53 protein-coding genes and 3 pseudogenes (1 of these 56 only partly in view) are annotated in these 56,064 nt (G+C 75.0%); 15 read left to right on the top strand and 41 right to left on the bottom strand.

Translation table 11 applies throughout. From position 1 onward, the window contains the following. The 6 genes from QC029_RS19540 to QC029_RS19515 all read right to left on the bottom strand — a co-directional run. A protein-coding gene (locus tag QC029_RS19540; RefSeq protein WP_279557005.1) for an ABC transporter ATP-binding protein crosses the window boundary here: on the bottom strand, positions 1-608 show its 5' portion. 148 nt of this gene lie to the left of the window's left edge; the window shows 608 of its 756 coding nt (coding positions 1-608); it begins with the start codon at positions 606-608; the stop codon falls past the left edge of the window. 214 nt (positions 609-822) lie between these two features. Then, positions 823-1,329, bottom strand: coding sequence for a hypothetical protein (locus tag QC029_RS19535; RefSeq protein ID WP_279557004.1), 507 nt, complete (start codon positions 1,327-1,329; stop codon positions 823-825). Between the two features lie 69 nt (positions 1,330-1,398). Beyond that, a complete protein-coding gene (ilvD, locus tag QC029_RS19530; protein ID WP_279557003.1) occupies positions 1,399-3,237 on the bottom strand; it encodes a dihydroxy-acid dehydratase in 1,839 nt (612 codons plus the stop codon). Between the two features lie 130 nt (positions 3,238-3,367). Beyond that, positions 3,368-4,099, bottom strand: a complete 732-nt coding sequence (locus QC029_RS19525) for a TetR family transcriptional regulator (RefSeq protein ID WP_279557002.1) — start codon at positions 4,097-4,099, stop codon at positions 3,368-3,370. After that, positions 4,096-4,920, bottom strand: a complete 825-nt coding sequence (locus QC029_RS19520; RefSeq protein ID WP_279557001.1) for a sugar phosphate isomerase/epimerase — start codon at positions 4,918-4,920, stop codon at positions 4,096-4,098. Before QC029_RS19520 ends, QC029_RS19525 begins: the two co-directional genes overlap by 4 nt. A 75-nt stretch (positions 4,921-4,995) precedes the next feature. Continuing rightward, on the bottom strand, positions 4,996-5,937 hold the full coding sequence (locus QC029_RS19515; protein ID WP_279557000.1) for a Ppx/GppA phosphatase family protein: 942 nt from the start codon (positions 5,935-5,937) through the stop codon (positions 4,996-4,998). A gap of 84 nt (positions 5,938-6,021) precedes the next feature. Between QC029_RS19515 and QC029_RS19510 the strand changes: the two genes are divergently transcribed. Next, positions 6,022-6,927: a hypothetical protein gene (locus tag QC029_RS19510; protein ID WP_279557011.1), complete on the top strand. Its 906-nt coding sequence runs from the start codon at positions 6,022-6,024 to the stop codon at positions 6,925-6,927. On the opposite strand, the gene QC029_RS19505 is transcribed toward QC029_RS19510, so the two are convergent. Continuing rightward, a complete protein-coding gene (locus QC029_RS19505) occupies positions 6,924-8,555 on the bottom strand; it encodes a sigma-70 family RNA polymerase sigma factor (protein ID WP_279557010.1) in 1,632 nt (543 codons plus the stop codon). The genes QC029_RS19510 and QC029_RS19505 overlap by 4 nt on opposite strands. Before the next feature lie 259 nt (positions 8,556-8,814). Between QC029_RS19505 and radA the strand changes: the two genes are divergently transcribed. Together radA and disA are read left to right on the top strand one after the other, a co-directional pair. Beyond that, positions 8,815-10,257 (top strand): DNA repair protein RadA, encoded by a 1,443-nt coding sequence (radA, locus tag QC029_RS19500; protein ID WP_279556999.1) that lies wholly within the window; start codon positions 8,815-8,817, stop codon positions 10,255-10,257. Between the two features lie 102 nt (positions 10,258-10,359). After that, positions 10,360-11,418: a DNA integrity scanning diadenylate cyclase DisA gene (disA, locus tag QC029_RS19495; RefSeq protein ID WP_279557009.1), complete on the top strand. Its 1,059-nt coding sequence runs from the start codon at positions 10,360-10,362 to the stop codon at positions 11,416-11,418. A gap of 96 nt (positions 11,419-11,514) precedes the next feature. On the opposite strand, the gene QC029_RS19490 is transcribed toward disA, so the two are convergent. Beyond that, the gene (locus QC029_RS19490) at positions 11,515-12,342 is read right to left on the bottom strand and encodes a hypothetical protein (RefSeq protein WP_336621603.1); all 828 of its coding nucleotides are present in this window, start codon (positions 12,340-12,342) and stop codon (positions 11,515-11,517) included. 227 nt (positions 12,343-12,569) lie between these two features. On the opposite strand from QC029_RS19490, the gene QC029_RS19485 reads away from it, so the two are divergent. The 6 genes from QC029_RS19485 to cseC all read left to right on the top strand — a co-directional run bounded on the left by QC029_RS19485 (position 12,570) and on the right by cseC (position 18,118). Next, positions 12,570-13,211, top strand: coding sequence for a phosphatase PAP2 family protein (locus QC029_RS19485; protein ID WP_279556997.1), 642 nt, complete (start codon positions 12,570-12,572; stop codon positions 13,209-13,211). A gap of 150 nt (positions 13,212-13,361) precedes the next feature. Continuing rightward, positions 13,362-14,324, top strand: a complete 963-nt coding sequence (locus QC029_RS19480) for an A/G-specific adenine glycosylase (protein ID WP_279556996.1) — start codon at positions 13,362-13,364, stop codon at positions 14,322-14,324. Positions 14,325-14,603: 279 nt separating this feature from the next. Beyond that, positions 14,604-15,263 carry a SigE family RNA polymerase sigma factor gene (locus QC029_RS19475; protein WP_279556995.1) on the top strand — a complete coding sequence of 220 codons (660 nt, stop codon included), beginning with the start codon at positions 14,604-14,606 and terminating at the stop codon, positions 15,261-15,263. Then, positions 15,251-16,024 carry an LppP/LprE family lipoprotein gene (locus QC029_RS19470; protein ID WP_279556994.1) on the top strand — a complete coding sequence of 258 codons (774 nt, stop codon included), beginning with the start codon at positions 15,251-15,253 and terminating at the stop codon, positions 16,022-16,024. The genes QC029_RS19475 and QC029_RS19470 overlap by 13 nt, the downstream gene beginning before the upstream one ends. Then, positions 16,024-16,749, top strand: a complete 726-nt coding sequence (gene cseB / locus QC029_RS19465) for a two-component system response regulator CseB (RefSeq protein WP_279556993.1) — start codon at positions 16,024-16,026, stop codon at positions 16,747-16,749. The genes QC029_RS19470 and cseB overlap by 1 nt, the downstream gene beginning before the upstream one ends. Further along, the gene (gene cseC / locus QC029_RS19460; protein WP_279556992.1) at positions 16,670-18,118 is read left to right on the top strand and encodes a two-component system sensor histidine kinase CseC; all 1,449 of its coding nucleotides are present in this window, start codon (positions 16,670-16,672) and stop codon (positions 18,116-18,118) included. The genes cseB and cseC overlap by 80 nt, the downstream gene beginning before the upstream one ends. Positions 18,119-18,140: 22 nt before the next feature. Here cseC and QC029_RS19455 read toward each other — a convergent pair whose 3' ends face one another. Both QC029_RS19455 and QC029_RS19450 read right to left on the bottom strand, forming a co-directional pair. After that, a complete protein-coding gene (locus QC029_RS19455; protein WP_279556991.1) occupies positions 18,141-18,590 on the bottom strand; it encodes a VOC family protein in 450 nt (149 codons plus the stop codon). A 246-nt stretch (positions 18,591-18,836) separates the two neighbouring features. Continuing rightward, positions 18,837-21,362, bottom strand: coding sequence for an ATP-dependent Clp protease ATP-binding subunit (locus tag QC029_RS19450; protein WP_279556990.1), 2,526 nt, complete (start codon positions 21,360-21,362; stop codon positions 18,837-18,839). 657 nt (positions 21,363-22,019) lie between these two features. Between QC029_RS19450 and QC029_RS19445 the strand changes: the two are divergent. Further along, a pseudogene (locus QC029_RS19445) lies at positions 22,020-22,361 on the top strand (hypothetical protein); the annotation flags it as partial. On the opposite strand, the gene QC029_RS19440 reads toward QC029_RS19445, so the two are convergent. From QC029_RS19440 to QC029_RS19390, 11 genes are all read right to left on the bottom strand, one after another. Then, positions 22,340-22,681 (bottom strand): Lsr2 family protein, encoded by a 342-nt coding sequence (locus QC029_RS19440; protein WP_279556989.1) that lies wholly within the window; start codon positions 22,679-22,681, stop codon positions 22,340-22,342. The pseudogene QC029_RS19445 and the gene QC029_RS19440 sit on opposite strands and share 22 nt — an antisense overlap. Before the next feature lie 171 nt (positions 22,682-22,852). After that, entirely contained in the window at positions 22,853-23,380 is a 528-nt protein-coding gene (locus QC029_RS19435; RefSeq protein ID WP_279556988.1) for an amino-acid N-acetyltransferase, read from the bottom strand. Positions 23,381-23,389: 9 nt separating this feature from the next. After that, on the bottom strand, positions 23,390-23,785 hold the full coding sequence (locus tag QC029_RS19430) for a BlaI/MecI/CopY family transcriptional regulator (RefSeq protein ID WP_279556987.1): 396 nt from the start codon (positions 23,783-23,785) through the stop codon (positions 23,390-23,392). A 148-nt stretch (positions 23,786-23,933) separates the two neighbouring features. Continuing rightward, positions 23,934-24,119, bottom strand: a complete 186-nt coding sequence (locus tag QC029_RS19425; RefSeq protein ID WP_279556986.1) for a hypothetical protein — start codon at positions 24,117-24,119, stop codon at positions 23,934-23,936. Positions 24,120-24,234: 115 nt separating this feature from the next. Continuing rightward, positions 24,235-24,843 carry a hypothetical protein gene (locus QC029_RS19420; protein ID WP_279556985.1) on the bottom strand — a complete coding sequence of 203 codons (609 nt, stop codon included), beginning with the start codon at positions 24,841-24,843 and terminating at the stop codon, positions 24,235-24,237. Positions 24,844-25,001: 158 nt separating this feature from the next. Then, positions 25,002-25,799 (bottom strand): type III pantothenate kinase, encoded by a 798-nt coding sequence (locus QC029_RS19415; protein WP_279556984.1) that lies wholly within the window; start codon positions 25,797-25,799, stop codon positions 25,002-25,004. Beyond that, a complete protein-coding gene (gene nadC, locus QC029_RS19410; RefSeq protein WP_279556983.1) occupies positions 25,799-26,866 on the bottom strand; it encodes a carboxylating nicotinate-nucleotide diphosphorylase in 1,068 nt (355 codons plus the stop codon). The genes QC029_RS19415 and nadC overlap by 1 nt, the downstream gene beginning before the upstream one ends. 174 nt (positions 26,867-27,040) lie before the next feature. Next, positions 27,041-28,768, bottom strand: coding sequence for an L-aspartate oxidase (locus QC029_RS19405; protein ID WP_279556982.1), 1,728 nt, complete (start codon positions 28,766-28,768; stop codon positions 27,041-27,043). A gap of 20 nt (positions 28,769-28,788) precedes the next feature. Continuing rightward, positions 28,789-29,694 carry a pantoate--beta-alanine ligase gene (gene panC, locus QC029_RS19400; protein WP_279556981.1) on the bottom strand — a complete coding sequence of 302 codons (906 nt, stop codon included), beginning with the start codon at positions 29,692-29,694 and terminating at the stop codon, positions 28,789-28,791. A 32-nt stretch (positions 29,695-29,726) separates the two neighbouring features. Further along, entirely contained in the window at positions 29,727-30,638 is a 912-nt protein-coding gene (locus QC029_RS19395; RefSeq protein WP_336621602.1) for a DUF2520 domain-containing protein, read from the bottom strand. Between the two features lie 153 nt (positions 30,639-30,791). After that, on the bottom strand, positions 30,792-31,001 hold the full coding sequence (locus tag QC029_RS19390; protein WP_279556979.1) for a hypothetical protein: 210 nt from the start codon (positions 30,999-31,001) through the stop codon (positions 30,792-30,794). A gap of 100 nt (positions 31,002-31,101) precedes the next feature. On the opposite strand from QC029_RS19390, the gene QC029_RS19385 reads away from it, so the two are divergent. Together QC029_RS19385 and QC029_RS19380 are read left to right on the top strand one after the other, a co-directional pair. Further along, on the top strand, positions 31,102-32,211 hold the full coding sequence (locus tag QC029_RS19385; protein ID WP_279556978.1) for a DUF5937 family protein: 1,110 nt from the start codon (positions 31,102-31,104) through the stop codon (positions 32,209-32,211). Positions 32,212-32,323: 112 nt separating this feature from the next. Continuing rightward, positions 32,324-33,514 carry a low specificity L-threonine aldolase gene (locus tag QC029_RS19380; protein ID WP_279556977.1) on the top strand — a complete coding sequence of 397 codons (1,191 nt, stop codon included), beginning with the start codon at positions 32,324-32,326 and terminating at the stop codon, positions 33,512-33,514. 20 nt (positions 33,515-33,534) lie between these two features. Here the strand turns inward: QC029_RS19380 and QC029_RS19375 are convergent, their stop codons facing one another. The 4 genes from QC029_RS19375 to QC029_RS19360 form a co-directional block, all read right to left on the bottom strand. Continuing rightward, positions 33,535-34,218, bottom strand: coding sequence for a response regulator transcription factor (locus tag QC029_RS19375; RefSeq protein ID WP_279556976.1), 684 nt, complete (start codon positions 34,216-34,218; stop codon positions 33,535-33,537). A gap of 151 nt (positions 34,219-34,369) precedes the next feature. After that, the gene (locus tag QC029_RS19370) at positions 34,370-35,596 is read right to left on the bottom strand and encodes a sensor histidine kinase (protein ID WP_279556975.1); all 1,227 of its coding nucleotides are present in this window, start codon (positions 35,594-35,596) and stop codon (positions 34,370-34,372) included. A 36-nt stretch (positions 35,597-35,632) separates the two neighbouring features. Continuing rightward, positions 35,633-36,685, bottom strand: coding sequence for an SAM-dependent methyltransferase (locus tag QC029_RS19365; protein WP_279556974.1), 1,053 nt, complete (start codon positions 36,683-36,685; stop codon positions 35,633-35,635). After that, positions 36,682-37,869, bottom strand: a complete 1,188-nt coding sequence (locus QC029_RS19360; protein WP_279556973.1) for an NADH-quinone oxidoreductase subunit D — start codon at positions 37,867-37,869, stop codon at positions 36,682-36,684. The genes QC029_RS19365 and QC029_RS19360 overlap by 4 nt, the downstream gene beginning before the upstream one ends. 111 nt (positions 37,870-37,980) lie before the next feature. Here QC029_RS19360 and QC029_RS19355 point away from each other — a divergent pair, with 111 nt between their 5' ends. Further along, positions 37,981-38,547, top strand: a complete 567-nt coding sequence (locus QC029_RS19355) for a PH domain-containing protein (RefSeq protein WP_279556972.1) — start codon at positions 37,981-37,983, stop codon at positions 38,545-38,547. Beyond that, a complete protein-coding gene (locus tag QC029_RS19350) occupies positions 38,547-39,863 on the top strand; it encodes a PH domain-containing protein (protein ID WP_279556971.1) in 1,317 nt (438 codons plus the stop codon). Before QC029_RS19355 ends, QC029_RS19350 begins: the two co-directional genes overlap by 1 nt. 25 nt (positions 39,864-39,888) lie before the next feature. Here QC029_RS19350 and QC029_RS19345 read toward each other — a convergent pair whose 3' ends face one another. From QC029_RS19345 to dacB, 16 genes and pseudogenes are all read right to left on the bottom strand, one after another. After that, entirely contained in the window at positions 39,889-41,073 is a 1,185-nt protein-coding gene (locus QC029_RS19345) for a hypothetical protein (protein WP_279556970.1), read from the bottom strand. Between the two features lie 118 nt (positions 41,074-41,191). Continuing rightward, complete coding sequence (locus QC029_RS19340; RefSeq protein ID WP_279556969.1) at positions 41,192-42,334, bottom strand: hypothetical protein; 1,143 nt, start codon at positions 42,332-42,334, stop codon at positions 41,192-41,194. 69 nt (positions 42,335-42,403) lie between these two features. Then, positions 42,404-43,015: a class I SAM-dependent methyltransferase gene (locus QC029_RS19335; RefSeq protein WP_279556968.1), complete on the bottom strand. Its 612-nt coding sequence runs from the start codon at positions 43,013-43,015 to the stop codon at positions 42,404-42,406. A gap of 61 nt (positions 43,016-43,076) precedes the next feature. Then, positions 43,077-44,327: an amidase family protein gene (locus tag QC029_RS19330; protein WP_279556967.1), complete on the bottom strand. Its 1,251-nt coding sequence runs from the start codon at positions 44,325-44,327 to the stop codon at positions 43,077-43,079. 190 nt (positions 44,328-44,517) lie between these two features. Further along, positions 44,518-45,009, bottom strand: a complete 492-nt coding sequence (locus QC029_RS19325) for a DUF3180 domain-containing protein (protein ID WP_279556966.1) — start codon at positions 45,007-45,009, stop codon at positions 44,518-44,520. 157 nt (positions 45,010-45,166) lie between these two features. Next, positions 45,167-45,766, bottom strand: a complete 600-nt coding sequence (folK, locus tag QC029_RS19320) for a 2-amino-4-hydroxy-6-hydroxymethyldihydropteridine diphosphokinase (protein ID WP_279556965.1) — start codon at positions 45,764-45,766, stop codon at positions 45,167-45,169. Further along, the gene (gene folB / locus QC029_RS19315; RefSeq protein ID WP_279556964.1) at positions 45,763-46,122 is read right to left on the bottom strand and encodes a dihydroneopterin aldolase; all 360 of its coding nucleotides are present in this window, start codon (positions 46,120-46,122) and stop codon (positions 45,763-45,765) included. Before folB ends, folK begins: the two co-directional genes overlap by 4 nt. Positions 46,123-46,240: 118 nt before the next feature. After that, positions 46,241-46,738, bottom strand: a complete 498-nt coding sequence (locus QC029_RS19310; protein WP_279556963.1) for a nuclear transport factor 2 family protein — start codon at positions 46,736-46,738, stop codon at positions 46,241-46,243. Further along, positions 46,735-47,601: a dihydropteroate synthase gene (gene folP / locus QC029_RS19305; RefSeq protein ID WP_279556962.1), complete on the bottom strand. Its 867-nt coding sequence runs from the start codon at positions 47,599-47,601 to the stop codon at positions 46,735-46,737. The genes QC029_RS19310 and folP overlap by 4 nt, the downstream gene beginning before the upstream one ends. An 81-nt stretch (positions 47,602-47,682) precedes the next feature. Beyond that, positions 47,683-48,288 (bottom strand): GTP cyclohydrolase I FolE, encoded by a 606-nt coding sequence (gene folE, locus QC029_RS19300; RefSeq protein WP_279556961.1) that lies wholly within the window; start codon positions 48,286-48,288, stop codon positions 47,683-47,685. A 123-nt stretch (positions 48,289-48,411) separates the two neighbouring features. Then, the gene (gene ftsH / locus QC029_RS19295; protein WP_279556960.1) at positions 48,412-50,454 is read right to left on the bottom strand and encodes an ATP-dependent zinc metalloprotease FtsH; all 2,043 of its coding nucleotides are present in this window, start codon (positions 50,452-50,454) and stop codon (positions 48,412-48,414) included. A gap of 274 nt (positions 50,455-50,728) precedes the next feature. Further along, positions 50,729-51,268: a hypoxanthine phosphoribosyltransferase gene (gene hpt / locus QC029_RS19290; protein ID WP_279557008.1), complete on the bottom strand. Its 540-nt coding sequence runs from the start codon at positions 51,266-51,268 to the stop codon at positions 50,729-50,731. Positions 51,269-51,304: 36 nt separating this feature from the next. After that, a pseudogene (locus QC029_RS31130) lies at positions 51,305-51,532 on the bottom strand (TilS substrate-binding domain-containing protein); the annotation flags it as partial. A 183-nt stretch (positions 51,533-51,715) separates the two neighbouring features. Next, positions 51,716-52,498 (bottom strand): annotated as a pseudogene (gene tilS / locus QC029_RS19285) (tRNA lysidine(34) synthetase TilS); the annotation flags it as partial. A 141-nt stretch (positions 52,499-52,639) separates the two neighbouring features. Beyond that, positions 52,640-53,773, bottom strand: a complete 1,134-nt coding sequence (locus tag QC029_RS19280) for a zinc-dependent metalloprotease (protein WP_279556958.1) — start codon at positions 53,771-53,773, stop codon at positions 52,640-52,642. A gap of 162 nt (positions 53,774-53,935) precedes the next feature. After that, positions 53,936-55,378, bottom strand: a complete 1,443-nt coding sequence (dacB, locus tag QC029_RS19275; RefSeq protein ID WP_279556957.1) for a D-alanyl-D-alanine carboxypeptidase/D-alanyl-D-alanine-endopeptidase — start codon at positions 55,376-55,378, stop codon at positions 53,936-53,938. 123 nt (positions 55,379-55,501) lie between these two features. On the opposite strand from dacB, the gene QC029_RS19270 reads away from it, so the two are divergent. Further along, positions 55,502-55,999 (top strand): inorganic diphosphatase, encoded by a 498-nt coding sequence (locus QC029_RS19270; protein WP_279556956.1) that lies wholly within the window; start codon positions 55,502-55,504, stop codon positions 55,997-55,999. The last annotated feature ends 65 nt before the right edge of the window (positions 56,000-56,064 follow it).

The following is a 56,064-nucleotide window of genomic DNA, read 5'->3' as shown; positions in this document are numbered from 1 at the left end:
TCGGCCTCGTCCATGACGTGGGACGAGACGAGCAGGGTGGTGCCGCGCTCGCGGGCGAGGCGGTGGAAGAGGTCCCACAGGTCGCGGCGGAGGACGGGGTCGAGGCCGACGGTGGGCTCGTCGAGGACGAGCAGTTCGGGGGAGCCGAGCAGGGCGACGGCCAGGGAGACCCGGGAGAGCTGCCCGCCGGAGAGGTTCCCGGCGAGGACGTCGGCGTGGGAGGTGAGGTCGACGTCGGCCAGGGCGCGTTCGACCCGGTCGCGGTGGTCGGCGCGGGGCAGGCCCAGGACGGCGGCGAAGTACTCCAGGTTCTGCCGGGCGGTCAGGTCGGTGTAGACGGAGGCGGTCTGGGTGACGTATCCGACGCGGGAGCGCAGCGGCGCGGCCCCGGCCGGGCGGCCGAGCACGTCGAGGGTGCCGGTGACCTTCGCCTGGGTGCCGACGACGGCGCGCATCAGCGTGGACTTGCCGCAGCCGCTGGGGCCCAGCAGGCCGGTGACGGTGGAGCGGGGGACCTCGAAGGAGAGGTCGTCGATGACGGTGCGGCCACCGCGGACGACGGTGAGGCCGTCGGCTCGGATGGCCGGTGCCGCAGTGGAATTCATCATGTGTTGAATAATGCTCCCGGGCCGCCGGGGCCGTCAAGCGCGGAGCGGGCCGGGCATGCGAAAGCCCCCGTCCGGGGGCGGACGGGGGCGGACGAGGGCGGACGGGGGTGTGGCCGGGAGTGCCGGGGCGTCGAGAGCGCTGTCGGGGGTGCTACCGGGGGCGCCTGTCGCAGGAGGGGCGCGCGGTGCTCTCACACGCCCCGGTTCACCACCGTCAGCGCTTGCGCCCGGGGCGGCCGGAACCGCGCCGGGCGGCGGGGTTGCCGCGGCGGGCGGCGCGGGCGGCGTCGCGGCGCTCGTACCGCGCCACGGCACGGTCGTACCCGGCGCGCAGCCGCTTCTCGCCGGGCGCCTCGACCAGGCTGCGGGCGGCGTAGGCGAGCAGGACGCCGAGGAAGCCGACGATCTTGATCGGGCGCATCGCCGCGTCGTCGGAGCGGACGTCGTCCGGATCGCGGGTGTAGTCGGTGAAGGTGCGGCTGAAGGCCATGGAGCTGGACAGGCCCAGGACGACCACGAGCAGGACGCCGACCACGCCGCCGTCCCCGAAGGTGCTCCCCTCGTACACCAGCCGCAGCACGTACGCGCCGCCGGCGGCGAGCAGCAGCGCCCCGAGCCCGAGCCCGGCCCGGCGCAGGCGGTAGCCACCGGAGTGGTCCACCCAGGTGGTGCCGTAGAACCGGATCGGCTCGGGCTCGGGGCGCTCCCGCTTCTCGCTCATGGTGTCGATTATGCGGGTATGCGGGTCCCCGGAGGCGTTCCGCCGGGGGCCCGGAGGACCCGGAGAGGGTCAGCCGAGCTTGGTGACGTCCCGCACCGCGCCCTTGTCGGCGCTGGTGGCCATGGCCGCGTACGCGCGCAGCGCGGTGGAGACCTTGCGTTCGCGCGCCACCGGGGCGTACCGGCCGCCGAGCGCCTCGCGGCGGGCGGCGAGGGTGGCCTCGTCCACCTTCAGCTCGATGGTGCGGCCGGGGATGTCGATGCTGATCAGGTCGCCGTCCTCGACCAGGGCGATGGTGCCGCCCGCGGCCGCCTCCGGGGAGACGTGGCCGATGGACAGGCCCGAGGTGCCGCCGGAGAAGCGGCCGTCGGTGATCAGCGCGCACTTGGCGCCCAGGCCGCGGCCCTTGAGGAACGAGGTCGGGTAGAGCATCTCCTGCATGCCCGGACCGCCCTTGGGGCCCTCGTAGCGGATGACGACGACGTCGCCCTCCTTGACCCGCTTGCCGAGGATCTTCTCGACGGCCTCCTCCTGCGACTCGCAGACCACGGCCGGACCGGTGAAGGTCAGGACGGACTCGTCGACGCCCGCGGTCTTCACCACGCAGCCGTCGACGGCGACGTTGCCGTGGAGGACGGCCAGGCCGCCGTCCCTGGAGTAGGCGTGCGCCACGTCGCGGATGCAGCCCCCGGCGGCGTCGGTGTCCAGGGACTCCCAGCGCTCGGACTGCGAGAAGGCGCTGGCGGAGCGGACGCAGCCGGGAGCGGCGTGGAACAGCTCGACGGCCTCGGGGGACGGGGAGCCGCCGCGGATGTCCCAGGTCTTGAGCCACTCGGCCAGGGAGTCGGAGTGGACGGTGTGGACGTCCTCGTTGAGCAGGCCCGCGCGGTACAGCTCGCCCAGGATGGCGGGGATGCCGCCGGCCCGGTGGACGTCCTCCATGTAGTACGAGCCGTTGGGCGCGACCTTGGACAGGCACGGCACACGGCGCGAGATGGCGTCGATGTCGGGCAGCGTGAAGTCCAGCTCGGCCTCCTGCGCGGCGGCGAGCAGGTGCAGGATCGTGTTGGTGGAGCCGCCCATGGCGATGTCGAGGGCCATGGCGTTCTCGAAGGCGGCCCGGGAGCCGACGGCGCGCGGCAGGACGGTGGCGTCGTCCTGCTCGTAGTGGCGCTTGGTGATCTCCACGACGGTGCGGCCGGCGGCCTCGTACAGCGCCCGGCGGGCGGTGTGGGTGGCCAGGACCGAGCCGTTGCCGGGGAGGGAGAGGCCGATGGCCTCGGTGAGGCAGTTCATCGAGTTGGCGGTGAACATGCCCGAGCAGGAGCCGCAGGTGGGGCAGGCGTTCTCCTCGATGAGGGCCATGTCCTCGTCGGAGACGGCGTCGTTGGCCGAGTCGGCGATCGCGCTGATCAGGTCGAGCTTGCGGACCGTGCCGTCGACGAGGGTGGCGCGGCCGGACTCCATCGGGCCGCCGGAGACGAAGACGGTCGGGATGTTCAGGCGCATCGCGGCCATCAGCATGCCCGGCGTGATCTTGTCGCAGTTGGAGATGCAGATCAGGGCGTCGGCGCAGTGGGCCTCGACCATGTACTCCACGGAGTCCGCGATCAGGTCGCGGGAGGGCAGGGAGTAGAGCATGCCGCCGTGGCCCATGGCGATGCCGTCGTCCACGGCGATGGAGTTGAACTCGCGGGGGACGCCGCCCGCCTCCTTGATCGCCTCGCTGACGATCCGGCCGACCGGCTGGAGGTGGGTGTGCCCGGGCACGAACTCGGTGAAGCTGTTGGCCACCGCGACGATCGGCTTGCCGAAGTCCTCGCGCGCTACGCCGGCGGCCCGCAGGAGGGCGCGGGCACCCGCCATGTTGCGGCCGTGGGTGACGGTGCGGGACCTCAGCTGGGGCATGGTGCTCCACTCCTTCGTGAACCGTGGAATGACCGTGGGCACGGTCTTCGGGCCATGGCTGTCGAGCGTACGCCTCCCGCTCAAGATCTGGACGAAAAGTCCGGATCGTAAGACATGGGGGGTGGTGGGATCACACCCCGCGCGGGTGACCGCCGGCCGGTCCGGGGGCTCCGGGGGCTTCAGGAGCTTCGGGGGCTCCGGCCGGGCCGGTCAGATGGTGCTGGACGACCGGCGCGAGGCGGGCGGCCAGCTCCTCGGGGTCCGCGGAGGCCAGCGGCTCGACACCGACGACGTACCGCAGGATCGCCGTGCCCACCAGCTGCGCGGCGGCCAGCTCCACCCGCAGCTCCCGGTCCGGGGCGTCCAGGCCCTGGGCCACCCGGGCCATGAGCTGCCGCGTCACCATGCCGCGGAGGATCCGGGCGGCGGTCTCGTTGTTGAGTGCCGAGCGGACGACGGCCAGCAGGGGCGCGCGGGTGGCCGGGTCCTCCCAGACGCCCAGGAAGAAGCGGACGAGCTGCCGGCCGAGGTCGCCGAGGTCCCCGGGGCCGCGCGGGGCCAGGTTGTCCAGGCCCTCGCCGACGGGGGCGAAGGAGACCTCGACGGCGGCCCCGAAGACCTGCTCCTTGGTGCCGAAGTAGTGGTGGACCAGTGCCGGGTCCACCTCGGCGCCGCGGGCGATGGAGCGGATGGACGCCTTGTCGTAGCCGCGCTCGGCGAACTCCGCGCGGGCCGAGGCCAGGATGCGGTCGCGCGCCGCCTCCCCGGCCGCGGCGCGGTCGGCCGACGTGGGGCGGCCGCGGCGGCGCGCCGGGCGCGCCCCGCTCCCCGCGGACCGGGCGCCGGCCTCCCGTCCGCTCACGGCCCGGCCGTCCGGTGCGCGGGGACCAGGTGGAGGCGGGTGAAGGCCAGGGCCTCGGCGAGGTCGGCCTCGCGCTCGGCCGACGACATCGCGCGGCGGGTGTTGACCTCGACCACCACGTGCCCGTCGAAACCGCTCGCCGCCAGGCGCGCCAGCACCTCGGCGCAGGGCTGGCCGCCGCGCCCGGGGACGAGGTGCTCGTCCTTGCCGGAGCCGTTGCCGTCGGCGATGTGGACGTGCGCCAGGCGGTCGCCCATGCGGTCCACCATCGCCAGGGTGTCGTTGCGGGCGGTGGCGGTGTGGGAGAGGTCGAGGGTGAAGTGGCGGTAGTCGTCCTCGGTCGGGTCCCAGGCGGGGGCGTACGCGAGCATCTCGCGGTCGCGGTAGCGCCAGGGGTACATGTTCTCGACGGCGAAGCGGACGTCGGTCTCGTCCGCCATCCGCCACACGCCGCGGACGAACTCCCGGGCGTAGGCGCGCTGCCAGCGGAACGGCGGATGCACCACGACCGTGCTCGCGCCCAGCTTCTCGGCGGCCTCGCGGGAGCGCTGGAGCTTGGTCCAGGGGTCCTTGGACCACACGCGCTGGGTGATCAGCAGGCAGGGGGCGTGGACGGCCAGGACGGGGACGCCGTGGAAGTCGGAGAGCCTGCGCAGGGCCTCGATGTCCTGGCTGACCGGGTCGGTCCACACCATGACCTCCACCCCGTCGTAGCCGAGGCGCGCGGCGATCTCGAAGGCCGTCGCCGTGGTCTCCGGGTAGACGGAGGCCGTGGAGAGGGCGACCTTCGGCGCCGGGAGGGACAGCTCTGGATCGACCACGCAGAACAGCCTACGGCGCGCGGGACGGCAGTACGGGGGCCGTGGGGCGGCGTGCGGGGCGGGGTGTGGGGAAGGTCACGGCGCCCCGTTGCCGGAGAGGGCGTCCAGCCGGCGCAGGATGACGCCCTCGCGCAGCGCCCAGGGGCAGATCTCCAGCCGGTCCACGCCGAAGAGGTCCATGGCGCCCTCCGCGACCAGCGCGCCCGCCAGCAGCTGCCGGGCCCGGCCCTCGGAGACGCCCGGGAGGGCGGCGCGCTCGGCGGTGGGCATGGCGGCGAGTTTGGGCACCCACTCCTCCAGCGACGCGCGGGCCAGCTCGCGCTGCGCGTAGGGGCCGTCGGCGGAGCGGGGGGCGCCGGCCAGCCTGGCGAGCTGCTTGAAGGTCTTGGAGGTGGCGACCACGTGGTCGGGGGCGCTCAGCCGGCTGAAGTCGCCGACGACCCGGGCGATCCCGTGCCGCACGTGGCGGCGCAGCGCGCGGACGTCGGCGGGGTCGGGCGGATCGCCGGGCAGCCAGGAGTTGGTGAGGCGGCCCGCGCCCAGCGGCAGCGAGGCGGCGGCGTCGGGCTGCTCGTCGATGCCGTACGCGATCTCCAGCGAGCCGCCGCCGATGTCCAGGACCAGCAGCCGTCCGGCCGACCAGCCGAACCAGCGGCGGGCGGCCAGGAAGGTCAGCCGCGCCTCGTCCTCGCCGGAGAGCACCTTCAGCTCCACGCCCGTGACGGCCGCCACCCGCTCCAGCACGTGGTCGGCGTTGGCGGCGTCCCGTACGGCGGAGGTGGCGAACGGCAGCAGGTCCTCCACGCCCTTGTCCTCGGCGACGACCAGCGCCTCCTGGACGGTGGCGGCGAGCCTCTCGACGCCCGTGGGGCTTATGGCCCCCTCGTCGTCGAGGAGTTCGGCCAGGCGCAGCTCCGCCTTGTGGGAGTAGGCGGGCAGGGGGCGGGCACCGCGATGCGCGTCCACCACCAGGAGGTGAACGGTGTTGGAACCCACGTCGAGGACACCGAGTCTCATGGGGAGCCACGCTACTGCGGCCGGGCGGTGACCTGGAGCCGGGTCCGCGGTGCATACCCTGGGGACGTGGCGAAGACGAAGACGGTGAAGCCGGACAAAGGCCGGAACACGGGCGGGGCGCAGCGGCGGGCCGCGGGTGAGGAGGTCGGGCTCGACCACGCCCGGGCGTGGGTGGAGTTCCCGGACCCGGCGGACGACGAGCAGGTGTTCCGCTGCGACCTGACCTGGCTGACCTCCCGCTGGGGGTGCGTCTTCGGCCAGGGGTGCCAGGGCATCCGCGAGGGGCGCGCCAGCGACGGCTGCTGCACGCTGGGCGCGCATTTCTCCGACGAGGACGACGAGAAGCGCGTGGCGGCGCACGCGGCGCGGCTCACGCCCGAGAACTGGCAGTTCCACGCGGAGGGCACCTCCGGGCGCGGCTGGGCCGAGGTGAACGAGGACGGCGAGCGGCAGACGCGGCTGCACCAGGGCGCGTGCATCTTCCTCAACCGCCCCGGCTTCCCCGGCGGCATGGGGTGCGCGCTGCACACGATGGCGCTGGAGGAGGGCCGCGAGCCGCTGGAGACCAAGCCGGACGTGTGCTGGCAGCTGCCGATCCGGCGGACGTTCGAGTGGGTGGAGCTGCCGGACGGCGAGCAGCGGCTGTACGTGTCGATCGGCGAGTACGACCGCCGCGGCTGGGGGCCGGGCGGCCACGACCTGCACTGGTGGTGCACGGGCGCGCCGTCGGCGCACGGGGCGGGCGAGCCGGTGTACGTCTCGTACCGGCCGGAGCTGACGGAGCTGATGGGCCCGGCCGGGTACGCGCGGCTGGCCGAGCTGTGCGAGGAGCGGCTGGCGGCGGGGCTGCCGCTGCTGGCCCCGCACCCGGCGGACGGGCCCGCCGCCGCGGCCGGTTCCGCGCCCCCGGCCGGTTCCGCGGAGCCGGGACACGCGGAGCCGGCGCACACGGTGCCCGGCCGCACCGACCGGCCCGGCCGCACCGACTAGTCCGGCTGCCCGGACGGGGACGGCTCGGGCTCCTGCGGCGGCGTGCTCGACGGCTCGGGGGACGGCTCGGGGGCGGGCGGCTCGGACGGCCGCGGCTCGACGGGCGCGGGGGGCTCGGACGGCCGCGGCTCGGACGGCGCCGGGGCGCCGCCGTGCCCGTGGAGCGTGATCACCGCCTTCGCCGGGGTGACGGTGATCCGCGCGGTCCACGCGCCCGCCGGCTCCCGCGTCCGGTCCACGGCGACGGTGACCGTGGCCGACTCGCCGGGCCGCAGCGTCCCGTGGGCGCGGTCCAGCCGCAGCCAGGGGGCGTCCACCGAGGCCGTCCAGTCGACCGGGGCGCCGCCGGAGGCGGCGAGGGTGACGAGGGTGACGTCCCCGTACGGCCGGGCCTCGACCGTCAGGCGGCCCGGCCCCGTACGGGCGTCCCCGCGCGGCGGTCCGCTCGCGTCCGCGCCCCGCGCGCGGCCCGTGCCGGAGGGCGGGGCGCCCCGCCCGGCCGAGGCGTCCGCGCCGCCCACGTCGACGCGCACGCCGGGCCCGTCGCGGGAGGTGTCGGTGCTCCCGGCCCGGCCCTCGTCGCCGTAGGGCCCGCTCCGCTCCCCGTACTCGGACGCCGAGACGGGGGCGCCGCCGGGTCCGCCGTCCGCCAGCGGCGCGCCGCGGTACGCCGCCCACAGCGCCAGCACCGGCGCGGCGACGACGGTGGCGACGACCGTGGTGGTCACCGCGCGGCTGCGCAGCCGGTCGAAGCGCTCGGCGCGGTCCCGGGTGGCGACGGGGAAGCCGCGCCGGTCGAAGCGCGGGGTGTGCTGGGCCCGCGCGCGCTGCGCGGCGAGCATCGCGGCGTGCACGTCCGCGCGCGGGGCGGGCAGCACGGTGAGCGCGCCGACGTCCGCGGGGGCCGTGCCCGGCCACGGGCCGCCCGCCAGGACCCGCTCGGCGGTGCGGCGGCACTCGGGGCACTCGTCCACGTGCCGCACCAGCTCGCGGCGGAGCGCGCTGCCCAGCAGCACCTCCCGGTCGCCGGCGAGCCGGGCGACGGCCGGGCAGCCGCCCCGGTCGACGACGGCGAGCGCGGTGCGGGTGCGCTCCACCTCGCAGGCGGCGCTGGACAGCAGCAGCTCGGTGCCGTCGTGGTCCGTGCCGAGCACGGCGGCGACCTCGTGGACCGGCAGGTGGTGGCGGACGGCCAGCTCCAGTGCCTCGCGCTGCTCGGGGCCGGTGCCCGCGGCCTCGGGCCAGGCCAGCGCGGCCAGCTCGCGGCGGCGCGCGGCGGCCAGGGCGCCGGGGACCTCCGGGGGCTCGGGGCGGGCGCCCCGCCGCTCGGCCAGGCGCCGCAGGCAGGACCAGCGGGCCAGCGCGTACAGCCAGGGCCGGTGCAGCGCCGTGTCGGCGGGGGTGCGTCCGCGGCGGCGCTGCCGCTCGGCGACGGCCAGGGCCTCGCCGAGGACGGAGACGGCCGCCTCGTGCTCGCACATGACGGACAGGCAGTACGTGAACAGCCCGTCCAGGTGGTCCCGGTACGGGTCGACGTGCACCGGCGGCCGCGCCGCGGCGCGGTGCGTGCCACGGTGCGCCCGGTGTACGCCGGTGGTGTGCGTGGGGTGCTCGCGCCGAGTGCTCATCACCCAGCCGACCGTAGGCGGAAGGCCGGGCATCACTGGTGATGCTTGCGCGGGTTTAACCCTTACGGGTGACGATCTGCGGTAAAACGCACAAACGCTCAGTGGCGGGTGTGCGGAGGGTGTGTGAGGGCGCACGGAACGGATCCGCCCCGGCGGCTCCCCCGCCGTGTTCCCGGTCGTGCCCCCGCCGTACCCCCGTCGTGCCCCCGCCGCGTCCCGGCGGGACACGGCTGTCAGAGGCTCCGGCTACCGTGAGCGCATGGCTGCCCGCAAGTCGTCCGCCAAGGACCGTCCCGCCTACCGCTGCACCGAGTGCGGCTACACCACCGCCAAGTGGCTCGGCCGCTGCCCGGAGTGCCACGCCTGGGGCACCGTCGAGGAGACCGGCGGCACCCCGGCCGTCCGCACCACCGCGCCCGGCCGGGTCTCGTCCCCCGCGCTGCCCATCGGCCAGGTGAACGGGCAGGTGGCCACCGCGCGCAGCACGGGGGTGCCCGAGCTGGACCGGGTGCTGGGCGGCGGGCTGGTGCCCGGCGCGGTGGTGCTGCTGGCGGGCGAGCCGGGCGTGGGCAAGTCGACGCTCCTGCTGGACGTCGCGGCCAAGGCGGCCGACGCCGACCGGCGCACGCTCTACGTCACCGGCGAGGAGTCGGCCGGGCAGGTGCGGCTGCGGGCGGACCGGATCGGGGCGATAAGCGACCACCTGTACCTGGCCGCCGAGACGGACCTGTCGGCCGTCCTGGGCCATCTGGACGAGGTGAAGCCCGCGCTGCTGGTCCTGGACTCGGTGCAGACGGTCGCCTCGCCCGAGATCGACGGCGCGCCCGGCGGCATGGCCCAGGTGCGGGAGGTGGCCGGCGCGCTGATCCGGGCCTCCAAGGAGCGCGGGATGTCCACGCTGCTGGTGGGCCACGTCACCAAGGACGGCGCCATCGCCGGGCCGCGCCTGCTGGAGCACCTGGTGGACGTGGTGCTCCAGTTCGAGGGCGACCGGCACGCCCGGCTGCGGCTGGTGCGCGGTGTGAAGAACCGCTACGGCGCCACCGACGAGGTCGGCTGCTTCGAGCTGCACGACGAGGGCATCACCGGCCTGGCCGATCCCTCGGGCCTGTTCCTCACCCGCCGGGACGAGCCCGTGCCGGGCACCTGTCTGACCGTCACCCTGGAGGGCCGCCGCCCGCTGGTGGCCGAGGTGCAGTCGCTGACGGTGGACTCCCAGATCCCCTCCCCCCGGCGTACGACGTCCGGGCTGGAGACCTCGCGCGTGTCGATGATGCTGGCCGTGCTGGAGCAGCGGGGCCGGATCAACGCCCTGGGCAAGCGGGACGTCTACACCGCCACGGTCGGCGGGGTGCGGCTGTCGGAGCCCGCCGCCGACCTGGCCATGGCGCTCGCGCTGGCCAGCGCCGCCAGCGACACCCCGCTGCCCAAGAACCTGGTGGCCATCGGGGAGGTGGGCCTGGCGGGCGAGGTCAGGCGGGTGACGGGCGTGCAGCGCAGGCTCGCGGAGGCGGCGCGCCTGGGCTTCACCCACGCCCTGGTCCCCACCGATCCGGGCAGGGTGCCCGCGGGCATGCGGGTGCTGGAGGTCGCGGACATAGGGGAGGCGCTGCGGGTGCTGCCCGCCCGGCCGGCACGCTCCGGCCGCCCCGACGGGTCCGATCGCGACGGGTCCGACCGGAGCGCGCCACACGAGGGCTAGCGCCGCCGGTAGACTTTGCCCTGGTCTCGCCCGTACGTACGCATGACCCGAAGGAGTGCCGTGGCAGCCAACGACCGGGCAGCAACCGGCGCCGACGGCCTGTTGCGCGCCTCACTGAGCGCGGTCGCGCCTGGTACGGCGCTGCGCGACGGCCTGGAGCGCGTCCTGCGGGGGAACACCGGCGGGCTGATCGTCCTGGGCATGGACAAGAGCGTCGAGGCGCTGTGCTCCGGGGGGTTCGTGCTGGACGTGGAGTTCAGCGCGACGCGGCTGCGCGAGCTGTGCAAGCTGGACGGCGCGCTGATCCTCGACAGGGACATCACCAAGATCGTGCGGGCGGGCGTGCAGCTCGTGCCGGACGCCTCGATCCCGACGGAGGAGACGGGCACCCGGCACCGCACCGCGCAGCGGGTGTCGATCCAGACCGGCTTCCCGGTGGTGTCGGTGAGCCAGTCGATGCGGCTGATCGCCCTGTACGTGGACGGCCAGCGGCGCGTGCTGGAGGACTCGGCGGCGATCCTGTCCCGGGCCAACCAGGCGCTGGCGACGCTGGAACGGTACAAGCTGCGCCTGGACGAGGTGGCGGGCACGCTCTCCGCGCTGGAGATCGAGGACCTGGTGACCGTCCGGGACGTCTCCGCGGTCTCGCAGCGCCTGGAGATGGTGCGGCGGATCGCGACGGAGATCGCCGAGTACGTGGTGGAGCTGGGCACGGACGGACGGCTGCTCTCCCTCCAACTCGACGAGCTGATCGCGGGGGTGGAGCCCGAGCGCGAGCTGGTCGCCCGCGACTACGTGCCGGAGCCGACCGCCAAGCGGTCCCGCACCGTCACCGAGGCGCTGGCCGAACTGGACCGGCTGTCCCACACCGAGCTGCTCGAACTGCCCACGGTGGCACGGGCGCTGGGGTACAGCGGCTCGCCGGAGACGCTGGACTCGGCGGTCTCGCCGCGCGGTTACCGCCTGCTGGCGAAGGTGCCGCGGCTGCCGAACACCGTGATCGAGCGGCTGGTCGAGCACTTCGGCGGGCTGCAGAAGCTGCTGGCCGCGAGCGTGGACGACCTGCAGACCGTCGACGGCGTGGGCGAGGCGCGGGCCAGGTCGGTCCGCGAGGGCCTGTCGCGGCTGGCGGAGTCGTCGATCCTGGAGCGGTACGTCTGACGCGTCCGGCCCCCGCGGCCGGCTCCGGTGCGGCCGGCGGGACGGCGGGCCCGATCCCCTGCCGGCCGCGGGCCCGGCCCGCGGCCGGGCCCGGGCTCAGTCCTTGGTGAGGACGAACGAGGTGCGCACCTTCTCCAGCCCCTCCAGTTCGGCCTCGACCAGATAGGTGCCGGCCTTCGCCTCGGCGCCGGGCGTACCGCACCCGGGGGTGCTGTGCCGGCGGTCCCACTCCAGGGTGCGGACGGCCGTACCGCCCGCCGGGACCTTGTAGAGGGCCGAGCGGGCGCCCTTCGGGCAGTGCTCGGACTTCCAGACCTTCTCGTCGCCGTCCTGGGTCTCGATGATGGTGAAGGCCGTGGCGCCGCTGCCGAAGTCGACCTTGCAGGCGCCGCCGCCCTCGTTCCGCACGGTCAGCCGGAAGACGGGCTCCTCACCGGGCGCGTACCGGTTCTCCTCGCTGCGCAGCGTCACCTCGACCGATCCGGGGCGGCAGTCGGGGAGGCCGGAACCGGCCGGCACGGCCTCGGCGCCGCCCGAGACGCCGCCTCCCGATGCACCGCCGGCGCCCGATCCGGAACCCTTCGCACCGCCGGCGCCCTCGCCGTCGGTGTCCCCGTCCCCGGAACCGCCCCCGGAACCGTCGCCGGAACCGTCGCCCGAACCGTCACCGGAGCCCTCCGGGCCGCCTCCGGAACCGCCCGAGCCACCCGAACCGCCCGAGCCACCGGTGCCGCCGCTCGCCTCCTCGCGTCCGCCGGGACGTTCGCTGATCAGGGAGTCGGAGGAGGACGGTCCGGGGGTGATGGTGCCCGGCACCTCGCCGCCGTCCCGTTTCCCGCCCTGGTCGCTCCCGCCGCCGTCGGAGCCCCCGGACCTGACGGCCCACACGGCGAGCAGCGCCAGGCACACCAGGAGCGCAAGCAAGACCGCCCTTCGCCGCCAGTAGATGGAGGAAGGAAGGGGCCCGACCGGATTGCGCAGAGATCCCACGCGCAAACCTTACGAGACATCAAGTGCCCCACACGGCCTTACCCGCCGCACAAGAGGCCAACTTTTATGATGAACGGCCCGGTGGGGCCCGGCGGCCGGAAGGGGCGGCACCCGGCCGTCGCCGTACGTGACCGAGCGGTTCCTTTCCGTACCGTTCACGCATGAGCAGTGATCTTCGAGACGATGCCCGCGACGGGCTCCGGGACGGCTCCCGGGACGCTCTCCCCGGCGACCTCTACCGGGGCGTCACCGACTTCGCGCACGACACCCCCGGCTGGACGCGCGCCCTGGCCGAGTACGGCACCGAGGGCGGGCTGCTGGTCCTCGTCGCGCTGCTGGCGGCGGCGTGCTGGCGGGTCCGGCGCGCCGAGCCGCGGATCCTGGCGCGGGCCCTGCTGGGCGGATCGGCGGTGGTGGTGGCGTACGGCGTCAGCGAGGCCGTCAAGCTGGTCGTGCGGGAGGAGCGGCCGTGCCGGGCCGTGCCGGGTGCCACGGCGCCGATCGCGCCCTGCCCGGAGCCGGGCGACTGGTCCTTCCCCAGCAACCACGCCACCGTCGCCGTCGCCGCGGCGGTGGCCGTCGCGCTGGTCTGGCGGGCGGCGGCCTGGCTGGTGCTGCCGCTGGCGGCGCTGACGGCGTTCTCCCGGGTGTTCGTCGGGGTGCACTATCCGCACGACGTGGCGGCGGGCGCGCTGCTGGGCGCGGCCGTGGTGCTGCTGGTGACGCGGTCGGCCGCGGGACCGGCGGCCGTGCTGGCGGGCCGGGCACGTGCGCGGCTCGGCCGCACCGGGCCGGCCTCGTAGGCGGCGCCGCGCGGAGAGGCGCCCCGGAAGAGGGCGCGGGGGCGCGGGGGCGCGCAGAAGGAGGTACCGCGAGCGGGACGGGTGGTGCTGGCCGCCCATCGGCGCGGGCCGCTTCGCTGCCGCGCCCCGCCGTGTCAGGATCGGAAGGCCATGACTGCGACCACATCCGAGCACAGCGCCACCGGTCTGACCGCGACCGGCCTCCGTACCGCCGAGTCCCCCGCCCCCGCCGACCTCCACGGACCGGTCATCGACTGGTTCGACCAGCACGCCCGCGACCTTCCCTGGCGCCGCCCCGAGGCGGGCGCCTGGGGAGTGATGGTCAGCGAGTTCATGCTCCAGCAGACGCCCGTCAGCCGGGTGCTGCCCGTGTACGAGCAGTGGCTCGCCCGCTGGCCGCGCCCCGCCGACCTGGCCGCCGAACCGCCCGGTGAGGCGGTACGCGCCTGGGGCCGCCTGGGCTACCCGCGCCGCGCCCTGCGGCTGCACGGCGCCGCCGCCGCCATAACGGAACGGCACGGCGGCGACGTGCCCAAGGAGCACGCCCAGCTCCTCGCCCTGCCCGGCGTGGGCGAGTACACGGCGGCCGCCGTGGCCTCCTTCGCCTACGGGCAGCGGCACGCCGTGCTGGACACCAACGTCCGGCGGGTCTTCGCCCGCGCGTTCGGCGGCCGCGAGTTCCCGCCGACCGCCACCACCGCCGCCGAGCGCAGGCTCGCCCGGGCCGTCCTGCCCGAGGAGGACGCGACGGCGGCACGCTGGGCGGCGGCCACCATGGAGCTGGGCGCCCTGGTGTGCACGGCCCGCAAGCCGGACTGCGAGAACTGCCCCGTCATGGACCTGTGCGCCTGGCGCCGGGCCGGCTCACCCGCGCACGACGGTCCGCCGCGCCGCGGCCAGAGCTACGCGGGCACCGACCGCCAGGTGCGCGGCAGGCTGCTGGCCGTGCTGCGCGAGGCGGTGGAGCCGGTGCCGCAGTCCGCCCTGGACGCGGTGTGGGACGAGCCGGTGCAGCGGGCCCGCGCGCTGGACGGGCTGGTCGCGGACGGGCTGGTCGAGCCGCTGGAGGGCGGCGCGTACCGGCTGCCCCAGGGCCGGAGCCCGGGCATGTGAGGCGGGTGCGGCGGCCGTCACCGCCGCACCCCGCCCGGCACCGCCGCACCGCCGACCGTCAGCCCCACCACCGATCACTCGCCGGTCACCCAACGGTCCCCCGCCGCCCGTCATCCGCCGCCCGTCACCGTTCCGGAACGCCGCCTCCGGTCGTTACACAACCGCGGGACAGCCGTGCGGTCCCCGTGCCCCCGCGGCGGGGCGGGCCGCAACACCGCCTCCGTAGCGTCCCGCCCGAACGGCCACGACGGGGAACCACGGGGAACGCGGGAGGCGGGCATGACCACGGCAGCGGCGCCGCAGGCACCTGAGCTGGACTTCGAGGAGTACGTCCGGACGCGGCAGGACGCCCTGCTGCGCAGCGCCCGCCGCCTGGTCTCCGACCCGGCGGACGCCCAGGACCTGCTGCAGACCGCCCTGGCCCGCACGTACGGCCACTGGGACGGCATAGCCGACAAGTCGCTGGCGGACGCCTATCTGCGCCGGGTGATGCTCAACACCCGCACCCAGTGGTGGCGCGCCCGGCGGCTGGAGGAGATCCCCACCGACCTGCCGCCGGACGTGGTCGGCGTGGACGACGGCACCGAGCGGCACGCCGACCGCGCCCTGCTCATCGACATACTGGGGGTGCTGGCCCCCAGGCAGCGCGGTGTGGTCGTCCTGCGCCACTGGGAGCAGCTGAGCACGGAGGAGACGGCCGCGGCGCTGGGCATGTCGGCCGGTACGGTCAAGAGCACCCTGCACCGGGCGCTGGCCCGGCTGCGCGAGGAGCTGGAGGACCGCGCCCGCCGCGAGGACGGCGAGGACGGCAGGGACAGCGGGGGCTGCGAGGACGGCGGGGACGGCGGGGACGGCAGGAACAGCGAGAACAGCGGGGCCCGCCCGGGCGCCGCCGGGGGCGGGGGCCCGGAGAAGGAGGGGGAACGGTGCCGACGGTGACGCCCGGCGCGCGGACGGCGGTGGCCGCGGCCACCGCCGTCGCGCTGCTGACGGCCGCGCTGGCCGGGTGCGACAGCGGCGGCGTACGGATCGAGGCGTCCGGCACGGCCGCCCCCGAGGCCGGCGGCGTCCCCGGCCCCCTGTCCGCGAGCCCTCTCCCCGCGAGCCCGCCGTCCCCCTCCCCCGGCCTGGGGGAGGACCGCGGGCGCGCCGCCGCCACCGGACCCGCGCCGCGCACGCCCGTCCCCTCGGCGCTGCCCACCGAGGCCCGGCCCGTCTACCCGCCGGACGCCGAGGGCGAGCTGGACGTCCTGGGCCTGCTGCGCGAGGACCCCAAGGTCGGGGGGAGCGTCAAGAAGGCCCTGCGGCCGTGCTCGGCCGAGGTGTGGCCGGTGGAGGTGTCGTACGGCCGGCTGACTGGCGGCCACGCGTTCGACGTCCTGGTCAACGTCTCGGACTGCACCGAGGGCATGGGGGTGGGCGCCTACGTCTACCGGCAGAGCACCAACGGGCAGTACGTCGGCGTCTTCGCCGCCGAGGAGCCGCCGGTGCGCGCCGAGGCGGACCGCGACCGGCTGCGGGTGACCCAGCAGGTCTACGCGGACGGCGACCCCGTGTGCTGTCCCTCGGGGCAGGACGTGGTCACCTATGAGTGGCGGGGCGACCGGTTCACGGCGGTGGAGCGCGAGCTCCGGGAGCCGGGCCCCGCGGAGGGGACGGATCGTCCCGCGCCGGAGCCGACGAGGGAGGGGACGGACTGATGGCGGGCGGCACGCACGTGCTCTTCGTGGAGGACGACGACGTCATCCGGGAGGCCACCCAGCTCGCGCTGGAGCGCGACGGCTTCACGGTGACCGCCGTCGCGGACGGGCTGGACGGCCTGGCGGCGTTCCGCTCCCGGCAGCCGGACATCGCGCTGCTGGACGTGATGGTGCCGGGCCTGGACGGGGTGAGCCTGTGCCGCCGCATCCGCGACGACTCGCTGGTCCCGGTGATCATGGTGTCGGCGCGGGCCGACTCCATCGACGTGGTGCTGGGCCTGGAGGCCGGGGCCGACGACTACGTGACCAAGCCGTTCGACGGCGCGGTGCTGGTCGCCCGCATCCGCGCGGTGCTGCGCCGCTTCGACCACGCCCGGGCCCCGGCGGGCGGGCGGGACGGCCGGGGCCGGGGGGATGGCCGGGGGGAGGGCGGTGACGCGGGGACGCTGCGCTTCGGCGACCTGGAGGTCGACACCGACGGGATGGAGGTGCGGCGCGCCGGCGAGCCGGTGCCGCTGACCCCGACGGAGATGCGGCTGCTGCTGGAGTTCTCCGCCGCGCCGGGCACGGTGCTCAGCCGCGACCGGCTGCTGGAACGGGTGTGGGACTACGACTGGGGCGGCGACACCCGGGTCGTGGACGTCCATGTGCAGCGGCTGCGCGGCAAGATCGGCCAGCGGCGGATCGAGACGGTCCGCGGCTTCGGCTACAAGCTCAGGGGCTGACCGCCGGATGGGGCCGCGGATCCGGCGCCCGGGCCCGCGCGCGCCGGGCGGATCGCCGCCGCCGCGGGCGTGCCGGCGCGCGCTCGGGCGCGTACGGCGGTGGTGCCGGCGGTGGCTGCCGCGCACCCGGCCCACCGGACTGCGCTGGAAGCTCAGCGCCGCCATCGCCGCCGTCGGCGCGCTGGTGGCGCTGGCGCTCAGCCTGGTGGTCCACAACGCCGCCCGCGCCTCGATGCTCGACAGCAGCCGGGACGTGCAGGACGAGCGGGTGGTGTCCGCCCAGCGGATCTACGAGTCCATGGGCCGCCTCCCCTTCGGCGCCGAGATCGACGACCCCGCCCTGCCGGCGCCGCTGCGGGAGGCCGCCGCCCGGGGCGAGCGCGCCACGTACGTGGTGGAGGAGCCCGGGCGGGCGCTGGACGTGTGGGCGGCGGCGCCGCTGCCCGACGGCCGGGTGCTCTCCCTGCACACCCGCTTCACCGACCGCTACGCCGTCCTCGCCGACCTCGACCGGGTGCTGGTGTTCGGTTCGGCGGCGGTGGTGCTGGGCGGCACCGTGCTGGGCGTGCTGATCGGGGGGCAGCTCTCCCGCCGGCTGCGCCAGGCGGCCGCGGCGGCGGGCCGGGTCGCCGAGGGCGAGACCCGGGTGCGGGTACGGGACGCGATCGGCGGCCGGGTGCGCGACGAGACCGACGAGCTGGCCCGCGCCGTCGACCGGATGGCCGACGCCCTCCAGCGGCGGCTGGAGGCCGAGCGCCGCGTCACCGCCGACATCGCGCACGAGCTGCGCACCCCGGTGACCGGCCTGGTCACCGCCGCGGAGCTGCTACCGCCCGGCCGCCCCACCGAACTGGTCCGCGACCGGGCCCAGGCGCTGCGCACCCTGGTCGAGGACGTGCTGGAGGTCGCCCGGCTGGACGGCGCCGCCGAGCGCGCCGAGCTGCAGGAGGTGGCGCTGGGCGACTTCGTGGCGCGCCGGGTGCGCGCCCTGGCCCCCGGAGCGCGGCTGGACCTGGTGCGGGACGCCGTGGTGACCACCGATCCGCGCCGTCTGGAGCGGATACTCGGCAACCTCCTCGCCAACGCCGCCCGCCACGGCCGGGCTCCCGTCGAGGTCGTCGTCGACGGCCGCAGGCTGCGGGTGCGCGACCACGGTCCCGGCTTCCCCCCGGCCCTGCTGGCCGAGGGCCCCAGCCGCTTCCGCACCGGCAGCACGGACCGGGCGGGCCGCGGGCACGGGCTGGGCCTGACGATCGCGGTGGGCCAGGCGCGGGTGCTCGGCGCCCGCCTCACCCTCCGCAACGCCGAGCCGGCCGGGGCGGTGGCCGTCCTGTGGCTCCCGGAGTCCCCGCCGGGCTCCTCCTCCTAGCGGGCGCCCCCGGCGGGCGGGATCAGTCGCAGACCTCCGACCACTCCCTGCTCGGGGCCGGCCCGCTCCCGCGGCGCTCGGTCAGCGAGTACCGGTTGCCGGACTCGTCCCGGAAGACCGCCTCGGTGCCGTACGGCCGCTCCTGCGGCTCCTGGAGGAACTCCACGCCGCGGGCCCGCAGCTCCTCGTACGCGGCGCGGCAGTCGTCCGTCCACAGCACGCCCACCCCCAGGACCCCCTTGCCGACCAGCCTGGTCAGCACCTCGGCCGACTCGGGATCGATCCCGGGGCCGTCCGTCCGCACCAGCCTCAGCTCGGTCCCCGGCCGGCCCTTGACCCCGACGGTGATCCAGCGCGCCCCGCCCGTGGTGACGTCGCCGCGCACCTCGAAGCCGAGCTTCTCGGTGAAGAACCTCAGGTCCCGCTCCTGGTCGGTGGACCAGACGGTGGCGGCGGCCAGACCCTTGATCATGGTGTCCTCCCACGGGTGTGGACGTGTGGTTTCACCGTAGGCAGCGCGCCCCCCGGCCCGCTCCTCCAGAATCGCGCCCCGCGGAGCCGCCCGTCCACCACCCGGTCCGGCCCCTCTCCGCCACCCCGTCCCCGGCCCCTCCGGGCCGCCGCCGCCCGCGCGCACGGCCGCGGCCCGGGACCGTCGGAACGGTCCCGGGCCGCGTCATGGGGCTGCGCGTCGCTCCCGCCTGCCGGCGGGGGCGCGTCACACGTCCTTGGAGAGGTTCGGGCCGCCGCCCGCCGCCGACTCCACCGGAGGAGCGTCCGGCAGGGCCGACTTCTCCTCGCCGCGGAAGGTGAACTTCTTCGCCTCACCCTCGCCCTCGGTGTCGACGACCACGATGTGACCGGGGCGCAGCTCGCCGAAGAGGATCTTCTCCGACAGCACGTCCTCGATCTCCCGCTGGATCGTCCGGCGCAGCGGCCGGGCGCCCAGGACGGGGTCGTAGCCCTTCTTGGCGAGCAGCTTCTTGGCCTCGCCGCTGAGCTCGATGCCCATGTCGCGGTCCTTGAGCCGCTCGTCCACCTTGGCCACCATCAGGTCGACGATCCGGATGATGTCGTCCTCGGTGAGCTGGTGGAAGACCACCGTGTCGTCGACGCGGTTGAGGAACTCGGGCCGGAAGTGCTGCTTGAGCTCCTCGTTGACCTTCGCCTTCATCCGCTCGTAGCCGGTCTTGACGTCGCCCTGGGCGGCGAAGCCCAGGTTGAAGCCCTTGGAGATGTCCCGGGTGCCGAGGTTGGTCGTCATGATGATGACGGTGTTCTTGAAGTCCACGACCCGGCCCTGGGAGTCGGTCAGGCGACCGTCCTCCAGGATCTGCAGCAGCGAGTTGAAGATGTCCGGGTGGGCCTTCTCGACCTCGTCGAACAGGACGACCGAGAACGGCTTGCGGCGCACCTTCTCCGTGAGCTGGCCGCCCTCCTCGTACCCCACGTAGCCGGGGGGCGAGCCGAAGAGCCGCGAGACGGTGTGCTTCTCGCTGAACTCCGACATGTCGAGGGAGATCAGGGCGTCCTCGTCCCCGAAGAGGAACTCCGCCAGCGTCTTGGACAGCTCGGTCTTACCGACGCCGGACGGGCCGGCGAAGATGAACGAGCCACCGGGACGCTTGGGGTCCTTCAGACCGGCCCGCGTACGGCGGATGGCCTGGGACAGCGCCTTGATGGCGTCCTCCTGCCCGATGACGCGCTTGTGCAGCTCGTCCTCCATGCGGAGCAGGCGCGAGGACTCCTCCTCGGTGAGCTTGAACACCGGGATGCCCGTGGCCGTGGCCAGGACCTCGGCGATCAGCTCCTCGTCCACCTCGGCGACGACGTCCATGTCGCCGGCCTTCCACTCCTTCTCCCGCTTGGCCTTGGCAGCCAGGAGCTGCTTCTCGGTGTCGCGGAGGGAGGCCGCCTTCTCGAAGTCCTGCGAGTCGATCGCGGACTCCTTCTCCCGGCGCACGTTCGCGATCTTCTCGTCGAACTCGCGCAGGTCCGGCGGTGCGGTCATGCGGCGGATGCGCATCCGGGAACCGGCCTCGTCGATCAGGTCGATCGCCTTGTCCGGCAGGAAGCGGTCCGAGATGTAGCGGTCGGCGAGCGTCGCGGCGGCCACCAGGGCGGCGTCCGTGATGGACACGCGGTGGTGGGCCTCGTAGCGGTCGCGCAGACCCTTGAGGATCTCGATGGTGTGCGGCAGCGACGGCTCGGCGACCTGGATGGGCTGGAAGCGGCGCTCCAGGGCCGCGTCCTTCTCCAGGTGCTTGCGGTACTCGTCCAGCGTCGTCGCGCCGATGGTCTGGAGCTCGCCGCGGGCCAGCATCGGCTTGAGGATGCTGGCGGCATCGATCGCGCCCTCGGCGGCGCCCGCACCCACCAGGGTGTGGAGCTCGTCGATGAACAGGATGATGTCGCCGCGGGTGCGGATCTCCTTGAGCACCTTCTTCAGGCGCTCCTCGAAGTCACCGCGGTAGCGGGACCCGGCGACCAGGGCGCCCAGGTCCAGCGTGTACAGGTGCTTGTCCTTGAGCGTCTCGGGCACCTCGCCCTTGACGATGGCCTGGGCCAGGCCCTCGACGACCGCCGTCTTGCCGACGCCGGGCTCGCCGATGAGGACCGGGTTGTTCTTGGTGCGGCGGGACAGCACCTGCATGACCCGCTCGATCTCCTTCTCGCGCCCGATGACCGGGTCGAGCTTGGACTCGCGGGCCGCCTGGGTGAGGTTGCGGCCGAACTGGTCCAGCACCAGGGAGGTCGAGGGGGTGCCCTCGGCGGGGCCGCCGGCGGTGGCCGCCTCCTTGCCCCCGGAGTAGCCGGAGAGCAGCTGGATGACCTGCTGCCGCACCCGGTTGAGGTCGGCGCCGAGCTTCACGAGGACCTGGGCGGCGACGCCCTCGCCCTCGCGGATCAGGCCCAGCAGGATGTGCTCGGTGCCGATGTAGTTGTGGCCGAGCTGAAGGGCCTCGCGGAGCGACAGCTCCAGGACCTTCTTGGCACGGGGGGTGAAGGGGATGTGCCCGGACGGGGCCTGCTGGCCCTGGCCGATGATCTCCTCCACCTGCTGGCGGACCGCCTCGAGCGAAATCCCGAGGCTCTCCAGGGCCTTAGCGGCGACACCCTCACCCTCGTGGATCAGTCCCAGGAGGATGTGCTCGGTGCCGATGTAGTTGTGGTTGAGCATCCGGGCTTCTTCCTGAGCCAGGACGACAACCCGCCGCGCGCGGTCGGTGAACCTCTCGAACATCGTTAATCGCTCCTCAGAGCGGTCAGGCAGTAAGGGGTCGGTCCCCTCCCTGTCCTTCCGCAGCTTAGTCCCGCAAGCGGGGACCGCTCATTCCAACTGCCGACACCCGTCCGGATCGCTCCCGCGCTGGCGGGGAGGAGAGCCCGTTACCTCTCGCCCTCGTCCCGAACAGCCGACAACAGTTCCAACCCGATGGTGCGAGACGATGTTCCCGCGGGCCAGACATATCCGCCCGCTTCCACTACGCCGACGGCGAACGCCTCTGGGCCGCCACGTCCGTCCACCGCTCCATCGCCGGTGCCGCACCCCCGTTCCACGTGGGATTTCTTCACCGACTTCTTACCCCGGGACACCCGCGGTCCATGCCGGGCGGGGTGGGTGCATCCGCTACTGGCGAACACTCTTGCGTGACGCGCCGCACGCGCTCCACCCGCTCGCGGAGCACTCGGAGTAGTGGTGCGCGACGGAGCGTAACCGGCGCGCGGGCGGACAGTTGCTCCGTACATGAGGTATGTGACGTACGCGACGTCTCCGGAGCTCCTGCCCCGGCCGCGGTGCCGCCGCCCGTGCACCGCACGCCCCTCGGACCCTCCGGGTCCCCCGGTCGCCGGGCGCCCCTGCCCCTCTCCGCTCCCCCCGGACGCACGGGACGCGCCGGACGCGCTGGAGGTGCCGGCGGCCGCCGGGCGGGCGCTGCTGCGGCGGCGGGGGCTCCGCACGGGCGCGGTCGCCTGGGACCCGGTGGCGGAGAGGATGCGCTTCCTGGTCCCGCCGGGCAGCGCGGAGGAGCTGCCCGGGCTGCTGGACTGGCTGGAGTGGGGCGGGATCGAGCTGGACCTGGCCGCCCTCGCCGCGTACGCCCCTCGGGAGGCCGCGGTGTGGTTGCGGCCTCCCGGTTGGGGATGCGGAGTGGATCTCGTCGGTCTGGTGAGCGCGGCGGCGACGGAATGCCACCGCGCGCGGCTCGCCCGCGCGACTCAGCCGTTCGCCTTCTCGTAGGCCTCGCGAATGTTGGCGGGGACACGGCCCCGGTCGTTGACCTCGTATCCGTTCTCCTTCGCCCAGGCGCGGATCTTCGCGGTGTCCTGGCTCGCGCCGCCGGCACCGCCTGCGGACGGACGGGCCTTTCCGCGGGCCGAACGGCCACCGGTACGACGACCGTTACTGACGTACGGCTCGAGCAGGCCGCGGAGCTTGTCCGCATTGGCGGTGGTGAGGTCGATCTCGTAGGTCTTGCCGTCGAGAGCGAACGTCACGGTCTCGTCCGCCTCGCCGCCGTCGATGTCGTCGACAAGAAGGACCTGAACCTTCTGCGCCACCGGTTACTCCCATTCGTCGTGTGTGGTCAGTCACCGAAAACCGATTACTGATGCTGACGACGAAAGCAAACCGCTTTTCCCGGGAAAACACAAACCCTCCGGGAACATTGCCGAGCGGACCCGGCAGGATTGGAGGGATCTTTCGGACATAGGCCTCACGGCGCGGACGCCTCATAGGTGCAGCAGCATCCGCGTGTTACCCAGGGTGTTGGGTTTCACTCGTTCGAGCCCCAGGAACTCGGCCACGCCCTCGTCATAGGAACGCAGCAGCTCGCTGTAGACATCCCCGTCCACCGGGGTCTCACCGATCTCGGTGAAGCCGTGCCGGGCGAAGAAGTCCACTTCGAAGGTGAGGCAGAAAATGCGCCGGACGCCCAGCCAGCGCGCGGTCTGCAGCAGCTTCTCCAGCACCAGGTGCCCCACTCCCGTGCCCCTGAGCGCGGGGTCGACCGCGAGCGTGCGGACCTCGGCGAGGTCCTCCCACATCACGTGGAGGGCTCCGCAGGCGACGACCTCGCCGTCGTGATCGCGCTCGGCGACCCAGAACTCCTGGATGTCCTCGTAAAGCGTCACCGTCGCTTTGTCGAGCAGGATGCGGTCGCGTGCGTAGGCGTCGATGAGACGGCGCACGGCGCGCACATCACCGGTTCTCGCCCTGCGGACGGTGACCTCGCTTACGGGGCTTACGGCTTCTGGCATGCCCGGACGCTATCGCTCCGAAGACCCGCGGCTCTCGGCGGGGGCGTCGGGATGCGCGACGCGCAAGGCGTCCCGCAGGGCTTCCGTCTGTTCCGGCGACATCATCCCGAAGAAGGCCACAAGTGCCGCCGCGGGGTTGTCACTCGCCGCCCACGCTTCGTTCATCAGCGCCGCGGAGTAGGCGGCCCGGGTGGAGACGGCTTCATATCGATAGGCGCGGCCTTCTCGCTCGCGCCGCAGCCAGCCCTTCTCCCGCAGGTTGTCCATTACGGTCATGACCGTGGTGTAGGCGATCGGCCGTTCGCGCCGAAGGTCGTCGAGCACTTCCCTCACGGTGACCGGGCGGTTCCACTGCCATACCCGCGTCATCACCGCGTCTTCCAACTCTCCCAGTGGCCGAGGCACACCAAGAACAATAGCCGCATATGCGCTCTATTGGTTGCTTTATTTTGATCAGCGGGGAAACAAAGAAGAGCGCACGCCGGGAGGCGGACCTCCCGGCATGCGCTCCCGCGCCGTCACGGCGGTATCCGCCGCCCGGCGGCGCGCGCCGCTAGACGTGCCGCCCGTCGGCGGACGGCGCCTGGCGCGCGGCCTCGGCCCGGGCGAGGGCGCTGTCCACAGCGGCGTCCTCCTTGGCCTTGTTGGCACCGCCCTGGCTCCTGACGATCGTCACGATGAGGGCGGTGAAGGCCACGGCCATCACCACGGACGGGGTGAGTGCGGCGATGTACTCCATGCCGGATCAGCCTCCTTGGATACCGGAACTCCAGGGTACCGGCGGCTCCGCCGGCTCCCCGCGCGGGCCCGTACGGGGAGCCGGCGGGGAGTCGGCGGGGAGCGGGGGCGGCACGTCAGGCCGGGAGCGCCTGGCGGCGCGGCGGGAAGACGTCGGCGGGGGTGGGGACCGGGTGCGGCACGGCCGCCAGCCGGCCGCGCCCCGCGGACCGGGGGGCTTCCGAGAGGGCTCCCGAGCGGGCCTCCGAGGAGGCCGTCAGGCGCTCGCAGCGCCTCAGCAGCCCCGCGCGGCGCCGCGCCTCCGCCTCGCCGGCCCTCCGGCCGCACAGGCCGCGCAGCGCCCCCAGGTCCTCCGGACGCGGCGCGCAGCCCAGCGCGAGGGCCTCCTCCAGCCGTGCGAGGTACCCGGAGGCGGAGCCCGGCAGCGCGGCGCGGTAGCGGTCGAGGTCGGCCAGCAGGAAGGCCCTCAGCCGGTCCGCCTCACGCTCCGCCTCGTCCAGCGCCTCGGCGAGCCACAGGCACTCCCGCACCGCCTCGGCCCGCTCCTCCGGCACCCTCTCCGCCGCCCCCTCCCGGCGCCCCTCCGGCTGCCGCCGTCCGCCCGCGCACGGGGACGGCGGGGCGGCGCGGGCGGGCCGGAGGACGAGGGCGAGGGCGCTCCGGAGGACGCGCAGTTCGGCCGCGCTGAAGACCATGGCGCCTCGGGAACCGTAGGGCGTGGGCATAGGGTGACGTTACGACAGAAATCGACAAAATCGTCTTATCGCCGACTCCGCCGTGTCCCCGCCGGGGCACGGCCCCGCAGAGGTCCGACGGCCGTCCCGCAGCGGTCCGGCAGAGGTCCGACGGCGGCCCCGCCGGGCACGGGCCCGGCGTACGCCGCTCAGCCCCGCGCCATGTTCCGCTCGTAGACCAGGCGCAGCCCGATCAGCGTCAGCCACGGCTCGTGCTCGTCGATCGCCGCCGCCTCGCCCAGCACCATCGGGGCCAGGCCACCGGTGGCGATGACGGTCACGTCGTCCGGGTCGTCGGCCAGCTCGCGGGCCATCCGCTCCACCACGCCGTCCACCTGCCCGGCGAAGCCGTAGAGGATGCCGGACTGCATCGCCTCGACGGTGTTCTTGCCGATGACGCTGCGCGGGCGGGCCAGCTCGATCTTGCGCAGCTGCGCGCCGCGCACGCCGAGCGCCTCGACGGAGATCTCGATGCCCGGGGCGATGACGCCGCCGGTGTACTCGCCGCGCGCGGAGACCGCGTCGAAGGTGGTGGCCGTGCCGAAGTCCACGACGATGCTCGGACCGCCGTACAGTTCGACCGCCGCCACCGCGTTGATGATCCGGTCCGCGCCGACCTCCTTGGGGTTGTCCATGAGGATGGGCACCCCGGTCTTGACGCCCGGCTCGACGAGGACGGACGGGATGTCGCCGTAGTGCCGGCGGGTCACCTCGCGCAGCTCGTGCAGGACGGAGGGGACGGTGGAGCAGATGCAGATGCCGTCGATGCCGTCGCCCAGGTCTTCGCCGAGCAGCGGGTGCATGCCCATCAGGCCCTGGAGGAGGACGGCCCACTCGTCGGCGGTGCGGCGGGCCTCGGTGGAGATCCGCCAGTGCTCGACGATCTCGTCGCCGTCGAACAGGCCGAGGACGGTGTGCGTGTTGCCGACGTCGATCGTGAGCAGCATCAGCCCCGCCCCTCCCCGTCCGCGCCGCCGCGGGTCTCGTCGCGCAGGTCCAGGCCGATGTCGAGGATCGGGGAGGAGTGGGTGAGGGCGCCGACGGCCAGGTAGTCGACGCCGGTGTCCGCGTACGCGCGGGCGTTGGCCAGGGTGAGGCGGCCGGAGGACTCCAGCTTCGCCCGTCCCGCGACCAGGGCGACCGCCTCGGCGGTCTGCTCGGGGGTGAGGTTGTCCAGCAGGATCAGGTCGGCGCCCTCGGCGAGGACGGGCTCGATCTGGTCCAGCCGGTCCACCTCCACCTCGATCGGCACGCCGGGGAACTCCTCGCGCACCCGCTTGAACGCCTCGGCCACCCCGCCCGCGGCGATCACGTGGTTGTCCTTGATCAGCGCGGCGTCCGACAGCGACATCCGGTGGTTGACACCGCCGCCGCAGCGCACCGCGTACTTCTCCAGGGAGCGCAGTCCGGGCGTGGTCTTGCGGGTGTCGCGGACCTTCGCGCCCGTGCCCTCCAGGGCGTCGGCCCAGGCGCGGGTGGCGGTGGCGATGCCGGACAGCCGGCACAGCAGGTTGAGGGCGCTGCGCTCGCCGGTGAGCAGGTCGCGGGTGCGGGTGCGCACCGACAGCAGCCTCTGGCCGGCCTCGACGCGGTCGCCGTCCTCGACGTGCCGCTCGACCTCGAACTCCTCGGTGCAGACCACCGACAGGACCGCCTCGGCGATCCGCAGACCGGCGACGGTGCCCGCCTCGCGGGCGGTGAAGTCGGCGGTGGCGACGGCGTCCTCGGGGATGGTCGCGACGGTGGTGACGTCCACGCCCTGGTCGAGGTCCTCCTCGATCGCCATGTGCGCGATGTCCTCGACCTGCACCGGGTCCAGGCCCGCGTCCGCCAGCAGCCCGGCCAGGTCCGGGTCCAGGCCGCACTCCAGCGGGTCGAGGTCGAACTCCTCGTCGGCGCCGCCGCCGCAGCCGCAGGCGTCCCCGCAGCCGCCACCGGTGCCGTTCACCGCCTCGCCGGGGCGGCCGAAACCGATCTGGAGCAGCGGGAGTTCGTCGGGCGTGGGGCTGGTCACTGCGTCTCCTCGTGAGCTTCTCCGCCCACGCGGCGACAGCGCGGGCTCGTGATGACGTGCGGCCGGGCAGCCGCGGGGGCGTCGCTCACAGCGTCTCCTCGTGAGCTTCTCCGCCCACGCGGCGACAGCGCGGGCTCGTGATGACGTGCGGCCGGGCAGCCGCGGGGGCGTCGCTCACAGCGTCTCCTCGTGGGCGACCGGGGGGAAGGCGGTCGAGTCGGTCGTACGGACGACGAGCGTAGAGCCCCCGGCGGCGGGGCGCAGGGCCACCACCAGATGCCGGCGCCAGGCCTCGTCGTCCCGGTCGGGGCGGTCCTCGCGCCAGTGGCAGCCGCGGGTCTCGGCGCGGCGCAGGGCGGCGGCGACCAGGACCCCGGCGACGAGGTGGAGGTTGGCCGTCTCCCAGGTCTCGACGCCGGGTTCGGCGGACTTGCCGTCCGGGCCCGGGGCCAGGGCCTCCAGCTCCCGGGCGGCCCGCTCCAGGCTCTCGGCGGAGCGCAGCACACCGGCGCCGGCGGTCATGGTCCGCTGGATCGCGTACCGCGCCTCGGCGGGCGGCAGCGGGACGGCCGGTCCGCCGGCGCCCTCGGCGGGCACGACCGCGCGGCGCGGGGCGCGGGCGATGTCGGCGGCGATCCGCTCGGCGAAGACCAGGCCCTCCAGCAGGGAGTTGGAGGCCAGCCGGTTGGCGCCGTGCACGCCCGTGCAGGCCACCTCGCCGCACGCGTACAGGCCGGGCACGGTGGTGCGGCCCGCCAGGTCGGTGCGGACCCCGCCGGAGGCGTAGTGGGCGGCGGGCGCGACCGGGACCGGCTCCGTGACCGGGTCGATGCCGTGGGCGCGGCAGGCGGCGAGGATGGTGGGGAACCGCTCCGCCCACATCCGGGCGCCGAAGTGCCGCGCGTCCAGGTACGCGCAGTCGTCGCCCCGCTCGCGCATCCGCCGCGTGATGCCCTTGGCGACGATGTCCCGCGGCGCCAGCTCGGCCAGCTCGTGCTGCCCGGCCATGAAGCGGACGCCATCGGCGTCGACGAGGTACGCGCCCTCGCCGCGCACGGCCTCGGAGACCAGCGGCTGCTGGCCCTCGCTGCCCGGGCCCAGGAAGAGCACGGTCGGGTGGAACTGGACGAACTCCAGGTCGGAGACCTCCGCGCCGGCCCGCAGCGCGAGCGCGACGCCGTCGCCGGTGGAGACGGCCGGGTTGGTGGTCGCGGAGAACACCTGGCCCATGCCGCCGGTGGCCAGCACCACCGCCGGGGCGTGGACGGCGCCGACGCCGTCGTGCCGGCCCTCGCCCATCACGTGGAGGGAGACGCCCGCGGCGTGCCCGTCGGCGTCCTTGAGCAGGTCGAGGACGAGCGCGTTCTCGATCGTCTCCATACCGGCCTCGCGCACGGCCGCCACCAGGGCGCGGCTGATCTCCGCGCCGGTCGCGTCGCCGCCCGCGTGGGCGATGCGGCGGCGGTGGTGGCCGCCCTCGCGGGTCAGCGCGATCTCGCCGGTCTCCGGCGAGGTGTCGAACCGCGCGCCGGTGCCGATCAGCCGCCGCACCGCGTCCGGCCCCTCGGTGACCAGGGTGCGCACGGCCTCCTCGTCGCACAGGCCCGCGCCCGCCACCAGGGTGTCCTGGAGGTGCTGGCCGGGGGTGTCGCCCTCGCCCAGCGCGGCGGCGATCCCGCCCTGCGCCCAGCGCGTGGAGCCGGCGTCCAGCCGGGCCTTGGTGACGATCACCGTCTTCCGGCCGGAGGCCGCGCAGCGCAGGGCGGCGGTCAGCCCGGCGACCCCGGAGCCGACCACCACCACGTCCGCCTCGATGGCCCAGCCGGAGCGCGGCGCGGTCAGCCGCAGGCCCGCCGCTCCGTTCACCGGGCCGCTCGCCGGACCGTTCACCGCGGCGTTCACCGGACCGTCCACAGGACCGTTCACCGAGCCTCTCCGGGGTGTCCGAGACGCAGCCGGACGTTGTCGATCAGTCGTGTGGTGCCCACCCGCGCCGCGACCGCGAGCACGGCCTCGCCCTCGTACGCGCCGGGCTCCGCCGGGACCTCCGTGAAGTGGTCCGGGTCCACCAGCGCGAGGTAGTCCAGGACCAGCGGCGGCTGTGCCCGCCCGGCCCGGTCCAGGACGGCCTCGGCGGCCTCCCGCACGTCCCGTGGACCGGCCCCGCCCGCGGCCACCGCGTCGCGTCCGGCGAACAGGGCGCGGGAGAGGGCCAGGGCGGTGGTGCGCTCGGCGTCCGACAGGTAGCGGTTGCGGCTGGAGAGGGCCAGCCCGTCGGGCTCGCGCACGGTGGGCACGCCCTCGATCTCCACGGGGAAGTTCAGGTCGCGGGCCATCCGCGTGATCAGGGCGAGCTGCTGCGCGTCCTTCTCGCCGTAGAGCGCCAGGTCGGGGGCGGTGAGGTGGAGGAGCTTGGCGACGACGGTGAGCATCCCGTCGAAGTGGCCGGGCCGGGAGGCGCCCTCCAGGCGCTCGCCCATCGGGCCCGCGCTGATCCGCACCTCCGGCTCCCCGCCGGGGTAGACCTCCGCCACCGGCGGCGCGAAGACGGCGTCGGCGCCCGCGCGGGCCGCCACCACGACGTCCTCGTCCAGCGTGCGCGGGTAGCGGTCCAGGTCCTCGCCCGCGCCGAACTGCAGCGGGTTGACGAAGACGGTGACCACCACCTGCCCGCCGGGCCCGGCCTTCTCGCGGGCGGCGCGGACCAGGGCGGCGTGCCCCTCGTGCAGGGCGCCCATCGTCATCACCACCGCGCGCCGCCCCCGGCGCGGCAGGGCGCGCAGCTCGGCGGCGGTGCGCAGGACGGGGACGGGGGTGGGTGCGGACACGGTGCGGCTCCTGTGGTCGGCGGTCGGTCCGGTCACCGGGCGTCCCCATCGGAGAGGACCTCCAGCAGGCCCTGGGCGAGTTCCGGCTTGAGCAGTCCGCCCGCGAGCGCCCGGTCGGCGGTGGCGCGGGCCATCGCGAGGTAGCCCGCCACCGACTGCGGGGCGTGGCGGCGCAGCTCGGCGACGTGGGCGGCGACCGTACCGGCGTCGCCCCGGGCGACCGGGCCGGTCAGCGCGGCGTCGCCGGAGCGCAGGGCGTTGTCCAGGGCCGCGCCGAGCAGCGGGCCGAGCATCCGGTCGGGGGCGGAGACCCCGGCCGCGCGCAGCAGTTCCATGGACTGGGCGACCAGGGTGACCAGGTGGTTGGCGCCGACGGCCAGGGCCGCGTGGTAGAGCGGGCGGGCCTCCTCGGCGATCCACTCCGGCTCCCCGCCCATCTCGATGACCAGCGCCTCGGCGGCCAGCCGCAGCTCCTCGGGCGCGGTGACGCCGAAGGAGCAGCCCGCCAGCCGCTGGACGTCCACGGGCGTGCCGGTGAACGTCATCACCGGGTGCAGCGCCAGCGGCAGGGCCCCGGCCCGCGTCGCGGGGGCGAGGACGGCGGTGCCGTAGCGGCCCGACGCGTGCGCCAGGAGCTGGCCGTGGCGTACGGCGCCGGTCTCGGCCAGGCCCGCGACCAGGGCGGGCAGGGCGTCGTCGGGGACGGTGAGCAGGACGAGGTCGGCGCGGGCCAGGACCTCGGCGGGCTCCACCAGCGGCACCCCGGGCAGCAGGGCCTCGGCCCGGCGGCGGGAGGCGTCGGAGACGCCGGAGGCGGCGACCGGGCGGTGCCCGGCGAGCCGGAGCGCGGCGGCCAGGGCGGGGCCGACGCGGCCCGCGCCGACGACGCCGACGGTCAGGCGCGCGGGACGGTCGCCGGCGGCGCCGGAGGGAGGTTGGTTCACGTGAGCTGGGCCTTCCGTTCCAGTCCGTTGGACCCGGTACCGGACGATTGCTGCCATGCTACGCGGACTGGCCCGCTCCCCGTCCGCCCCCGTCCGCCGGGTGGGGCGGGGGCGCGGTACGGGGCGCCCCGGGCCCCGCCGGCCGGCGGCCGGTCAGCAGGGCTCCCGCCGCGGGGCCGACAGCGCCCGGCGCAGGCGCGCGAGGAGCGGTACGGCGGGGCGGCGGCCGGTCCGGGCGTCCAGGAGGGCGTCCCGGAACTCCCGGCGGGCGCGCGGGTCGGCCAGGCCCGGCAGGGGCGGCGGCTCCTGCCCCTGCCGGGCGGCCCGGTACTGGGCGAGTGCGTACTCGGTGTGGAAGCTCATACCCCTCACGCTGCGCCCGTCCGCGGCGGCCGGGCACGCGGATTGACCGAGGCCGTCAATCGACGGCGGGGGCGCGGCCGGCGGAGGGCAGGATGGCCCCATGAGCGTGGTCATCGACATCACCGGCCTGCCCGAGGAGCACGTCGTCTTCTCCCCCTCCCCGCTGGCGGAGCTGGGCGCGGCCCTGCACGCCCTCTCCGAGCCCGCGCACCACCCCGGGCTGCACGGCTGGACGACCACCACGCTCGCCGGGCTCGAGCCGGACCTCGCCGGGCGGCTCTCCGAGGCGGACATCCTGTGGCGCTCCACCCGCTCCGACATCCTGCTGCCCAGCCGCCCCCGGCCCGGCGCCACGCTCGCCGAGGAGCTGGACTCCGTCGACACCCTGAACGACGAGCGGTACGTCCGGGCCGCGCTGGAGATCAACTGCTCCGCCGACTACGGCGACGAGGGGCCGTCCCCGCTGGTCGACGAGGAGGCCCGGCGGCGGGCCCTGGAGCGGGCCGCCGCGCGCGGGCCCAAGCGGCTGGAGTTCGTGCGGCACCTGCTGGCGGACCCGCCCGCCGTACGGGCCTGGATACGGCGGCTGCTGGAGGACTGCGACCGGTCGTTCTTCGCCGACACCTGGCAGCGGGTGCGCGGGCAGCTCGCCGCCGACGCCCGGCACAAGACGGACCTGCTGCGGCGCAGGGGGCTGGCCGAGGCGCTGACCGCCGTGTCCCCCGCGATCGCCGTGGAGGAGGACGGCGGCGGACGGCGCATGGTCGTCGACAAGCTGGCGCAGGGCCGGACGACGGCGGTGGACCCGGCGGTCGGGCCGGGGGTGACCCTGGTGCCCACCGCCTTCGGCTGGCCGCATCTGCTGGTGCTGCACGCTCCCGGCTGGCGGCCGGTGATCGAGTACCCGGTCGCCTCGCGCGAGCTGCGCGCGGGCCCGGGGTCGGTGGAGGTGATGGAGCGCCGGCTGGAGGCCCTGGCCCACCCGGTGCGGATCCGGCTGTGCCGCAGCCTGGCCCGCGCCCCGTACACCACCGGCGAGCTGGCGAACGGGCTGGGGATCACCGCGCCGGAGGTCTCCCGGCACCTGAAGGTGCTGCGGGACGCGGGTCTGCTGTCGACGCGCCGGCACGGGCGGTACGTGCAGCACCGCCTGGACGTCACCGTGGTGGCGCGGCTGGGCAGCGACTTCCTGGAGTCGGTGCTGCGCTGAGGCCCCGCCGGACCGGCGGCGGACCGGCAGCGGACCGGCAGCGGACGGGCGGCGGGCGGGAGCGGCGGGAAACGACCGGCGGCGGGCGGGCCGGTGGGGGATCATCGGGCGCATGACCGCTGACGAGGGAACCGGGGAAGCAGGGGAAGCGCGCGGGAGCGCCGAGGCGGAGCGGGCCCGCAGGCTCGCGGCGTGGACCGGCGCGCGGCGGAAGCTGTCCGACGGCCCGGCGGACGGGACGCTCGCCGGCCGGCTGGCCCGGCTGGCGGAGGAGGGCGCCGAGGTGTACGGCCTGGACGGCGGCCCGGACCTCTACGGCAACGGGATCGTCGCCGACCTGGAGGAGCGCACCGCCGCCGTGCTGGGCACCGAGGCCGCCGCCTTCTTCCCCACCGGGACCATGGCCCAGCAGGTCGCGCTGCGCTGCTGGGCGGGCCGTACCGGCAATCCGGTCGTCGCCCTGCACCCGATGGCGCACCCCGAGCGCCACGAGCGGGGCGCGCCGGCGCGGCTGAGCGGGCTGAGCACCGTGCACCCCACCACCGAGCCGCGCACGCCCACCGCCGACGAGGTGCGGGAGCTGGACGAGCCCTTCGGCACCCTGATGCTCGAACTCCCGCTGCGCGAGGCCGGTTTCGTGCTGCCGACGTGGGACGAGCTGGTGGCGGTGACCGAGGCGGCGCGGGAGCGGGACGCGGTGGTGCACTTCGACGGTGCGCGGCTGTGGGAGTGCGCCCCGCACTTCGGGCGCACGCTCCCGGAGATCGCCGCCCTGGCCGACAGCGTGTACGTCTCCTTCTACAAGTCCCTCGGCGGCCTCTCCGGCGCCGCCCTGGCCGGTCCCGCGGACCTGGTGCGCGAGGCGCGCGCCTGGCGGCACCGCTACGGCGGGCAGGTCTTCCAGCAGTGGCCCGCCGCGCTGTCGGCCCTGGTGGGGCTGGAGCGGGAGCTGCCGCGGCTGCCCGGCTACGTCGCCCACGCCGAGGTGGTCGCGGCGGCCCTGCGGGAGGGGCTGGCGGAGGCCGGGGAGCGGTGGTTCCGGATCCATCCGGCCGAGCCGCACACCCACCAGTTCCAGGTGTGGCTGCCGTACGACGCCGACGTGCTGACGGAGGCGGGGGTGCGGCAGGCCGAGGAGGACGGGACGGTGCTGTTCCGCGTCTGGGAGGCGCCGGGGACGCCGGGGCCTCCCGGAACGGCCGTGGCCGAGGTCACGGTCGGCGCACCGGGGCTGCGCTGGGACGCGCGGGACGTGCGCGACGCGCTGTACGGCTTCCTCGCCCGCGTGCCGGACCGGGGGTGATCCCGGACGCGCCGGAGGCCTCAGGCGCCGCCGCCCGCGCGCACCAGCCCGGTCTCGTACGCCAGCACCACCGCCTGCACGCGGTCGCGCAGCTCCAGCTTGGTGAGGATGCGGCCCACGTGCGTCTTGACGGTGGCCTCCGAGAGCACCAGCCGCCGGGCGATCTCGCCGTTCGACAGTCCCTGGGCGACCAGCAGCAGCACCTCGCGCTCACGCTCCGTCAGCCGCTCCAGCTCCCGGCGGGCGGGCCGGTCGGAGGTGGCGGGCAGCAGGGCCGAGAAGCGGTCGAGGAGGCGGCGGGTGGTGGAGGGGGCGACCACCGCGTCGCCGCTGTGGACGGCGCGGATCGCGGCCAGCAGCTCGCCGGGCGGCACGTCCTTGAGCAGGAAGCCGCCGGCGCCGGCCCGGAGCGCGGAGAAGGCGTACTCGTCGAGGTCGAAGGTGGTCAGGATCAGCACCCGGGGGTCGCCGGGGCCCCCCTCGCCCCGCTCGCAGATGCGCCGGGTGGCCTCGACCCCGTCGACGCGGGGCATCCGCACGTCCATCAGCACCACGTCCACGGCCGTTCCGCGCAGCTTCTCCAGGGCCTCGGCGCCGTCCCCGGCCTCGGCGACGACCTCCATGTCCGGCTGGGCGTCCAGCACCATGCGGAAGCCGGTGCGCAGCAGCGCCTGGTCGTCGACGAGCATCACGCGGACGGTCATGGTTTTCCCTCGGACTGGGTTGACGGGGTTGTCGGGGGTGACGGGGTTGTCGGGGGTGACGGGGGTGACGGGGTTGGCGGGATTGCCGCAGTTGACGGGATGACCGGGGTCGTCCGGCGGTGCGGTGTGCGCGCGGCCCGCGCGGGCCGGCTCACACGGTGCTCTTCAGCGGCAGCACCGCGCTGATCCGGAAGCCGCCGCCGGGCCGCGGCCCGGCGTCCAGGCTGCCGCCGACCATCCCCACGCGCTCGCGCATCCCGATCAGCCCCTGCCCGAGCCCGTCCAGCCCGCCGACCTCGTACAGCTCGTGCTGCGCGCCGCGGCCGTCGTCCTCGGCGAGCAGGGTCAGGTCGTCGGCGCCGTAGGTCAGCCGCACCGTCGCCCCGACGTGCGGGCCGCCGTGCTTGCGGGTGTTGGTCAGCGCCTCCTGCACGATGCGGTACGCGGTCAGCTCGACGCTGCTGGGCAGCGGGCGCGGGGTGCCCTCGATGCGGAAGTCCACCGGCAGGCCCGTGCCGCGCACCTGCTCCACGAGGTCGGCCAGCTGCTCGACGCCGGGCTGCGGCACGTACTCACCGCCCTCGGAGTGCTCGCCCGTGCGCAGCACGCCCAGCAGCCTGCGCATCTCCGACAGCGCCTGGCGGCCGGTGCCGGAGATGGTCTCCAGCGCCTGCCGGGCCTGGTCGGGGGCGGTGTCCATGACGTAGGCGGCGCCGTCGGCCTGGACGACCATCACCGAGACGTTGTGCGCGACGACGTCGTGGAGCTCGCGCGCGATCCGGGCGCGTTCGGCGGCGACGGCGACCTTGGCCTGCGCCTCGCGCTCCCGCTCCAGCCGGGCGGCGCGCTCCTCCAGCTGCGCGTAGTACGCGCGGCGGGTGCGCAGCGAGTCGCCCATCACCCAGGCCAGGACGAAGGTGACGGTGAGGAAGACGACGCTGATGACCGTCTCCACCACGCTCTGCCCCTCGTTGGGCCAGCGCAGCGTGGAGACCGTGGGCGCGACCAGGGCGCCGCCGAGGGCGAAGCGGGAGGCCCAGCGGACGTTGCGGGAGGCGTTGGTGAAGACGATCACCAGCAGGGCGAAGTTGGCGGGCACCGGGAAGGCGCCCGTGATCACCTCGGCCACCCCCGCTCCGGTGGCCAGCAGCAGCATCCGCTCCGGCGCCCGGCGGCGCAGGGCCACCACGGTGCACAGGGCCAGGATGATCGGGACGGAGGCGAGCTGCCGCGCCTCGTCCTGCTCCACGCTCCGGGCCGTGTCCGGGTTCGTCACGAGGGTGACGAGCCACAGGGAGGAGAACATCAGCAGGACGAGCGCCCACAGCCCGTCGACCAGGGTGGGATGCCTGCGTATGAACTCGTAGAGCCGGTGCACATAACCCAGAGTAGGCAGGTCCGGTACGTGCGGGAGTCAACCGGACGGTCGATCCCCCGTCTCCCCGTGTACTCCCCAGGGTGGAGGCAGGGGTGCTCCCCGGGGCTGGAGCAGCCAGGTGAAGGCGCCCAGGCCGCCCGGATCGGTCAGCTCGGCGGCCTCGCCCGCGCGGCCGAGCAGCCGCACGTACGCGGCCGGGTCGCTCGACGCCAGGGCCAGGGGCGGGCGGGCGCCGCTCACGCCCAGGGCGCGCAGCGCCTCGCGCTGGGGGAGCAGCACCGCGGGGCCGCCCCCGGCCGCCTCCCCCGCCGCCGCGCACGCGTCGAGGGCGACGTGGGCGGTCAGGTCGCACCGGCCGTCGGGGACGGGCGGCACCTCGCGCCCGTCGCGGTAGCCGGTGAGGGTGCCCAGCGGGGGGCGGGCGGCTCGGGTGTGGGCGTAGTCGGCGGCGACGGCCAGCCCGCGCTCCAGGCAGGACACCGCCTCCGCCCAGGCCGCGTCGCGGGGGCGGCCGATCTCCGCGCGCAGCCCCGGCTCGGGGGGCAGCGGCCACCAGCGGGCCAGCCAGTCGGCGTCCTCGCCGGTCACCGGCTCGCCGGGGTGCTCGGTGCCGTCGCCGTCCACCAGGACGTGGCGCGGTACGCCGCCGGCGCCGGTCTCGGCCACGTCCACGGGGACGTCGTCCAGCCACTCGTTGGCGAACAGCAGCCCGGTCGCGCCGCGCGGCGGATCGGCGGACCAGGAGATCGCCGGGTCGAGCCCGTCCGGGCGGGGGGCGCGTTCGACGGCGTGGGGGCGCACCCGGGCGGCCAGGGAGCCGGGCAGTCCGGACAGCGCCGCCAGGACGCCGGTCAGCAGTTCGCCGCGGCCGGCGCCGTAGTCGATCAGCGCCAGCTCCCCGGGGTGCCCCAGCACCTCGTCCACGCGCCGCAGCAGCTCGGCCACCGCGCCCGCGAAGAGCGGCGAGGCGTGCACGGAGGTGCGGAAGTGCGCGGCGGGGGCGTGGCGCACGAAGAAGCCCCCCGGGCCGTAGAGCGCCTCCTCGGCGGCCTCCCGCCAGCGCCGCGGCCCCCGCGCCGGCCCCGTCACTTGTCGATGTCGCCGACGACGAAGAACATCGACCCCAGGATCGCCACCATGTCGGCCACCAGCGTGCCCGGCAGCAGCTCGGCCAGCACCTGGACGTTGTTGAACGAGGCCGAGCGGAGCTTGAGCCGGTACGGGGTCTTCTCGCCCCGGGAGACCAGGTAGTAGCCGTTGAGGCCGAGCGGGTTCTCCGTCCAGGCGTACGTGGCGCCCTCGGGGGCCTTGAGCACCTTGGGCAGCCGCTGGTTGACCGGGCCGGGCGGCATCCCGGCCAGGCGGTCCAGGCAGGCGTCGGCGAGGTCGAGGGAGTTGCGGGTCTGCTCCAGCAGCACCTCGAAGCGCGCCAGGCAGTCGCCCTCGGTGCGCGTGACGACCCGCAGGACGTCCGCCAGCTCCCCGTACGCCAGGTAGGGCTCGTCGCGGCGCAGGTCGAAGTCGACGCCGGAGGCGCGGGCGATCGGGCCGCTGACCCCGTACGCGTGGACGGTCTCGGGGGTGAGGACGCCCACGCCGCGGGTGCGGCCGCGGAAGATCTCGTTGCCGAGGACGAGCCGGTCGTAGGTGCCCGTCTTGGCGCGGACGGCGGCCACCGCCCGCCGGGTGCGGTCGAGCCAGCCCGCCGGGAGGTCCTCCTTGAGGCCGCCGACCCGGTTGAACATGTAGTGGATGCGCCCGCCGGAGACCTCCTCCATGACGCGCTGGAGGTCCTCGCGCTCGGTGAAGGCGTGGAACATGGGCGTGATGGCGCCCAGCTCCAGCGGATAGGAGCCGAGGAACATCAGGTGGTTGAGGACCCGGTTGAGCTCCGCCAGCAGGGTGCGCGCCCACACGGCCCGCTCGGGGACCTCCATCCCCAGCATCCGCTCGACGGCCAGGACGACGCCGAGCTCGTTGGAGAAGGCCGACAGCCAGTCGTGGCGGTTGGCCAGGACGATGATCTGCCGGTAGTCGCGCGCCTCGAACAGCTTCTCCGCGCCGCGGTGCATGTAGCCGATCACCGGCTCGGCGGAGCCGATCCGCTCGCCGTCCAGCACGAGCCTGAGCCGCAGCACACCGTGGGTGGAGGGGTGCTGCGGGCCGATGTTGAGGACCATGTCGGTGCTCTCCGCCGCACCGCCGACACCGACGGTGGTCACGGCGGTCGCGGCGTTCTCGGTGCTCGCGGTGGTCGTGCCGGGATCGCTCATGGTGTTCAGTCTGGCAGCTCCGCCGGCCGGGCGGCTCCCCCCTCCGCCCCTCCCGCCCCCTCCTCCCCGCGACGGATACGCACCGTCACCGGCACCGCCTACGCTTGCCGTATGAGTCAGCTGACAGGGGGGCCGTCCGGCGGGGGAAGCGGCCCCGCCGGGCCCGAGGGCTCCGGGGGTTCCGAGGGGGCCGAGGGGCCGGAGGAGCCGGAGGCCGCCGAGCGGTGGCGCGGCGTCGAGCGCGGGCTGCTGCGGATGCGCAGGACGCTGCTGGTGGCCGTGCTCGTGCCGCTCGCCGCGGTGCTGGGCCTGGTCCTGGGCCTGACCGCCGGCCCGTGGTGGGCCGTCCTCGCCGCGGCGCCGCTGGCGGTGGCGGTCTGGGGCTGGCGGGCGGTCGCCCGCAACTGGGCGTCCTGGCGGTACGCCGAGCGCGACGACGACCTGCTGATCGGCCGCGGGGTGATCTGGCGTGAGCTGACCGTCGTGCCCTACGGCCGGATGCAGCTGGTCGAGGTCACCTCCGGGCCGCTGGAGCGGTACTTCGGCCTGGCCCGGCTGCAGCTGCACACCGCCGCGGCGACGACCGACGCGCACATCCCCGGCCTCGCCCCCGAGGAGGCCGAGCGGCTGCGCGACCGGCTCACCGAGCTGGGCGAGGCCCGGTCGGCGGGGCTGTGATGGCGCTGCTGGAGCGCCCGGAGGGCAGGCGGCTGCACCCGGTGACCCCGTGGCGGCGGGCGTGGGCGCCGCTGGCCGCGCTGTTCGCCTTCGCCGCGCAGGACCCGGAGCGGGCCCGGCAGGGGGTGGAGTCCCTGACGGCCGGCCGGCTGCTGGCGGTCCTGGCGCTGGTGCTCCCGGCCGCCGCCGGGTACGGCTTCCTGTCCTGGTGGATGACGAGCTACACGGTCACCGAGACCGAGCTGCGCATCCGCACCGGCCTGTTCTTCCGGCGCGTGGCGCACATCCGCCTGGACCGCCTCCAGGCGATCGACGTGAGCCGTCCCCTGTTCGCCCGGATCGTGGGGGTCGCCAAGCTCAAACTGGACGTGGTCGGCACGGACAAGAAGGACGAGCTGGCGTTCCTGGGCGAGCGCGACGCCGCGGCGCTCCGCGCCGAGCTGCTGGCGCGGGCGGCGGGGATGGCACCCGAGGCCGCGGCGGAGGCGGGCGAGGCGCCCGCCCGCGAGCTGGTGCGGGTCGGTACGCGGATGCTGGTCGTCTCGCTGCTGCTGCTCGGCAGCGTTTGGGGCGCGCTGGCCGCGGCGGTGGCCGCGCCGGTGCTGGTCTGGTGGGCGAGCGGCAGCCTCTGGCCCGCCCTGGCGGTGGCGGTGCCGCTGCTCAGCGGTGTCTGGCGCAGCGGTGTGGGCCGCTTCCTGACGGAGTTCGACTGGGTGGTCGCCGAGTCCCCGGACGGGATGCGGCTCGACCACGGTCTGCTGGACCGCGCCCACGCCACCGTCCCGCCGGGCCGCGTCCAGGCGGTGCGGATCGTCGAGCCGTGGCTGTGGCGGCGGCGCGGCTGGGTGCGGGTGGAGCTGGACGTGGCGGCCGGGGGCAACGAGGGCGGCCTGCTGCTGCCGGTGGCCACCCGTGAGACGGCCCGGGGCGTGCTGGCGCGGGTGCTCCCCGGCGTCGACCCGGAGGAGGCTGCGGCGTCCCTGACCCCGTCGCCGCGCCGGGCCGGGCGGGTCGTCCCGCTGTGGTGGCGGGGGTACGGCCACGGGGTGACGGAGACGGTGTTCGCGGCCCGCAGGGGCCTGCTGTGCCGCAGGCTGTCGCTGGTCCCGCACGCGAAGGTGCAGAGCGTCCGCCTCACCCAGGGTCCCTGGGAGAGGGTCTTCGGCCTGGCGGACGTCCACGTCGACCACGGCGCGAACGGCACGGTGGCGGCCAGGCTGCGGGCGGTGGAGGAGGCCCGCGCGGTGGTGGCGGCCCAGGCGGAGCGCTCCCGCACCGGGCGCCTCCGGGCGCGTCCGGAGCGCTGGCTGACGTGAGGGGCGGGGAGAGGCGGGAGGGGCGTCAGGTGCGGGTGCGGCGCAGTCCCCTGACCGGGCCCACCGGCCGCGACGGGCCGGGGGTGCCGCCGGGGGTCTCATCGGCGGTCTCGTCGGCGGTCCCATCGAGGGTGCCGCCGGGGGCGTCACCGGTGGTCTCACCGGCGGCGGGAGCGGCGCCCTCGCCGTCCTCCTCCCCGTCGGGACCGCCCAGGTCGATGACCTTGCCCGCGACGGCGCGCGAGGCGAGGCGGGGCACGGCGGCGGAGGGGTCGCCGGGGGCGTCGCCGGCGGCGCGGATCCCGTCGTCCTCCTGGTCGGACGGGTTCTCGGCGGCGGAACCCGGCGCCCCCGGCGCCCTGCGGCGCTTCTGGGCTCCCTGGGTGCCGAAGAAGTCGAAGCCGCCGCGCTTGGGAGCGCCGCTCCCCCGGCTCCCGGACCGCTGCCCGTACGGCTCCGGCGCCGGTGCCGTACCGTCCTGCCGCGGCTGCGCGGGCCGGGCGGGCTGTGTGGGCTGCGCGGGCCGGGCGGGCTGGACCGGGGCGCTCCGCTCCGGAGCCGGTCCGGCCGCCGCCTCCTCCTTGCCGCGCGCTTCGCGCTCCTCGCGCTCCCGCTGCCGCGCGGCGTTCACCCGCAGCCGCCTGAGCGCCTCGTCCGCCTGGAGGTAGGTGAGCGGTGTGGGCGCGCCCGACGCCTGGCGGTGGTCCGCGGCCCCGGCGGTGAGCGCCTTCGCGGGCCCGGCGGCCTCCAGGGCGAGCTGCCGGCGGCCCTCCAGGGCGCTGGCCCGCTCGGTCTCGGCGTTGGCGTAGCGGCGCAGCAGCGCGGCGTGCTCGGTGCGCAGCCTCTCCAGTTCGGCGCGCTTCCTGCGGAGCGCGCCCTCCACGCCCCGGCGTATCTCCAGGGACTCCTCCAGCTCGGTCTCCAGCTCCGCCTGGCGCTCCTCGGCCCGCCACTCGGCCGTGGCCCTGGCCGCCCGCACCTCGCCGACCCGCCGGCCCGCCTCCCGGTCCCACCGCCGCAGCAGCACGGCTCCGGTGACGGCGGCCACCGCCGCCGCGGCGGTCAGGAGGCGCAGCGCCGGCACCCCCGGATCACCCGTGTCGCCGACCAGCCAGGCGCCCCCCGCGCAGGCCAGTGCCACGGCCGCCACGGCGGACGGCACGAGCATCCGGTGCAGGGGCGGTGCGTGGCGGTGGCGTCCTCGTGACATGGCCTGGAATTTACCGTGTGTGCCACCTCCTGAGGCACTGTCCGCCCTCATTCGTTATCGGGTGGGGACGAGTCGCCGCGGCGGCGGCCGGGAGCCGGCGGGCACCGGCCGGCGGGGTTCACTCCCGGCGCCGGGCCGCCAGGGAGGAGGCCACCACGACCACGGTGAGCGCGGCGATGACGCCGACCACGGTCAGCCGCACCACCGGGCCGAGGGTGTTGTTGGCCTCGTGGGCGAAGTCGTACCAGACCAGGACGGACTGGAAGAGGGCGATGGACGTGAAGACGAACAGCAGCCGGTTGCGGCGCTCGTCGCGCCGGTACTGCGTCATGGTGCGGTGGAACTCCAGGATGTCGCGCAGCGACTGGAGCTGGACCTCCAGCACCCCGCGCTCGCGCTCCATCGCCCAGCGCTCCATGGCCGCGTCCATCACCACCGCGCCCGCGTTGACCGTGTAGCGGCTCTCCTCCAGCCGCACCATCTCGCGCAGGGCCAGGTCCTTGCTGAGCTTGAGGGAGGCGGTGAACTGCCGGTCCACGTCCGCCACCCGGTTCCAGCGGGTGTCGTTGAGCCGGAGCATCCGGGCCGACACCAGGCGGTTGGCCTCGTCCACCGCGATCCACTCGCCGGTGGCCGCCATCACGCCCTCCAGCACCTCGCTGATCCGGTGCCGGGGCAGGCGGACGAGGGTGGTGAAGCCGTCGCCGAAGCGCAGGTACGCGTCGTCGTGGATCTTGCGCTCCACGCCGTAGACCCGAGTGGCGCCCGGCTCCTGGTCCCGCGGCGGGTCCATCAGGACCCGGTGCCACCACAGCAGCCGCCCGGGGTCCATCGCCGCCTCGTCCGCCGGGTCGACCAGCTCCGTGGCGAGCATCCGCTCCGAGACGCCGTCCGTCCACCGCGCTATGTGCGGGTTGATCCGCTCCACCAGCTCGCGCTCGCGGCGGTGCATCGCCTCCTTGTCCGGCACCTCCACGGTCTGCATGACGTAGCAGTGGCCGCTGGGCTCGAAGCGGCACCACAGCAGCCCGGCGCCCTCCACCTCGACCGTGCCGACGGTCTTCTTGCCGCTGAGCCGGGAGCCGCCGGTGGACATGTGGTAGTCGAACAGTAAGGGGGAGTCCGGTCCCTCCGCCTGGGGCGAGAAGTCCGGCACGGCCCCGGCGACGGCCTCCCTGAGCGCCCTGCCGACCTCGCCCCCGAAGGTGTTCGCGCACAGCCGGAACCGCATGAGGAACGGCGCGATGAGTACCACCTGCACGACGACCAAGCCCCCTGTACCGCCCGCCCGGTCCGGATCGCGCACGGCCGCCGCGCCCGGCGCGGACGCTCACCCGGGAGCGGTGAACAGCGTCCACTCGCCGTGCCCGGCGTGGCCGCCCGCGGCCGTCCACCTCGCGCCCAGCAGGCGGTGCATCCGCTCCGGCGGCACGTACAGCGGCGTCCCCGCGCGGAACGAGGTGCACCACAGCAACTGCCCGCCGGGCCTGATCACCCGCGCGATCTCGGAGGGGTTGAAGACCCCGTTGAGCGACACTACCAAGGGAACACGCGCCGTTCCCAGGGGTAGTGACCGCACGTCAGCCGCCACCCAGCGCACCCCCGGCACGTCCACGCGGCGGCGCAGCATCTCCAGGCTCAGGTCGCAGGCGACCACCGACGGCACGGCCGCCGCGACGGCCGCCGTGGCCTCACCGGTGCCGCAGCAGATCTCCACCGCCCACTCGGCGGGACGGATCCGGCACAGCCCCTCGCGCACCGCGAGGTCGTACCCGTGCTGCTCCTCGGTCCACTCCCGCCACTCCCCGGCCATCCGGTCGTAGGAGGAGCGCAGGCCCTGCCACGCCTCGCGGTCCCCGGGATCGTCCAGCAGGCGCTCCTGGAAGCGGCGGCTGGGGTGGACGTCGGCCTTCAGATCCGGTGGTTCCAAGATCTCCTCCATGGTCGGACGATAACCGGGGGCGCGCGCCGCCCGACAGACGGCACCCGCCGGACGGACGGGTTCACCCCTCCCCGGGTTCCCGCACCACGAGACCGGCATCCTCCGCCGCCCGCACCACCCCGGCGAGCAGCGGCTCCGCCCCCCTGGCGGCCACGATCTGGAGCCCGGCCGGGCACCCGTCGCCGGTCAGTCCCGCGGGAACGCTGACGGCGGGATGGCCGCTGAGGTTGAAGGCCCAGGTGAGCGCCGTGCTGTACCGCTCCCCCGGACCGTCGTGCCCGTGGGGCCGGTTGGGGGTCGCCGGGGTCAGCAGCAGCCGCGCCCCGGCGAGGAGGGCGTCGAGGCGCCCGTCGTTCTCCGCCCGCGTCCGCTCCGCCCGCGCCCTGTCCGCCCGCGTGTCTGCTCGCATGTCCGCCCGCATGTCCGCCCGCGTCCGCTCCCCGCCGGGGCCGCGCAGGGCGAGCCACGCCGGTCCGGGGTCCAGCAGGACGGCCCCCGCCTCCCCCGCCGGTGGCACCAGCCGTACGACGCCCGCCGCGGCCAGCCGGTCCACCGCCTCCCGCACCACGCGGACGACCTCCGCCTCGCTCTCCGCGTAGCCCAGGTCCGGCGACCACACCGCCGTCACCGGCCCCCCGGTCCCCCCGGCTCCTCCTCCGGCGTTCCCGGCGCGCACCCCGAGGACGCACTCCAGCCACGCCGCGAGGTCCGCGGCGTGGCGGACGAGGACGCCGGGCGCGGCCAGTCCCGAGCGGTCGGCCGTGGGCAGCCGCCCGTTGGTCGTCTTCAGCCCGAGCACCCCGCACCACGCCGCCGGGATGCGCACCGACCCGGCGCCGTCGGTGCCGGTGGCCACCGGCACCATCCCGGCCGCGACCGCCGCCGCCGAACCGGCGGAGGAGCCCCCGGGCGACCGGTCCGGGCGCCAGGGGTTGGCGGTACGGCCGCCCGCGCCCAGCCCCCAGGTCTGCCACCGGGTGCCGGGTCCGGGCACGGAGGTCGCCCCGACCGCCACGCACCCGGCCGCCAGCAGCCGCCGGGCGGGTCCGGCCCGCAACCCGGCCGTCCCCTTCACCCCGATCGGCACCCCGGCCAGCGGCAGCCGCTCGCCCGCCGCGACCCGGCGGTCCACCTCCGCCGCCCGCGCCCGCGCCTCGTCCGCCCACACCTCGCGGAAGGCGCGCAGCGACGGCTCCAGCCGGGCGATCCGTCCCAGCGCCGCCGCCGCCACCTCGGCGGCGGCCGTCTCGCGCCGCGTCACCGCGGCGGCGAGCGCCACCGCGGACAGCCCCGCGTACGCCTCCTCGTCCATCACCGGCTCCATCCGTCCCCGGCCGCCCCCCGCACCGGGCCGCCGCACGCCGGGCCTCCGCACGCCGCCGGCCCCGGCCGGTCCCGCTGGACGGGACGGGCCGGGGCCGGGGGCTGCGTCACGGCTGCGGTCACGGCTGCGGTCACGGCTGCGGTCGGGAATGCCGGTCGCCGGCGCGGTCGCGGGGCCCTCAGGCCGCCGCAGCGGCCGGGGGCGGGGGGTCCTCGTCGTCCTCCGGGAGTCTGCACACCCGTTGCAGGAAGACGGCCGCCGCCACCACCGCGGCGCCCGCCAGCACCGACAGGCCGGCGTAGACCGCCTGGTCGCGGCGGGCGGGCACGTCCATGGCGCCGAAGAACAGGTAGCCGCCCGTGCCGCCGTACGCGCCCGCGACCAGGGCCGCCACCAGCGCGCTGGCCTGCCCGAAGACGACGGCGCGGGCCGCCATCATCGGCTCCACGCCCTTGGCGCCGGGCCGGCGCTCGCGCTGGGCGCGCAGCCGGGCGCGGATCGACAGGGCGGTGGCGGTCAGGACGGTGGCGATCACCGCGAGCACGATCGGGGCCGCGACGGGTACGGCGGGCAGGGTGCCCAGCGCGTCCCACATCCGGGCGCCCGCCCAGGACAGCACCAGCGCGAGCGCGAAGATGCCGGCCAGCGTCCTGATACGTAGTTCCCTCACGGAACTCCCCACGTCCATCGGCGCCGCCCCGGTGGCGGCGTCGTCCAAACAGCTCGTCGTCCAAACAGCTCGTCGGAACCGCGTCGAAAGCCTTGCCCGTACGGTGCCGTTCACACGGCTCCGGTGCCCGCCGGGACCCGGCCGTGCCGCGGCGCGGTCACTCGGGCAGCCTCAGTTCCAGGTCCTCCCGGCGCACCACGCCCTCCCGGCCGCCCACGGAGCCGAGGAGCTCCGCCACCGGGCCGTGTCCGGGGACCTCGGCGTCGGGGTCCACATCGTGCCACGGCGCCAGGACGAAGGCGCGCTCGTGGCAGCGGGGGTGCGGCAGGGTCAGCGCGGGATCGTCGGAGACGACGTCCTGGTACGCCACGATGTCCACGTCGATCGTCCGCGGGCCCCAGTGCTCGTCGCGCACCCGCGCGTAGGCCTCCTCGATGGCGTGGCTGCGCTCCAGCAGCGAGCCGGGGGGCAGGGTGGTCTTGAGCAGGACGACGGCGTTGAGGTACGCGGGCTGGCTGCCCGGTTCCACGCCCCACGGCTCGGTCTCGTACACCGGCGAGACCGCCTTGACCCGCACCCCGGGGGTCTCCTCCAGCGCGTCGATCGCTCCCTGGAGCGTCTCCATGCGGTTGCCCAGGTTGCTCCCGAGCGAGAGGACGGCGCGCTGGGGGTTGTGCAGGGTCACATCGGCGGCGTCGACCTGGTGCACCACCGAGGCGGGCACCGGCTGTACGGTCGGGTCGCTGTTCGGCGTCATACGCGGCTCCGCTTGATGGTGATGGACACATCGTCGAACGGGACGGTGATGGGGGCCTCGGGCTTGTGGACGGTGACCTCCACCTCGCGCACCACCCGGTGCGTCAGGCACTGGTCGGCGATCCGCTGGGCGAGGGTCTCGATCAGGTCGACCGGATCCCCCCCGACGATCGCGGCGACCTCCTCGGCGACGATGCCGTAGTGCACGGTCTCCGTGAGGTCGTCCCCGGCCGCGGCGGGACGGGTGTCCAGGTACAGCGCGAGGTCGACCACGAAGGTCTGTCCCTGGTCCCGTTCCCTCTCGAACACCCCGTGATGCCCGCGGACCCTCAGTCCGCGCAACGCGACACGGTCCACGCGCTCTCACTCCCGTCGGTCGTACGGTTGCGGCGGCGGGCCGGTCGCGCCCCGTTCCCCGCGGACTGGGCGCCGCGGGGCGGCGGGTGCCGCCGGGGCCACTCTCTCAGACCGGCTCTCAGAGCACGGTCCCGCCCTCGCCGTCGATCCCGTCGAGACCGTCCGGACCGCCGTCCTCGTCGTCCTCGTCCTCCTCGACGAGCACCGGGGAGCCGTGGTGGGCCCAGACCCTCCACTTGCCGTCCTCCGCCCTGCGGAAGACGTTGGTGGCGACCACCAGCCCGCCGACCAGGGGGCCGGCGGAGCCGTCCTCCTCGGCGGGGCCGCCGCTGAGGATGTTCTCGGTGCAGGTCACCAGGGCGGTGTCGCCCATCACGGAGACCTCGACGTCGGTCAGGAAGAACTGGATGTACTCGGTGTTCGCCATGATCAGCGCGTACGAGCGCAGTACCTCGTCGCGCCCGCTGAGCACCGGCCAGCCGGGGTGCACGACGCTGATCTCGTCGTGCAGCCAGTTCTCGGCCAGGGCGTCCAGATCGCCGCGCTCCACCGCGTCGTACAGCGCGGCGTTCGCCGCCTCCACCGCCTCGACGTCCGTACGGGCCTCTCCGCTCACCTGGCTCCCTCCAGGGCCCGGGCCACCCGGACCGCGTCCGCGCTCGCCCGCACCTCGTGCACCCGTACCGCCCAGGCGCCCTCGCGCGCCACGAGCGCCGAGACCGCCGCGGTGGCCGCGTCCCGCTCCCGGGCGGGCGGCGCCTCACCGCCGTCGCCGGCCAGCACCCGGCCCAGGAAGCGCTTCCGGGAGGCCGCGACCAGCACCGGCCGTCCCAGCTCCCGGCGCAGCCGGGCGGTGGCGTCCACCAGCGCCAGGTCGTGCTCGGCCTGCTTGGCGAAGCCCAGCCCGGGGTCGACGACGATCCGCTCCGGGGCGATCCCGCCGGCCACCGCCCGGTCCAGGGCGGCGCGCAGTTCGCCGATCACCTCGGTGACGGTGTCGGTGTAGACGGCCCGGTCGTTCATGTCGACGCTCTGGCCGCGCCAGTGCATCACCACGTACGGCACCCCGGCCCCGGCGACCACCGGGACCATGCGCTCGTCCGCGCGTCCGCCGCTGACGTCGTTGACCAGCCGGGCGCCGGCCTCCACCGCCCGCTCGGCGACGGACGCCCGCATGGTGTCCACGCTGACCACCGCGCCCTCCCGGGCCAGGCCGCGGACCACCGGGATCACCCGGCGCAGCTCCTCGGCCTCGTCCACGCGGGTCGCGCCGGGGCGGGTGGACTCGCCGCCCACGTCGATCAGGTCGGCGCCCTCGGCGATCAGGTCCAGACCGTGCTTGACCGCGACGTCGGTGTCGAACCAGCGGCCTCCGTCGGAGAAGGAGTCGGGCGTGACGTTCACCACGCCCATGACCGCGCACCGGTCCCAGGCCGGCAGTCCGGCCACTTCCCCGCGGGGGACGCGCAAGGTACTCATGCGGTCCAGCGTAGGCGCTCCGCGCGCGCCCCTCCGCCACCGCCCTGCCCCGGATGCCGCCGGGGTCCGGTGTCCGCGCCGTCAGCGGGCCATGATCAGGCTCATCGCCTCGGCGCGGGTGGTGGAGTCGCGGAGCTGGCCGCGGACGGCGGAGGTGATGGTCTTGGCGCCGGGCTTGCGGACGCCGCGCACCGTCATGCACATGTGCTCGCACTCGATCACGACGATCACGCCGCGCGCCTCCAGGATGCGCATCAGCGAGTCGGCGATCTGCGTGGTCAGGCGCTCCTGGACCTGGGGGCGGCGGGCGAAGACCTCCACCAGCCGGGCGAGCTTCGACAGACCGGTGATCTTGCCCGAGTCGGCGGGGATGTAGCCGACGTGCGCCACGCCGTGGAAGGGCAGCAGGTGGTGCTCGCAGGAGGACAGCAGCTCGATGTCCTTCACCAGCACCATCTCGTCGTGGCCGAGGTCGAAGGTGGTGGTCAGCACGTCCTCCGGGCTCTGCCGCAGACCGGCGAATATCTCCCGGTAGGCACGGGCGACCCGGGCCGGGGTCTCGCGCAGGCCCTCGCGGTCGGGATCCTCGCCGACGGCGATGAGCAGTTCCCGTATGGCGTTCTCGGCGCGCTTCTCGTCGAACTCTCCGACGGTTCCCTCGCCGTCCAGCGTCACCGGGTCGATCATGTGGTCCTCTTTCTCGAACGTGGGCAACCGTGGGCAACAAGGAGCCGCGCCCCTCCGGTAGTAAACCGGAGGGGCGCGGCGGGCATTCCGGGGGCCGTCACGGCCCGGGCGGGAGGGCCTCGGTCAGCTCTCCGGCCGGGGCTCCTCGGACGGCAGGCGGGTCTCCTTGGAAAGCGCCGTGTCGGTCGGGCCGATCTCCTTGCCCTTCTCCTGACCGGGCTGCGAGCCGTTGGTCAGCGCCAGCTCCTTGGGGGTGGAGACCGGCGGCCGGGTGGAGGGCATCCGGCGCGCGGAGCCCGTCCAGGCCGGACGCGGCGGGCGCTTGACGATCGGGCGGAAGATCTCGGCGATCTCCTCCTTGCCGAGGGTCTCCTTCTCCAGGAGGGCCAGCACCAGGTTGTCCAGGACGTCCCGGTTCTCGACGAGGATCTCCCACGCCTCGTTGTGGGCGGCCTCGATCAGCTTCTTGACCTCCTCGTCCACCAGCCCGGCGACCTCCTCGGAGTAGTCGCGCTGGTGGCCCATCTCCTTGCCCAGGAAGGGCTCGGAGTGGTCGGAGCCGAACTTGATCGCGCCCAGCCGCTCGGTCATGCCGTACTGCGTGACCATGGCGCGGGCCGTGGCGGTCGCCTTCTCGATGTCGTTCGCGGCGCCCGTGGTCGGGTCGTGGAAGACCAGCTCCTCGGCCGCGCGCCCGCCCAGCATGTACGCGAGCTGGTCGAGCATCTCGTTGCGCGTCGTGGAGTACTTGTCCTCGTCGGGCAGGACCATCGTGTAGCCCAGCGCCCGGCCGCGGGAGAGGATCGTGATCTTGTGGACGGGGTCGGAGTTCGGCGAGGCCGCCGCGACCAGGGCGTGACCGCCCTCATGGTACGCGGTGATCTTCTTCTCCTTGTCGCTCATGATCCGGGTCCGCTTCTGCGGTCCGGCCACGACGCGGTCGATCGCCTCGTCCAGGAAGTGGTTGTCGATCAGCTTCTTGTCGCTGCGCGCGGTGAGCAGCGCGGCCTCGTTGAGCACGTTGGACAGGTCCGCGCCGGTGAAGCCCGGAGTGCGGCGGGCGACCGCGGCCAGGTCCACGTCGGGCTCCATCGGCTTGCCCTTGGCGTGCACCTTGAGGATCTCCAGACGGCCCTGCATGTCGGGGCGGTCCACCGCGATCTGCCGGTCGAAGCGGCCCGGGCGCAGCAGCGCCGGGTCGAGGATGTCCGGGCGGTTGGTGGCGGCGATCAGGATGACGCCGCCCTTGACGTCGAAGCCGTCCATCTCGACCAGGAGCTGGTTCAGCGTCTGCTCGCGCTCGTCGTGGCCGCCGCCCATGCCGGCGCCGCGGTGGCGGCCGACGGCGTCGATCTCGTCGACGAAGACGATCGCCGGGGCGTTCGCCTTGGCCTGCTCGAACAGGTCGCGGACGCGGGAGGCGCCGACGCCGACGAACATCTCGACGAAGTCGGAGCCGGAGATCGAGTAGAACGGGACGCCGGCCTCGCCCGCGACGGCGCGCGCGAGCAGCGTCTTGCCGGTGCCGGGCGGGCCGTAGAGCAGCACGCCCTTGGGGATCTTCGCGCCGACGGCCTGGAACTTGGCGGGCTCCTGGAGGAACTCCTTGATCTCGTGGAGCTCCTCGACCGCCTCGTCGGCGCCCGCGACGTCCACGAAGGTCGTCTTGGGGGTGTCCTTGGTGATCAGCTTCGCCTTGGACTTCCCGAAGTTCATCACCCGGGAGCCGCCGCCCTGCATCTGGTTCATCAGGAACAGGAAGACGACCACGATCAGCACGAACGGCAGCAGGGAGAGCAGCATCCCGAGGAACGGGTTCTGCTTCTGCGGCGAGACGGTGTAACCGTCCTCGATCTGCCCGTCCTGGTACTTGGACTGCAGCTGCTTGGCCAGATCGACGCCCTGTTCGTCGATGTAGCTCGCCTTGATCTTGTCGCTGCCCTCGATCTTCGTGCCGTCGGTGAGCTCGACCTTGACGGTCTGCTCGTCGCCGGTCGTGAGCTCGGCGGACTTGACCTTGTTCTCGTTGATCGCCTGCACGACCTGGCCGGTGTCCACCGTCTTGTAGCCGCCGGACGAGCCGACGACGTTCATCAACACGACCACGGCGAGGGCAGCCAGCACGATCCACATGACGGGACCACGGAAGTAGCGCTTCACGTCCATCCACACGGGGCGGCGTGCGCCCCGTCCCTCCTGCCACAGTGAGGCACAGCGACCCGGGAGAGATCGTCTGCGCGTACGGTGTATTGCTCCGGCTTGTTCGGCCTACAAACAGACTGCCTCAACAGACCGACCTTCGGACGGTACCCCAGGATCGCCGCCCGAAGCACTGCCGCGGCGACGCCGCCGGGGGCGGTGGGTGTCCCCGCCCGCACGTTCCAACGCCGGAATCGCCCGCAACGTTCCCGGACGGCGCCCCGGACCCCGCGGGAGCCCCTCAGCCGCCGTAGACGTGCGGCTCCAGCGTCCCCACGAACGGGAGGTTGCGGTACTTCTCGGCGTAGTCCAGCCCGTAGCCGACGACGAACTCGTTGGGGATGTCGAACCCGACCCACTTCACGTCGATCGCCACCTTCGCCGCGTCCGGCTTGCGCAGCAGGGTGCAGACGTTCAGCGAGGCGGGCTCGCGCGAGCCGAGGTTCGACAGCAGCCAGGACAGCGTCAGACCGGAGTCGATGATGTCCTCGACGATGAGGACGTGCCGTCCCTTGATGTCGGTGTCCAGGTCCTTGAGGATGCGGACCACGCCGGAGGACTGGGTGCCCGCGCCGTACGACGACACCGCCATCCAGTCCATGGTGACCGGCGAGGACAGGGCCCGGGCGAGGTCGGCCATGACCATCACCGCGCCCTTGAGGACTCCGACCAGGAGCAGGTCCTCACCCTCGTACTCCGCGTCGATCCTCTCCGCCAGCTCGGCCAGCTTCGAGTCGATCTCTTCCTTGGTGATGAGCACCGACTTGAGGTCGGCGCCCATGTCCTTGTCGTCCACCCTGCTGCTCTCGGTCGGGGATCACACTTGCCGGATGACCAGTGTGCCACCCTGCCGGCGGGCGGCCACGCGGCCGGGCAGGTTGATGGCCCGCTGGCCGTGCCAGTCGGTGACCAGCCGGTCGACCTCCTCGATGTGGCGGGCGAACAGCGAGCCCGCCGGGGAGCCGGCCGCGACCGCCACGCGGCGCAGTACGCGACGGCGGACGGCGGGCGGCAGGGCGCCGAGCCGGACGACGTCCAGGACACCGCCGGACGTCTCGTTGGACACCGCGCCGGACACCCCGTCGGACACAGCCCCGGGCACAGCGCCCACGCCCGCGCCCGCTGTGACATCCGCGACATTCCCGCCGTTCCCGCCGTTCCCGCCGTTCCCGCCGTCCTCGCCACCCCCGCCGTCCGGGGACGGCCGGGCGGCGGCGAGGACCTCGCGCTCGGCCTCGCGCGCCCAGGCGTCGAGCGCGTCGGCGTCGTCGCGCGAGAGCTGGGCGGTACGGGCCAGGGCCTCGACCACGCCCTTGCCGAGCGCCTTCTCCAGGGCGGGGAGGGCGTCGTGGCGCACCCGGGAGCGGGTGAAGGCGGGATCGGCGTTGTGCGGGTCGTCCCAGACGGGCAGCGACTGGACCATGCACGCCTTGCGGGTGGTCTGCCGGTCCACGGCGAGGAAGGGCCGCAGATAGCGGTGCCGGGCGCCCGGCCGCCCGGCCGGCGAGCCGGAGACGGCGGCCATCCCGGACAGCGAGCGGGTGCCGGAGCCCCGGGCGAGGCCGAGCAGCACCGTCTCGGCCTGGTCGTCGCGGGTGTGGCCGAGGAGGACCGCGGCGGCGCCGAGGCGTTCGGCGGCCTCGTCGAGCGCGGCGTAGCGGGCGGTGCGGGCGGCGGCCTCGGGGCCGCCGCCGCGGCCGACGGTCACGGTGAGGGCCTCGGCCGGTTCGAGGGAGAACTCGGTGAGCCGGGAGACGACCTCGCGGGCCCGGTCGCCGGAGCCGGGCTGCAGGCCGTGGTCGACGGTGACGCCCCCGGCCCGCAGACCGAGGCGGGGGGCTTCGAAGGCGAGGGCGGAGGCGAGCGCCATCGAGTCGGCGCCGCCGGAGCAGGCGACGAGTACGAGCGGGGGCCGCCGGTGCGGGGGGACGCCGGAGACGCCGTGGAGCACGTCACTGAGTGTGCGGCGAACCGCCAGGCGTATCGCGGCGACCGCGGGGTGGGGACCCATGTCCGTTCACTTCCTCGGGGAGTCGGTGACTACGCTGAGTGCGTCGATGGTGACAGAGAAGAGCTGTATCCCTGAGCATCGCACGCGCGCCCGTCCCTCACGGTCCCTCGCAAGAGTGATTGTGTCGGCGTTCGGCGGTCATCAGTCCGCTTTCCGGTGGACCCTCGCGATCCAGTCCGCCGGCTGGGCGATCTCCGCCTTGGTGGGCAGCGTGTTGGGAGACGTCCACACGCGGTTGAAGCCGTCCATGCCGGTCTCCTCCACGACCGCCCGCACGAACCGCTCGCCGTCGCGGTACTGGCGCAGCTTGGCGTCGAGCCCCAGCAGCCTGCGCAGCGCCTGGTCCAGGCGGCCGGCGCCGGCGGCGCGGCGCTTCTGGAACTTCTCGCGGATCTCCGCGACCGAGGGCACCACCTGGGGGCCGACGCCGTCCATCACGTAGTCCGCGTGCCCCTCCAGCAGCGACATCACGGCGGTGATGCGGCCGAGGACCTCGCGCTGCGCGGGGGTCTGCACCAGCTCGACGAGGCTGCGTCCCTCGCCCTGCTCCCCCTCGTCGCCCCCCGGCCGGCTGCCCCCGGCCAGCGACTGGAAGGCCTCGCGCAGCCGCTCCAGCAGCGCGGAGGGCTCGATGTCGGTCTCCCCGAGGAAGGCGTGAATCTCCCCCTCGATGTGGTCGCGCAGCCACGGCACGGCGGAGAACTGGGTGCGGTGCGTCTCCTCGTGCAGGCACACCCACAGCCGGAAGTCGTGCGGGTCGACGTCCAGCTCGCGCTCGACGTGCACGATGTTCGGCGCGACCAGCAGCAGCCGTCCGCCGCCCTCGCCCGGGGCGCCCGGCAGGTCGCGGGTGGGCGGGGCGAAGGTCTCGTACTGGCCCAGGACGCGCGAGGCCATGAACGACAGCAGCATCCCGACCTCGACGCCGGTCACCTTGCCGCCGACCGCGCCGAGCACCGCGCCGCCGGGCCCGCCGCCGCGCCGCGCCTGCATCTTGCCCAGCAGGGGCGCCAGCAGCTCGCGGAAGCCCGCCACGTTGGCCCGGATCCAGCCGGGCCGGTCCACGACGAGCACGGGGGTGTCCGCGGCCCCGTCGGGCGTCATCCGCGTGAAGCCGCGTACGTGCCCCTCGGCGGCGGCGGCGTGCCGCCGCAGCTCGGCGACGGCCTCCCGCGCCTCCTCCCGGCTCACTTCGGGCCCCGGCTTCACGAGCCGGGTCGCGGTCGCCACCGCGAGATTCCAGTCGACCATCTCCACACCACCGAGGCTCGTCATGACTTCACGGTACGTGCCGGTGCCGCCGAACGGGAGCGGACCGGGCGCCTGGAGAGGAGTGCCCGCCGGCGCGGACCCTCACGCCCGGCCCGGACCGCGGGGCCGGAGGACGCCCGCGGAGGGCGCCGGCGGAGGCGCCCGCGGCGGTGCGGAACCGCCGGTTCAGCGGCAGCCGCAGTTGGCGAGGGCGGCGGCGAGGCGGTCCAGGGCGGTGTGGGCGCCCTGGCGGTCGGTGGTGCCCGACGCCATGAACGCGAAGGCCAGGAACCTGCCGTCGGCGTCCACGACCGTGCCCGCCAGGGTGTTGACGCCGGTCAGCGTGCCCGTCTTGGCGCGGACCAGGCCCGCTCCGGTGCGGGTGGCCTCGTCGTCGTAGCGCCCGCCCAGCGTGCCGTTGAAGCGGGCCACGGGCAGACCGGTCAGGACGGACCGCAGCTCGGGGCGGGCGGGGTCGGCGGAGAGGGCGAGCAGCCGGGTCAGCAGCCCGGCGGAGACCCGGCCGCTCCGGTCGAGGCCGCTGCCGTCGGCGAAGCGCGCGCCCTCCAGCGGCAGCGCCGGCCCGTACTCGGCGAGCTGCGCCCGCACCGCGCGCCCGGCGCCGGCGAAGCTCGCGGGCTCGCCGCGCGCGACGGCGGTCTGCCGGACGAGGGCCTCGGCGATGTCGTTGTCGCTGTGGAGCATCATCCGCTCGACCAGCTCCGCCAGCGGCGCGGAACGGTGGACGGCCAGCTCCTCGGCTCCCCCGGGCGCCCGGCGGGGGCGCTCGGAGCGCTCGACGTCGACGCCGCGGTCGCGCAGCCGGTCGGCGAAGGCCTCGGCCGCGTCCCGGGCCGGGTCGTCCGAGCGGGGGGCGGGGCCGCGGGTGCTCCCGTCGAGGCGGCCCTCGTCGACCATCAGCGCGGTGACCGGCGCGATGTTCTCGTTCGGCCCGATCGGATGGCGGGCGGGGCCGGAGTAGAGCGAGGTGTCGTGGGCGAGGGCGATCCGCCCCGCGCCGCGCTCCCCCAGCTCCCGGGCGGTGGCGTCGGCCAGCCGCCGCAGCGCGGCGGGGGTGACCGTCGGGTCGCCCCCGCCGACCAGGAAGACCCGCTTCCCCTTCGCGTCCCACACCACCCGGGTGGGGATGCGGTGGTCCGGTCCGAGGGCCGACAGCGCGGCGACCGCCGTGGCGACCTTGACGGTGGAGGCGGGTACGACGTCCCGGCCCTCCCCGGCCCCGTACAGCTCCCGCCCGGTGGCCACGTCCACCACCGAGGCCGTGCGGAGCGTGCCCAGGGCGCCCTCCTCCAGCAGCGGCTGGAGGACGTCGGCGAGCGCGGCGGGAGCGGGCGCGGGGGCCTCGCCGGGGTTCGGCGCGGCGTCGCCGCCGGGGGGCGCGGCGCCCAGCGCGGTCAGCACCTCGGCGGCGCTGGGCGCCGGAGCGGGGCCGCCCGGGACGCCGGCCCCGGTGTGCTCCGCGCCACTGCGGTGGTCCGGGGAAGCGGCGCGGGCCCGTTCGGCCGTACGCTGGCCGGAGTCCCAAGGTCCCGTGACGGCCACCGCCGCCACCGCGACCGCGAGTCCGACGGCGGCGGAACCGACCACCGCCTGCCACGTGTCCCGCACCTCGGACCAGCCCCTTTCGCGAGCACACACCTGCGTGAGGGACACTTAACCACCACATCGCCGCTCCCCGGGGGAGCACCCCCGGGCCCCGACGAGCGGCTGGAACATACGGAGGAGTCTCCCTTGGAGTTCGACGTCGTCATCGAGATCCCTAAGGGCTCGCGGAACAAGTACGAGGTGGACCACGAGACCGGTCGCATCCGGCTGGACCGCCACCTGTTCACCTCGACCGTGTACCCGGCCGACTACGGCTTCGTCGACAACACCCTGGGTGAGGACGGAGACCCCCTGGACGCGCTGGTGCTGCTGGAGGAGCCGACCTTCCCCGGCTGCATCATCAAGTGCCGGGCGATCGGCATGTTCCGCATGACGGACGAGGCCGGCGGCGACGACAAGCTGCTGTGCGTGCCCGCGTCCGACCCGCGCATGGAGCACCTGCGCGACATCCACCACGTGAGCGAGTTCGACCGGCTGGAGATCCAGCACTTCTTCGAGGTCTACAAGGACCTGGAGCCCGGCAAGTCGGTCGAGGGCGCGGACTGGGTCGGCCGTGCCGAGGCCGAGGCCGAGGTCGAGGCCTCGGTCAAGCGCCTGGAGGCCTCGGGCGGCGGCCACCACTGAGCCCGCCGGGTCCGCCCGGGGCGGACCCGGTCCCGGCTCCTCCCGCGCCCCGGGCCGAGGGCGGC

The sequence above is a fragment of the Streptomyces sp. DH37 genome (assembly GCF_029813835.1).
GTDB lineage: Bacteria > Actinomycetota > Actinomycetes > Streptomycetales > Streptomycetaceae > Streptomyces.
This window is presented reverse-complemented; position numbering and strand designations above follow the sequence as displayed.

Coding starts and splice junctions, on each gene's coding strand:
- QC029_RS19535 (WP_279557004.1), bottom strand. CDS start 1,329: ATGAGCGAGAAGCGGGAGCGCCCCGAGCCCGAGCCGATCCGGTTCTAC.
- ilvD (WP_279557003.1), bottom strand. CDS start 3,237: ATGCCCCAGCTGAGGTCCCGCACCGTCACCCACGGCCGCAACATGGCG.
- QC029_RS19515 (WP_279557000.1), bottom strand. CDS start 5,937: ATGAGACTCGGTGTCCTCGACGTGGGTTCCAACACCGTTCACCTCCTG.
- QC029_RS19505 (WP_279557010.1), bottom strand. CDS start 8,555: ATGAGCACTCGGCGCGAGCACCCCACGCACACCACCGGCGTACACCGG.
- radA (WP_279556999.1), top strand. CDS start 8,815: ATGGCTGCCCGCAAGTCGTCCGCCAAGGACCGTCCCGCCTACCGCTGC.
- QC029_RS19485 (WP_279556997.1), top strand. CDS start 12,570: ATGAGCAGTGATCTTCGAGACGATGCCCGCGACGGGCTCCGGGACGGC.
- QC029_RS19480 (WP_279556996.1), top strand. CDS start 13,362: ATGACTGCGACCACATCCGAGCACAGCGCCACCGGTCTGACCGCGACC.
- QC029_RS19475 (WP_279556995.1), top strand. CDS start 14,604: ATGACCACGGCAGCGGCGCCGCAGGCACCTGAGCTGGACTTCGAGGAG.
- cseB (WP_279556993.1), top strand. CDS start 16,024: ATGGCGGGCGGCACGCACGTGCTCTTCGTGGAGGACGACGACGTCATC.
- cseC (WP_279556992.1), top strand. CDS start 16,670: ATGTGCAGCGGCTGCGCGGCAAGATCGGCCAGCGGCGGATCGAGACGG.
- QC029_RS19455 (WP_279556991.1), bottom strand. CDS start 18,590: ATGATCAAGGGTCTGGCCGCCGCCACCGTCTGGTCCACCGACCAGGAG.
- QC029_RS19450 (WP_279556990.1), bottom strand. CDS start 21,362: ATGTTCGAGAGGTTCACCGACCGCGCGCGGCGGGTTGTCGTCCTGGCT.
- QC029_RS19435 (WP_279556988.1), bottom strand. CDS start 23,380: ATGCCAGAAGCCGTAAGCCCCGTAAGCGAGGTCACCGTCCGCAGGGCG.
- QC029_RS19425 (WP_279556986.1), bottom strand. CDS start 24,119: ATGGAGTACATCGCCGCACTCACCCCGTCCGTGGTGATGGCCGTGGCC.
- QC029_RS19420 (WP_279556985.1), bottom strand. CDS start 24,843: ATGCCCACGCCCTACGGTTCCCGAGGCGCCATGGTCTTCAGCGCGGCC.
- QC029_RS19415 (WP_279556984.1), bottom strand. CDS start 25,799: ATGCTGCTCACGATCGACGTCGGCAACACGCACACCGTCCTCGGCCTG.
- QC029_RS19390 (WP_279556979.1), bottom strand. CDS start 31,001: ATGAGCTTCCACACCGAGTACGCACTCGCCCAGTACCGGGCCGCCCGG.
- QC029_RS19385 (WP_279556978.1), top strand. CDS start 31,102: ATGAGCGTGGTCATCGACATCACCGGCCTGCCCGAGGAGCACGTCGTC.
- QC029_RS19380 (WP_279556977.1), top strand. CDS start 32,324: ATGACCGCTGACGAGGGAACCGGGGAAGCAGGGGAAGCGCGCGGGAGC.
- QC029_RS19375 (WP_279556976.1), bottom strand. CDS start 34,218: ATGACCGTCCGCGTGATGCTCGTCGACGACCAGGCGCTGCTGCGCACC.
- QC029_RS19360 (WP_279556973.1), bottom strand. CDS start 37,869: ATGAGCGATCCCGGCACGACCACCGCGAGCACCGAGAACGCCGCGACC.
- QC029_RS19355 (WP_279556972.1), top strand. CDS start 37,981: ATGAGTCAGCTGACAGGGGGGCCGTCCGGCGGGGGAAGCGGCCCCGCC.
- QC029_RS19350 (WP_279556971.1), top strand. CDS start 38,547: ATGGCGCTGCTGGAGCGCCCGGAGGGCAGGCGGCTGCACCCGGTGACC.
- QC029_RS19345 (WP_279556970.1), bottom strand. CDS start 41,073: ATGTCACGAGGACGCCACCGCCACGCACCGCCCCTGCACCGGATGCTC.
- QC029_RS19335 (WP_279556968.1), bottom strand. CDS start 43,015: ATGGAGGAGATCTTGGAACCACCGGATCTGAAGGCCGACGTCCACCCC.
- QC029_RS19330 (WP_279556967.1), bottom strand. CDS start 44,327: ATGGACGAGGAGGCGTACGCGGGGCTGTCCGCGGTGGCGCTCGCCGCC.
- folK (WP_279556965.1), bottom strand. CDS start 45,766: ATGACGCCGAACAGCGACCCGACCGTACAGCCGGTGCCCGCCTCGGTG.
- folP (WP_279556962.1), bottom strand. CDS start 47,601: ATGAGTACCTTGCGCGTCCCCCGCGGGGAAGTGGCCGGACTGCCGGCC.
- folE (WP_279556961.1), bottom strand. CDS start 48,288: ATGATCGACCCGGTGACGCTGGACGGCGAGGGAACCGTCGGAGAGTTC.
- ftsH (WP_279556960.1), bottom strand. CDS start 50,454: ATGGACGTGAAGCGCTACTTCCGTGGTCCCGTCATGTGGATCGTGCTG.
- hpt (WP_279557008.1), bottom strand. CDS start 51,268: ATGGGCGCCGACCTCAAGTCGGTGCTCATCACCAAGGAAGAGATCGAC.
- QC029_RS19280 (WP_279556958.1), bottom strand. CDS start 53,773: ATGACGAGCCTCGGTGGTGTGGAGATGGTCGACTGGAATCTCGCGGTG.